A 48,023-nucleotide genomic window follows, 5' to 3' on the forward strand; every position below is an offset into this window, starting at 1 on the left:
AATTAGTAATATTGTTGCTACAAACGTACAAACTGCTAACGGGGTAATTCACGTTATTGATAAAGTGGTATTACCAAATTTAAATTAATATTTTTTTAATATTTAATTACATAAAAAGCAGTCTAAGAGGTTTCAAAAACTAATTAGACTGCTTTTTTATACTGTTTAGAATAAAAATTATTTATTTACATGACTTCCTTTAATAGGTTTTGATTTGTTTGGTAGAACTAAATTTAAAATAACACCAACTACAGACGCTAAACCAATACCAGCTAAAGAGAAATTTCCATAGCCTAATTGAGCTCCTCCTACACCAACAGTTAAAATAATTGAAACTATCACTTGATTTCTTGTTATTGAAAAATCTGTTTTAGCATCAATTAATGTTTTTATTCCAATACTTGCAATCATACCAAAAAGTAAAAGCATAATTCCTCCTAAAACAGAAGCAGGAATTGTTTTTAAAATTGCACTCACTTTTCCTATAAGAGAAAATACGATTGCTGTTACTGCCGCAATTCTTAGTACTCTTGGATCTGTAATTTTTGTTAAAGCTACCGCTCCCGTAACTTCCGAGTAGGTTGTATTTGGTGGACCACCAAAAAAACCTGCAAATGCAGTTGCAACTCCATCTCCTAATAATGTTCTATGTAACCCTGGATCTTTTACAAACTTTTTATTTGCAACACCTCCAATAGCATACATATCTCCAATATGCTCAATAATTGGAGCAATTGCAACAGGAATCATATATAAAATTGCTCCCCAATTAAATTCAGGTGCTGTAAATTTAGGCAGCGCAAACCAAGCAGCGTCATTTACAGAAGAAAAATCGATTAAACCAGCAATAATTGAAATACTATAACCAACAATAATTCCAATAAAAATTGGTATTAGTTTTATCAATCCTTTTGTAAAAGTTACAATTAAAATTGCTGTTGCCAAAACAACAAGAGCAATTGGCCAGTTAGTTTTTGCCATATCAACACCTGCAGATGCTAAAGACAAACCTATTATCATAATTACAGGTCCAACTACTACCGCAGGAAATATTTTTTCAATAACTTTTAATCCCCATAATTTAATAATTGCAGAAACCACGGTATAAACAATACCAACTGCAATAATACCTCCTAAAGTACCAGGATAACCATATATTTTAGTAGCTGCGATTATAGGTGCAATAAAAGCAAAACTACTCCCTAAAAAAACAGGCACTTTACCTTTGGTAATTGTATGAAATATAAGGGTTCCAACACCTGCTGTAAATAAAGCAACTGAAGGATCAATGTCGATTAAAAGTGGAACTAATACAGTTGCTCCAAAAGCAACAAATAAAAATTGGATTCCAATAACAACTCTTTTTATTGGATTAGAAGTGTCAGTTAAAGTTTGATTTTGTTTCATTTTTTTATTATTTATTGAATTTACACATTTAGATTTCTAAAATTTCAATGCCTATCCAAATAATTATTTTTATAGCCATTGGTTTATTAAATAATTTTTTTTAACAACTAAATTTTAAATAGTTTAATATCTCACAATGAGATTTAATTAAGTTCTAAAAAAAAATCAAGCTAATTTAGTTATAAAAACAACAGAATATTTATACCCATTTAAAATGTTATAACAGTATATTGTTAATAAAGTTCAATCTAAAATATGCCTTAGTTAGCGTTTTTAGGATTTTTTTAAACACTTTAAAAGACATAAATAATCAATTTTTACTATTTTAAGGTAGAAATTGCACTTTTCTCCAAGTTATTACAACAAAAATAACAACTAAAAAAGACCTGTTTTTTTTTAGTCCCGAAAACGTTTTAAATGGCACTTTTTTACTCCTATTTTATTCGTAAAAAGAAATTTATATAATCCATTTTCACAAAAATATTCCTAAAATAATTTTTATGAATAATACAATATTCTGAGTTATTTTATCTATTTTTTTACATAAAAACCCTATTTTAAATATATTTTTAAAAAATATTCAATAAATACGTTGATTTAAATTTTATATAAAAATTTTTTCTTTCTAAAAAAATGACATTTATAAGCTTTTTTTTTCTTTCTGTTCGTTAACTTTGTTACAAACGAAAATTGAAAAAAAATATAAATTTTATATACCAAAATATGAAAGTTACTGATAAAATTGCCTTCTTAAAATCTCAAAGAGAAAAAGTTGCTTTGATGGGTGGAGAAGCTAGAGTTGAAAAGCAACATGCAAAAGGAAAATTAACCGCAAGAGAAAGAATAGACCTTTTGTTTGATGAAGATAGCTTTTATGAAATTGATTCTTTAGTAAAACATAGATCTACCAATTTCGGAATGGAAAATGTTCAGATTCAATCTGATGGTGTAATTATTGGCCACGGATTAGTGAATGGTCGAACCGTATTTGCATTTTCACAAGATTTCACTTCAAGTGGAGGTGCATTAGGTGAAATGCACGCTACTAAAATCTGTAAAATTATGGATTTAGCTATGAAAGCTGGAGCGCCTGTTGTTGGCTTAAATGATTCTGGTGGAGCGAGAGTTGAAGAAGGTGTTGATGCTTTAAAAGGATATGGAGATGTTTTCTTCAGAAACTCAAGAGCTTCAGGTGTTATTCCTCAAATTTCTGCAATTATGGGCCCTTGTGCTGGTGGTGCAGTTTACTCACCTGCTATGACTGACTTCATATTTATGGTTAAAAAAACAAGTAATATGTTTATTACTAGTCCATATGTAATTAAAACGGTTACTGGTGAAGAAACTACATTTGAAGAATTAGGGGGTGCAATGGTCCACAATTCAAAAAGTGGAAACTCGCACTTTGCTTGTGAAGATGACGCAGATTGTTTAGAACAAATTAGAGAGTTATTAGATTATCTTCCTAATAATAATATGGAGTTAACTCCAATATTAGAAATGGGTGATGATCCAAAAAGAAGTTGTGATATGCTGGACACTATTATTCCAGACGATTCTAAAATGGCTTACGATATGAAAGAAATTATCGAAGAGGTATTAGATGGTAATAACTTTTATGAAGTACATGAGCATTTTGCTGAAAACAGTATTGTAGGTTTTGGTAGACTAAACAATCGTTCTGTTGGTATTATTGCAAATCAACCAAATTTTTTAGCAGGATGTTTAGATATAGATGCTTCAGATAAAATAAGTAGATTCATTCGTACGTGTGATGCTTTTAATATCCCAATTGTAACTTTTGTAGATGTACCAGGTTATTTACCAGGTGTTCAACAAGAATGGAATGGAATTATAAGACACGGTGCTAAATTATTATGGAGTTATTCAGAAGCTACTGTTCCTAAATTTACGGTTGTTGTAAGAAAAGATTATGGAGGAGCTTATGTTGCAATGAGTTCAAAACATTTAGGTGCAGATATGGTTTTTGCTTGGCCAACTGCTGAAATTGCTGTAATGGGAGCAAAAGGAGCTGTTGAAGTAATTTCAAACTATAAAAAAGAAATTGCCGCAGCAGAAGATAAAGCTGCTAAAACTCAAGAAAAAATTGATGAGTATGAGAAAGCTTTTAACGTTCCTTATTTAGCAGCAGAAAGAGGCTATATAGATGAGGTAATATTACCAAGCGAGACAAGAGAAAGATTAATTATGGCTTTAGAAGCTTTAAGCTCTAAGGTAGAATTAGTACCAGCAAAAAAACACGGAAACATCCCTCAATAAATTATAAGATTATGACATTACATGAAAAAAAGAAAAGAGCAGCGGTAATAGCAGCAACAATTTATGTTAAAATGCAAGAAAATAATGAACCAATAGTAGCGCGTTATGGTTGGGGAAAAATGGGATTGGTAAGAAGAATGAACGACAGAGAATTACTATTTAGCAAAGGAAGAACGATAGGAGCTAGAATCAATTAATTTAAAACTACGAAACAATGATATACGATAAACACGGGTCATTAATAATGACAAAAATGGATTATAATGCCGATAGACCAAAGGCTGAAAACCCAATAAAAATACAAGATTTAAGTTTTCGTGACGGTCACCAATCGTTATTTGCAACAAGAGGAAGAACTGAAGATATGATACCTTTTGCTGAACAAATGGATGAAGTTGGTTTTCACGCAATGGAAACTTGGGGAGGAGCTACTTTTGACACCATGCACAGATACCTTGGTGAAGATCCTTGGGAGCGCTTAAGAACACTTAAAAAATATATGCCTAAAACACCATTTTTTATGTTGTTAAGAGGTCAAAATGTTGTTGGTTATAGAAATTATGCTGATGACGTTGTTGAAAATTTTGTACAACGCGCCTGCGATAATGGAATGGATATTTTCAGATGTTTTGATGCATTAAATGATTATAGAAATTTTGAAACTGCAGCAAAAGTTGTAAAACGTAATGGAAAACATTTTCAAGGAACAATTTGTTATACATTAACTGAACCAAGATTAGGCGGAGAAATTTATAATATTGACTATTACTTAAATAAAGCAAAAGAATTAGTTGAATTTGGAGTAGATTCTATCTGTATTAAAGATATGGCTGGCTTAATTGCGCCGTATGATATTTATAACTTAATAGTAGAACTTAAAAAAATTACAGACATTCCATTAAACTTGCATACACACTTTACTTCTGGTATGGGTGATTTAGCAATTTTTAAAGCTATTGAAGCTGGAGTTGATATTGTTGATACTTGTATGTCTCCTTATGCTTATAGAACGTCACATGCTGCAATTGAACCTTTAGTAATTTCATTATTAGGTACAAACAGAGATACTGGTTTAGATATTAAAAAATTATCAGCAATTAGTGCTCAAATGGAGGCTGTAATTCCAAAATACAAACACTTAGCAAACAACCCTAAGTATTCAATTATTGATACAGATGTAATTTTACATCAAACACCAGGAGGAATGCTTTCTAATTTAGTGAATCAATTAAAAGCAATGGATTCTTTAGATAAATTAGATGAGGTGTTTAGAATGTTGCCTAAAGTAAGGAAAGATTTAGGACAAATTCCGTTAGTTACTCCTACTAGCCAGATTGTTGGTGTACAAACGGTAAACAATGTATTATTTGATTCTTATGAAGGTGAATACTCACGTATTACTCAAGAAGTTAAAGATTTATGTTATGGACTGTATGGTAAAACTACTATGCCAATTAACCCAGAATTAAGAAAGAAAGCGTTGAAAGATTACCCTAGAGGTGAACAACATATTGAAGTAAGACCAGGAAGTGTTTTAGAACCTGAGATGGAAGGTGTTAAAAAAACTTTTGCAGATTTAGCAAAAGATATTGATGATGAAGTATTATTAGCATTATACCCTGTAACTGGTAAAAAATTCTTAAAAATCAAATATGGTTTAGAAGAAATGCCAGCAGATATGAAGGCTAAAACCATGGAAGAAGTTAAAAAGGAAGAAGAGTTAATTACCAAGGCGTTAGCTGGAGAGTTAAAAGCTGGTAAAGCTTCTAATGGTGAAATGCAAGATATGGAAGTATTTGTAGATGGAGAATCGTTTACGGTATCAATTCCAAATACAAAAGCTACTACCAGATCAGTTTGGAAAAAGAAAGAAGCTAAAGCAGCTGTTGTTACTGAAGGTGCAATTACTGCTCCAATACCTGGTATGATTGTAGAATTTAAGAAAAAGAATGGAGATAAAGTAAAAGCTGGTGAAATTGTAGTTGTTTTAGAAGCAATGAAAATGATGAACAATTTTGAAGCAAACAAAGACGGTGTTATTTCAGGGATAAAATTCGATTCTGGAGATAATGTAACTAAAGGAGATATTTTATTTTCTATAGATTAACTTCTTAATAAAGAAATGCAAAAAAATAGCCTAAGAAATTCTTAGGCTATTTTTTTTTATAAAATTGATAAATTACTAAAATTTAAACTTTACACTTGTAATAAAATTTCGCCCAATATTATGTATTCCATCTGATTTTAAACGTGATAAATGGGAAATATAAGATGTGTTAAAAACATTATTCATGTTTAAGTTAACATCTAAATCAACAGTTTTTAATTTAACAGTACCTCCTACTCCAATATTTACCAAATTATAACCGTTACTTTTAGTTTCAAATTCACTTAAATTAGTTTGCTCAAAGGTATTTTCAAGTGAAATAGCAGCAAAACCGTTTTGCACCATTTTAGTAGTATTAAATTCTACTCTTATGGTATTTGTTAGTTTATTAGCAGGAATTAGTGGTAAATAATCTCCATTATTTTGTTTCCCAATAACCATTTCAAAATTACTATTTAAATGTAACCAGTCTAAAGGATGCGGATGCAAGTGTAGCCCAAATTCACCTCCATATAATTTTGCATTGTCCTGAGTATAACTATAAACATCAAAACCATCTTCTAGTTCACCAGTTGGAGTAATAAAAATATAATCGTTTATGTGATTGTAGAACCCATTTACAACAAATTCAAAATGATCTGTTTTGTATTCAAAAGAAATATCTGATTGAAAATTTTGCTCTTGTTTTAAAGCGCTATTTCCAACTTCAAATCTATTTGAACCATGGTGCACACCATTTGAAGTTAATTCTGCTAAATTAGGAGCTTTAAATCCTGATGCAAAATTAAACCTACTAATAACTTTATCAAACAACATTGTTTTATAACCCAATGAAGCCGAAATATTATCAAATGATTTATCTATAGCTTCAAAAACATGAATTTCATTTTCGTGCTGAATTTCGTGAAGTTCTGTTGAAATACTTCTAGTATCAAATCGAATTCCTCCTTGAATACTATTTAAATCTATTTGATACATTGCTGTTACAAAAACACCCAAATCATTAATAGTTGCATTTGGTATTAAAATTTCTTCACCAAAATTCTTGTTTTTTTGATGTATTCCCTGCGTACCAATAACAGTTTCAATATTTTTTAATTTTGGTAAATGCCATTTAACATCGTAACTATATGTATCTAATTTTAACTGCAAAGCAGCCTCCATTTGCTCATATTCGTGCAGTTCTTCTTCTGAATGATTCCCTTCTTCCTCTCCTGAATGCTCATCATGATGTTCCTCAAATTCATTTCGTTTATTTTCAGTATAACCAAAAACTGTTGCAATTTTAGAATTATTTAAAAAAAACGTATTGTTTAAACTCAACATTTTAGTTGTTAAATCTTGATGTGGAAGCATTTTTGTTTTTGAAGTAGATTGTTCCCCAATTTCTTCAGGAATACCTATAATACTTTTAGTAAATAAAAAACGAACGATACTTGAAATTTGTTCACTATTGTACCCAATTGCTGTACTAAAACTGGTTTCGTTAAATCGTGTATTTGTTACACGTTCATTAATTGGAGTTTTATAATCGCTATGTGTATTATGCGATCCGTTTGCTAAAAATTTCCATTTATTATAAGATTGTTTTGCACTAAACGACGTATTACTTCCCTCAGTATTAGAATAAAAAGTTTGTGAACCCGAAAAATTAAAACTGTTTAGTGGGGCAAATTTCACTGGATTAAAATATAAAACGCCACCTAATGCATCTGATCCATACAACAAAGATGCCGGACCTTTTATAACTTCCAAGCTTTCGATACTAGAAGCATCAACTCCCAACCCATGCTCATCTCCAAATTGCTGATTTTCTAGTCGTAAACCCTGACTGTAAACCAACACTCTATTACCTCGTAAACCTCTAATTACAGGTTTTCCAATACCTGTTCCTGTAGATATTGTTGAAACCCCTGGCAAGGTGCTAATTGCTTCACTTAAAGTTACTACTCCCTTATTTTTCAATTGTGTAATGGTTGCTTTTTCAACTTTCATTACATTTTCACTTTGTAATTTATTAAATGGAGTTGAAATAATTACCTCATCCATTTTAAACACACTTTCCTCTAAAACAATAGTTAAACTTGTCTTTTCTTGTTCAAGTTCAATTGTTTTTATTTGAGTTTTATATCCCATAAAAACAATTGTTAATTTTATGGAATTATTAGGTAAATTATTCAATTCAAAGTAACCACTTTCATCTGTTGATGTTCCCTTTTGAAGCTCTTCTACAAAAACCTCAACACCAAAAAGAGGTTCTTTCTCACTATTGGTTATAGTACCAGAAATTGTTTGCTGCGCCTGTGCAACAAAAGATAACCCTATACAAAGGATTGTTAAAAATTTTTTCATTTTAAATATTTTTATTGATATGTAATTATATACCAGTTAATTAAAACTAAATAACTGACTAAGCCAACTGTTAAACCAATAAAAAAGGTGGTGCTCTGGAAGATTTAAAATACAGCTCAACCGCCTTGAGCTTTTGTATTTCTGAATAATTATTTTCAAAATCAAAATCATTTTCTTTTAAAATGATCTTAGATTCAAAAGTAATTGTGTTTGTATTTATTTTAAAATGAAAAACCGAACAATCAATTTCATGCGAATCAAAATGAATTTCATTTTGGGCGTTACAAACTGAATGTTCGTGCTTTTCAAATGCATGAGCAAACTGCACTGCAAATGGAAGCAGTACAACTAATACTAATATATTAGAAATTATATGTTTTAAAGTTCTTTTAATTGCTTCTTATTTTCGGCAAAAATAGTAAAGAAATTAATCTTTAACGCCTAATTTACCTAAAATAATTTCCAGTAAACACCATTTTGTAAAACCGCGTTGAAATAAGTTTGCACCCACAAATGCAGTAAACCACAGCCAATTTATATTTACTTTTATCGCTAACAATAGGCTAATTAGTATAAAAGCGCCTGGAATAATATTCATTAATCTTGATTTCATTTTATTTTATTTTTAGTTAATATATTTTTCAATATCCAATACAATTGCTTTTATTGGATTAGATTTCGATTTTTCTGCATTAAACTCCTCGACACCCTTAAATATAGCATCAATTTTATCTTCAGTAGTAAAAGAGAAATACAATTTAGAATCGTGGGAATCTCTTTGAGCAGAAAACCAATTATCTTGAATTGTTTTTGAAACATAGAATTTTTGCCCCTGAATATCTGAGGTGCTATATACTAGTATTTCCGCTTTTTTAAAAAGTTTACAAACCTCTTTTTCAAATTCAGATACGCTTGTTATTAATAGTAGTTTCATTCTGTTTGATGTTTTTGGTGAATAATACAATGTCTTTCATTTTGCCCTTCCTTATATAACTGCCAGTAAAGGCAAACTTTTATCTAGAAAGACTGTTTTTACATTTTAACTTTCTACTTTTTATCTTCGTGTTTATGCTTTTCAGTCATATAATACACTAATGGAACTACCAATAATGTAAGTACAGTTGCTGTAATTGTACCTCCCATTAAGGAGATTGCCAATCCTTGAAAAATTGGATCAAATAATATTACAAATGCTCCAATTACTACCGTTCCTGCGGTTAACAAAATTGGTGTTGTTCTAACTGCTCCAGCTTCAATTACAGCTTGTTTTAATGGTACCCCATCTTCTAAACGTAATTCAATAAAATCGATTAGTAATACCGAGTTTCGCACCATAATTCCAGCTAAAGCAATCATACCTATCATAGAAGTTGCTGTAAAAAACGCATCCATAAACCAATGTCCAAGTATAATACCAACCATAGAAAGCGGAATTGACACTAACATTACCAATGGTGCTTTAAAGTTTTGGAACCAACCAACAATTAGTAAATAAATTACAAATATTGCTATTGCAAAAGCGGCACCTAAATCTCTAAATACTTCAAAAGTAATTTGCCATTCACCATCCCATTTTACTGTGTAATTGTCTTCTTGTGCAGGTTGTTGGTTAAATTCTTCATTTAAAGTATAACCTTTAGGAACTTCAATTTCACCCAATCTATCGCTCATATTTAAGATTCCATAAACTGGACTTTCTAATTCTCCAGCCATATCCGCTAAAACATACACAACACGTTTTTGATTTTTACGATAAATTGCTTTATCTCTTATTTTTTCTTCAACTTTAATTAAATCTCCTATAGGGATTGCAATTCCCATTTGAGAAATAACTTTTACTTGTTTAATATCGTTTATTGAAGATTTTTCTTTTTCGTCTAAAGCCAACACCAAACCAACCTGCTCATTTGCAGATTCTTTATACAATGCTGAAATTGGTTGTTCTGAAAGTGCCATTTTTAAAGTTGCTACAATTTGTTGAGGAGCAACACCATTTAACATTGCCTTTTCTTTATCAATAACAAAATTATATTCAACTTGATCTGCTTCAATCATATCGTCAACATCAACAATATCACTTGTTGTTGTAACAATTTCTTTTAATTTTTTTGCTATTTTAATTTGCTCATTATAATCTGGCCCATAAACTTCTGCTACAATAGTTGATAAAACTGGTGGGCCTGGTGGAACTTCTACCAATTTTACATTGGCATTAAAACGTTTTCCAATTACCTGAATGTCAGCTCTTAGTTTTTTAGCAATATCGTGACTTTGCTCAGAGCGTTCAGATTTATCAATTAAATTTACCTGAATATCTGCCATATTTGAACCTCCACGTAAATCGTAATGACGCACCAAACCGTTAAAAGTTATTGGTGCAGAAGTCCCTACAAAACTTTGATAATTATCAACTTCAGGTCTTTGAGATAAATAGTTTGCAATTTCTCTTGTAACGGCCGAGGTATTTTCTAAAGTTGTACCTTCTGGCATATCTACAACTATTTGAAATTCATTTTTATTATCAAAAGGCAACATTTTTACCGCAACACCTTTGGTATAAAATAATACCATTGACCCTAATAACAATAATGTTGTAAATCCTAAAAACCCCCAACGTTTTCTTTTGTTTTCAAGTAACGGTTTTTCCAACTTATTATATAATCTAAATATAAATGTAGTTTCTAAACCTTTTTCTTCGTTATCTTCTTGTTTTTCCTTTTCTTTTAAAATATAGTATCCTAAATATGGTGTAATTGTTAAAGCTACAAACAATGAAATTATCATTGCAATTGAAGCTCCAATTGGCATCGGACTCATGTAAGGTCCCATTAAGCCAGATACAAATGCCATTGGTAACACCGAAGCAATTACTGTAAATGTTGCTAATATTGTTGGATTCCCAACTTCGTTAATTGCATATAAAGCAGCTTGTTTAAAAGGTAAGCGTTTCATTTTAAAATGCCTATGCATATTTTCAGCAATAATAATGGAGTCATCCACCACAATACCTGTAACAAAAACCAAAGCAAATAATGTTATTCTGTTTAACGTATAATCTAGCATATAATAGCTAAACAAGGTCATAGCAAACGTAATAGGAACAGAAAGAAAAACTACCAATCCACCACGCCATCCCATTGCCAACATAACAACAATTGTTACCGCTAAAATAGAACCAATTAAGTGCATTAATAACTCAGAAACTTTATGAGATGCAGTTTCTCCATAGTTTCGTGTAACTGTCATATGCACATCATCTGGTAATAAATTTTGTTTTAGATGCTCAACTTTTCCTAAGATTTTTTCTGAAATTTTCATAGCATCAGCTCCTTTTCTTTTTCCAATAGAAATGGTAACAGCAGGATATTCTGAGGTGTAGGTTTCTGATAATTCATTTGCTTTCCCATACCCAAAAGAAACATACTCTTTTGGAATTTCTGGTCCATCTGTAATAGTTGCAATTTGTTTTAAATAAACAGGCATATTTTGCTGAATACCAACAACTAAATTTTCAACATCTTCAACAGTTGATAAAAAATTCCCTGTATTTACAAGGTATTCTGTATTATTTCTATCAAAACTACCAGATGTTAATTGTTGATTATTCGCTTGAATTTTCTGTGTAATACTCAACATATCCAAGCCACTTTCTGCCATTTTATCTTTGTCTAAAACAACACGAACTTGTCGATTTCTTCCTCCAATTTTTTTAGTGATAGCAACATCATTAATCTTTTCAATCTCGCTAGTTAACTCATTGGCAACCTGTTTTAGTTGATAATCATCATAATTTTCACTCCATAATGTTAAAGCTAACATTGGAACATCATCAATAGCTCTTGTTTTAACTAATGGAATAGAAACACCTTGTGGCATTTGATCCATATGCTTCATAATTTCATTATAAAGCTTTACAAACGAACGCTCTATATCTTCACCTACATAAAATTGTACAATTAACATTGCTTGTTCGTTCATAGAGGTTGAGTACACATACTCAATTCCTTTAATGTTCGAAACAATTTTTTCTAAAGGTTTAATTACTCTAGATTCTACCTCTTTAGGACTTGCCCCAGGGTAACTTACAAATATATCTGCAATTGGTACATCAATTTGAGGTTCTTCTTCTCTCGGAATCAAAAATGAACTATAAACCCCAATAACCATAAACATGATCATTAGCAGAATGGTCAATTTTGAATTCATAAATACTTTGGCAATACTACCAGCTAATCCGTCTTTCATAATTATTGAACGTTAAGTTTAGAACCATTAACTATCTTACTTTCAGACGACAACACAAATTTATCATCAACAGATAAACCCGATAAAACTTCGGTTTTATTTCCAAATTCTTTTCCTAAACGCAACCAACGTAATAATGCAGTATTAGACTGGCTAACAACATAAACCCCTCTTAGCTCCCCACGTTCTATAATAGCAGAAGTTGGTATTAATATTGGTAAATTTTCTTCTGAAGTTTCTTCAGTTGGAAATTGTACAGAAACAAACATTCCAGATAATAAATTAGCATCGGTTTCTTCTAAAACTACTTTTACCAAATATTGTCCACCTGTATTTTTTGTTGAAGTACTTACTTCAGTAACATTTCCTTTTAAAATTTTATTTGTAGATTTTATTAAAACATTAACAGAAGTTTCATTTTTTATTGAAGTAATTTCAGACTCTGGAACCATAGAAATTACTTGAAATTTATCAGGGTTTTCAATACTAATTAAAGGCATTCCTGGGTTTGCCATATCTCCAGCATTTATATATTTACCTGTAATAACACCACTAAAAGGTGCCATAATATTTGAGTACAACAATTGTGCATTTACTTTATTTTTCATTTGGTTTGCAGCTTCTAAACGCGCCTTCGCCATTTCGTAATGTGCAGTCATATCATCCATTTCTTTTTGTGAAGCACTATTGCTTTCAAACAATGCTTTAAAACGATTGTAATCTTTCTCTGCATTTTTAAAAGCTGCAGTTGCTTCAGCAATTGAAGCTTCAACTTGTGCTTTTTGCGCAGAAATATCTGCACTGTTAACACTTAATAAAAGTTGTCCTTTAGAAACTATATCTCCAACATTTACATGTACTTTATTTACATACCCCATATTACGCGTACTTAAATTTGCGTTTTGAGCTGCCTCAACTTTTCCACTAGCTGTAATAAAAGCTTCAAATTTAGTAGAAGGTGTACCCACTTTAACAGTTACTGCGGTTCTATTGTCTGTTACTTTTGCTTTATCTTTTCCACAGCTTGTCACTATTGTTAAGACAACTAATGCTATTATTTTAAATATATTTTTCATCATAGTTTTATTTTATATATGGTATTTATTTTTTTAGTTAGGTTTAGTTAGTTAGAAAATTTACATATGCTTTTGTAAAATTATAATTGAAAACTGTTTGTAAATATTCCAGTTGTTTTTGTAAATATTTTGTTTCAGAAATTAACAAATCTGACGTTTTTTCTAAACCTTGTTTGTACCTATTAGTTCTAATTCTTAGAGCTTCTTTAGATTGCTCTAGAGCTAAAGTTGTAAGATTCATACTGTTTTCAGCATCTTTTAATTGACGTTTTGCTTTATTAAATTCTAACTGGCTTTTATTTTTATATTGGTCTAAAGTAATTTCAGCTTTATCTAGTTCTGCTTTACTCTTTTGCGTTTTACCAATACGTTTATAACCTTCAAAAACATTCCAAGACAATTGTGCTCCTACTAAATATCCATTTGCATTTCCATTAAAAATTTTATTATCGTACAATTCATAACTTCCAAAAGCATTTAAACTTGGTAAATACGACATTTTATTGGCTTTATACATGTTTGTATATGCTTCTGTACTTTTCTCCATAGCTTCAATATCAGCTCTGTTTTCTGAAAGTTGCTGATTGTAAATAGCCAAGTTTAATTCAGCAATTAAATCTGTTGTTGGTTTTAGCGTTGCTTCATTTTCTTCTCCTACTAAAAATAACAGATAATCTGATGCATTTTTAATATTGCTTTTTGCAGTTAACAACTGATTCTCAACCTCTGTAACATGCACATCAACTGAAAGAATATCAGCTTTTTGCAAATAGCCTTGTTTAAAACTATTTTGTGCTATTTTCTTATTTTCTAACGCAGCCTCTTTTGCTTTTTCTATCACTTCAACAGCTTTGTATGCAATTTGTAATTGCATATACCCTTTTGTAACTTCTAACTTTATAGCATCAATAGTTCTAGTTGTTTGCAATTCAAAAGCATTCATTTTAGCTTTTGCTGCTTTACGCATAAAAATACCATCTGCGTTAAAAATTGGTTGTTGTACTTCAATTTTAGTTGTGAAGTTTTGAATATCATCCGGATTATTTAAAAGCGTAGGATTAAAATCTGCTTGCGTTAAAATTTCCTGATTTAATTTTGAACCAAATGCCATTAAAGGATTATTGGTTGAAATGCCTGAATGTGAAATTGAAATATTAGGTAATAAAATTGAATTTGTTTGGTTATAATCTGCTTTAGCCACTTTATAATCTTGTTCAGATATTTTAATTGTGTGGTTATTGCTCTCAACTTTTTCTAACATTTCATTCAAAGAAATTGAAATTTCTTGTTGTGCATTACTTATTAAAATGTTAAAAAGTAATAATGAAATGAATAAAATAAATGTACCTCGCATATTATTTGCTTTTTTAGTTTGATGCAAAGGTAATTGAGGTCAGTTCGGTAAGTGGTGATAAACATTACAGACTTTTGTAACATTTATCACTTATTTTTTAAAATAGTAACAAGACCTCCTTGAAACTTATTTCACTATTATAATTACTTAAAAAAATTGAACTATGTTTTTTTTAAACGAGGAAGTTTTATTGTTACTTCATTACCAGATATTAATGTAGCTAATAATTTTGTTTGAGGAAATTGTTGAAAAATAATTTTTAGAAAAACGGTTATTGGTATAGACATAATTAATCCTGGAACTCCCCAAATATACCCCCAAAGCATGAGCATTACTAAAATAGTAATAATATTTATAGAAAAGGAACGGCCCATAAAAATTGGTTCTAAAATTCCTCCAAAAATCACCTGAATTAAAGTAATAGTAAGAATAAAAAACAATAAAACACTGGTTGGATCTAATTCTACAAAGGCAAAAAGAGATAATAATATCACTGAAACAACCGAGCCTATCATTTGAATAAAATTTATAAGGAACGCAAATAATCCCCAAAAAATTGGAAAACTTACATCAAAAAAGTAACAAGCTAATCCAAAACCTAAACCTGTTAAAGCACTTACTAAAAACTTAACTTTTACAAACTTTATTAAGTCTTTCTCTATTTTCATAAAAGTTTTTACGGATGCAAATTTTTGCTTTAAAATAGTATTATTTAAAAATTTTTGAAAATTAATAGATTCTGCCAACCATAATATTACAAAAAAGGCAGTCATTAAGGTCATAGAAACTGTATTTCCAATAAAATCGAATGTAGAACCAAAGTTTTCTGAAATGGTATCACTATTGACAAAATGACTTAAAACATTACCTTCTTCAAAAAAGTTAATTCCTAAAAAATCCTCAAAAGAAGCTGCTAAAAGATTAATTTTTGCTATTGCTTTTTCAAAAAACAAACTATCTGTGGCTAAAATTTCTCTACTTGTAATTTTTATTAGCTCTCCTCCTATTTTAAAGATTCCAACAAATATTAATAAAACTATAAAAATACTTATAAAATTGTGGATTTTTCGTTTTGCAAGCCAACGCATTAAAGGTAAAAACAACAATGCAATAAACATTGAAAAAATTAATGGTATAAAAATGAAAGACATTGTTTTTAAAATGTAAAATACTACTGGAACTACCAATATAAGCAGTAATATGTTTGTTGTTTTTAGATCTTTCATGATAAATACAAAAGTAGTTACAAAAACCGCTACATTAAACGTGGGTTTTGTTAAAAATTATTTAAAGATTATATTATTTTTTTCGAACCTTCATATTAAGTGACTCAACTCCTAATGAAAACGCTATGGCAAAATACAAATATCCTTTTGGTATAGCTCCAACCGGTTTATTAAACACTTCTAAATGTGATAAATGCGCACCCTCAGTTATTAACATAAACCCAATTAAAATTAAAAATGAAAGTGCCAACATCTGAATAGTGGGATGTTTATTTACAAAATCTCCAACAGGTGTTGCAAAAATCATCATTATAATAATTGATATAGTAACCGCAACAATCATAATTATCAATGCCCCTGGAACACCGTTTGTCATACCAACCGCGGTTAAAACTGAATCAAAAGAGAACACAATATCAATCATTACAATTTGAAAAATTACACTTCCAAAAGAACTTTTGACCACATTCTTTATTGATTTTTTCTCTAACTCTTCATCTGTTCCTTCTACTTTATGATGAATTTCTTTGGTACTTTTATACAGTAAAAAGATACCTCCTAAAATTAAAATTACACTTTGACCTGTAATTCCTCCTTTAAGCCACGATAAATCAAAAGTAAAGAAAGCTGATTTCATAGAAATTAAATATGAAACACCAAATAACAATAAAATTCTAAATACAAGTGCTAATAAAAGCCCTAATCTAGTTGCTTTTTTAATTTTATCTTTGGGTAATTTACCCGCGGTTATAGAAATAAATATAATATTATCTATACCTAAAATAATTTCTAAAAAAGTTAATGTTAACAATGCAATCCATGCATCTGGGTGCAAAAATATTTCCATGATTTAATCTGCTATTTTAAAAATCTCACCTTTTTGAACAAAATTTGAGTACCCTATTACAGCTTCAAATTCATATGAGTTTTTCTCAATATTTGTTATTTTAACATGAATAGGATCTTCATCTATTGCCGTTTTAGGATGTAACATCTTCAGCGTATAATCAAAATTATTCTTCCACGAAATAGATAGCGTATCAATTCTATTTTCATATTTTTCAATTTGAATTGAATCTTTCCTAATAATAACTGTTTTTTCGTACCCTTTCCCTGCTGGAATTTCAAAAGTTCCAGTTTTAAAACGATCTGCTTTTAAAGATTCAGTATTACAACTAATTATAACTATTAAAAAAAATAAAAATGCAATTTTTTTCATACTCTTGTTTTAAATGCCTGTGTAATTACTAGGTGTTATTGCTTTTAATTCAGTTTTAATTTCTTTAGAAACATCTAAACCATCAATAAAATTAGCCATAGATTTTTGCGTAATCTTCTCGTTTGTTCTAGTTAAACCCTTTAAAGCTTCATATGGATTTGGATATGCTTCTCTACGCAAAATTGTTTGAATAGCTTCTGCAACAACCGCCCAATGATTTTCTAAATCTTCCGCAAACTTTTCTTTATTAATTAATAATTTGTTCAATCCTTTTAACGTTGAAGTAAACCCAATAATTGTGTGGGCAAGTGGAACTCCTACATTTCTTAGAACAGTAGAGTCTGTTAAGTCACGTTGTAAACGAGAAATTGGTAATTTAGCCGATAAATGTTCAAAAATAGCATTTGCAATTCCTAAATTTCCTTCAGAATTTTCAAAATCAATAGGATTAACTTTGTGTGGCATTGCTGAAGAACCAACTTCACCTTTTTTAATTTTTTGTTTAAAATAATCCATAGAAATATAAGTCCAAATATCTCTATTAAAATCAATCAATATAGTGTTTATGCGTTTTTGCGCATCAAAAATACCTGCTAAATGATCGTAATGTTCAATTTGAGTTGTTGGAAAAGAATGGTGTAATCCCAACACTTTTTCAACAAAATGAGTTCCAAAAGCTTTCCAATCTATATTTGGGTAAGCAACTTTATGTGCATTAAAGTTACCCGTTGCACCACCAAATTTAGCAGCGTAAGGTATTTTTTGCAATTGATATACTTGCTGTTCTATACGTTCTACAAATACTAATATTTCTTTTCCTAAACGTGTTGGAGATGCTGGCTGTCCGTGTGTACGAGCCAACATTGGAACATCTTCCCAAGCAACAGCTAACTGTCTTAGCCTTTCCAAAAGGGTTGCCAATTCTGGGTAATAAACAATATCAAAAGCATCATTAATTGATAACGGAGTTGCTGTGTTATTTATGTCTTGTGAAGTTAATCCGAAATGAATAAACTCCTTAAATTGTTGAAGGTTAAGTACGTCGAATTTTTCTTTAATAAAGTATTCAACCGCTTTTACATCATGGTTTGTAATACTTTCAATGTCTTTAATTTTTTGAGCATCTTCTGAAGTAAAATCAATGTAAATACTTCGTAATTCATCAAAAAGTTCGATGTTAAAATCTGCTAATTGAGGCAACGGAATTTCACACAATGCAATAAAATACTCAATTTCTACTTTAACTCTATATTTTATTAGTGCTTCTTCCGAAAAAAAAGGTGCTAAATTTGCTACTTTACTTCTGTACCTACCATCAATTGGAGATATTGCGTTTAAACTTGTTAATGTCATTTGTTAGTTTTGAGTTTAAAAGTGCAAAATTAATGAAATAAAGCCAAAACTTATAGTTTTATTGCTTGTTTATCAAGTCTAAAGTTATCTTTCCTCTTGCTTTATATGCTGCACTTTCCTTGACGATGTTTTGTTGTAGTATTAATTTTAATTCTTGATGCACCCAATCGTAATTTTTACCCAATAAAAATAAGGCGTTCATGCTATAGGCTTTTGTAGCCACTTTATGGTCGCTTAGCATCCAATCAAAACATGTTTCAATAAATTTATCCACATGATTTTTAGTTAAAAAATTTTTAAATAAAATGTCTGTTTTGGAGGTAAAAGCAATCGCTATAAAATTACAAATTTTTGAAGCAGGACGCACTGCGCTATCATGAGTTAAAAATCCAATATTATCAGCAAAATAATCTAATTGTGGTGCAATTAAGTTCAATTTCTTTTCACAAACTATTTCCAAAACCCATGCTGCTTTAATGGAAACTTTGGGGTCTTCAGTAAACATAATTTCGATTAAATGTGGTACTAGTTCTGTATTTTCAAGCACCAAATATGCAACACGCTCTCTATTTATTCGTTTTGCATTTTCAATATTAATAAGTTGCTTTATTAAAAAATGTTTTGTCACAAATTATTTTTTTATTTATGAATTATGATTAGCTTTAAAATAAAACCACAAATTAGTTTTAACTTTACAACTTTCTAATTTTCAGCATCTTTATCTTTATTTTTTGGCAATAATTTATACAATAAATACACAAATACAACGATTACATGTAAAATAACAACAATAATTATTGTATAAAACCAAAAATTTGAAATTGCCATAATTTAATTTTGTTGTTAAATTTATAAAAAGAAAATAATATCTTTATTTTTTAAACCATATAAAATGAAAAAAATATTCTTAGGGATCTTAATTGTTATAATTCTAATTCAATTTATAAGACCCGAAAAAAATGTTTCACCTGAGGTAGTAAATGATATTTCCACAGTCATGAATGTTCCTAAAAATGTTCAAGAAATAATTAAAACATCTTGTGCGGATTGTCATTCTAACAACACCAAATATCCTTGGTATAGTGAAATTGCACCAGTCTCTTGGTATTTAGCATCACATGTAAATGATGGTAAAAAGCACTTAAATTTTTCTGAATGGGCAGCTTACAATAAAAATCAGAAAGAACATATTATTAAAGATTTGAAAAAAGAATTAAAATCTAAAGAGATGCCTTTAAATAGTTACTTATGGATTCATAAAGAAGCTATAGTTTCTCCAGAACAGTATAAAATTCTTTTAGATTGGATAGATACTTTTAAAGTTGATTAGCAAGTTATGAGGTTTGAAATTTATAAAACCATAATTATTAGTTTTTTAATACTCTTTTGTACGCAAACTAAAGCCCAAGAGCACATAAATAAATTCGATTTAAACGGGAATAGACATGGTGTCTGGAAAAAATATTATTCAAACAATAATATCAGATATAAAGGAGAGTTTAAATCTGGAAAAGAAATAGGTGTTTTTAAATATTACGATATTTCAGATTCAACACATCCTACAATTATTAAAACATTTAAACCCAATAGTACTATTGCAGCCGTTAAATTTTATACCCCTAAAGGTATTTTAGAAAGTACTGGCGAAATGATTGGGAAAAACAGAATTGGAACATGGTTGTATTATTACACAGATGCAAAAACTTTGATGATTGAAGAAAATTATAAAAATGGTGTTTTAGATGGTGAATATAAAAGTTATTACAAAACAGGAAAAATCACAGAAATTCTAAATTATAAAGAAGGTAAATTACATGGGTCTGCAAAACGATTTGCAGATAATGGCGTTTTATTAGACGATTTAAATTATTTGAATGGAAAACTAGAAGGCCCCGCAAAATATTATAATTTATATGGAAAATTAATATATGCTGGAAATTATAAAAATGATCAAAAAATTGGAGAATGGGAATATTATGAAAATAGTAAAAAAGAAAATAAACCATAATTAAAACAATAATTATATATTGCAAATAATTAAAAAAGAATTATTAACTAAAACTATCAAAATTGGATATATCTAAAATTTTTGAAAATAACAGAGTATGGATAGCCGAAAAACTAAACAAAGATGAGGACTACTTTACAAACTTAGGTAAAGGGCAGAGTCCACAAATTTTATATATTGGTTGTTCAGATAGCAGAGTCTCTGCTGAAGATTTAATGGGTGTTCAACCAGGAGAGGTTTTTGTTCATAGAAATATCGCAAATATGGTTCCTAATACAGACTTAAATGTAATGTCGGTAATAAATTATGCCGTTAGCCATTTAAATGTAAAACACGTTGTAGTTTGTGGGCATTATTCTTGTGGAGGTGTAAAAGCAGCAATGCAATCTGAAGATTTAGGTATTTTAAACCCGTGGTTAAGAAATATTCGTGATGTATATAGATTGCATCATACCGAATTAGATTTAATTAAAGACGAGCAAAAAAAATATGATAGACTGGTTGAATTAAATGTTCAAGAACAATGTGTTAATGTTTTAAAAACTTCTGATGTACAAAAAGCTATTTTAGATAAACATATTACAGTGCATGGCTGGGTATGGGATATTCATTCCGGTAAATTAGTAGATTTAAAAATAGATTTTGATCAAATATTAAAGGATATTAGAGAGATTTACCGCTTATCACTTGATAATTAGACTGTAATCTAGAATTTATTTATAATAAGTATAAAAAAACCTTCTTAAAATTTTAAGAAGGTTTTTTTAATTATACTACAATTCTAATTCTCTAAACAAAAAACTTGATAATAAATAATATAGCAATAATTATCATTATTGGTTTTATTTCTTTAAATCTTCCCGTAAGTAATTTTAATAACACATAAGATAACATTCCAAAAACAATACCTTCTGCAATACTATACGTTAGAGGCATCATTATAATTGTAAAAAATGCAGGAATTGCTTCTGTATAATCTGTTAAATCAATTTTCATTATTGGAGAAATCATAAATAATCCAACAATTATTAATGCTGGAGCTGTTGCTGCAGCAGGAATAATCATAAATAATGGTGCAAAAAACAAAGATAGCGCAAACATAATTGCAACTGTTAGGGCTGTCATACCCGTTTTACCGCCTTCTGCAACGCCCGCTGCACTTTCAACATATGTTGTTACTGTTGAAGTTCCTAAAATTGCTCCTACAAAAGTACCAATAGAATCTGCGAATAATGCCTGTTTTACTCTTGGCACTTTACCGTCCTTATCTAACATTCCAGATTTTGAAGAAACTCCAACCAACGTTCCAACTGTATCAAACATATCTACAAATAAGAATGTAAATAATACAATTAACATATCTATTGTAAATATTTGGGAGAAATCAAATTTAAAGAAAATTGGTTCTATTGATGGAGGTAAACTCACCAACGTAAAATCTTCTGGAACAATAGTTACTCCAACAAACAAACCAAGAATAGTTGAAGCTAAGATTCCAATTAAGATAGCTCCTTTTATTTTTTTTGTTAATAAAACACCAATAATTAAAACACCTGCTAATCCAACTAAAACAGCAGGTTCTTTCATACTTCCTAAGCTAACTAACGTTGCAGGATTATCAACTATTAAACCAGTTCCTTTTAATCCAATAAAAGCTATAAATAATCCTATACCTACGGAAACTGCATGTTTTAAATTCAATGGAATAGAATTCACAATAAGCTCTCGAATATTAAAAGCTGTTAATAAAATAAAGATGATTCCTTCTAAAAAAACTGCTGTAAGGGCAAATTCCCAAGAATAGCCCATTCCGAGTACAACTGTAAATGCAAAAAAGGCATTTAATCCCATCCCTGGCGCTAACGCGAAAGGTAATTTAGCAACTAAAGCCATTACTAAAGTCGCTATAACAGCAGATAAGGCGGTTGCAGTAAAAACTGCATCTTTGTCCATTCCAGCTGCACTTAAAATCCCTGGATTTACAGCTAAAATATACACCATGGTCATAAAGGTGGTGATTCCGGCTACGATCTCTGTTTTTAAGGTTGATTTATTTTCTGTTATTTTAAAAAATTTATCTAACATAATTTTAGTTTAAATATTCCACTTAATTGCTAAAGTTGGTCTTCCTTTAATAGCATCACTTCCACCACCAAAATTTGAAGAAATTTCTAACTCTCCTCCTACTGAAAAACTCTTATTTAAATGATACCACAATTGAGGCTCTGCTAAAAACACGTTTAAGTCTGTATAACCAAAAGCAAACTCTCCTTTTTCGGTCCAATAATCTGCAAAACCAGAAAAGGTTAATTTCTCAGGTACTAAATTCCAATACCAAGTTCCTGTTATTTGAAAATTCCCTTCCCCAGCGCCTGTAAATGCTTTGTAACCAGCATAGGTTGAGAATCCCCAAGTTGCATTTCCTTTAGAGTAATTAGCTCCAAAAATCCAAGCTTCAGGAATGGTAAAACCATTAGTATGTCCCGCATTGTATTCAACGTGTAAACCAACTGGCATTTTTTCAGTTTTTAAAACACGTGCAATTTCAAAATATCCTAAACCCGTTCCAGTAGCAGAATTGTAATCAAAATCGATAAATGTAAACGTATTACCGTATTTATCCATTTTAAATAATTCGAAAGTAGTTGTGAGGTGTCCTCTTTCAAAATCATTATGCAATTGAAAGTTTTGAGCCGCAACAGTAGCAGTTACCAAAATCGTAAAAAGTGTGATTAGTTTTTTCATTATAAAGTGTTGTTGATGGTTAATAAAATTAAGCTTCAAAATTACTTCATAAAACACTACCTAAACAGCTAATTAAAATTCAATTATTAACACTTAATTAACTATTTATAATGAAAATAAATAGTAGACCATAAAAATGCACTATACTATTATAATTTTCTTTGAAAAATAATTAATAAAAATCAATATTCAGAATAAAAAAATAAATCCTTTTAATTTAAAACTCTAATTCTACAATATAATTCCTACAAATTAAATAATTCAACAAAAGCACTTCTTTAACTTGATTTTCAATAACTTGTGTTGTAACTTTAAATAAATATTCTAAAACATATTAACTTATGAAACGGTCAAGGTTATTAACCCGCCTTTGGGAGTTTCAAAATAAGTTTGGTTTTATTTCAGATAACGCCATTTTGGAAATTGCCCAAAAATTAAGGGTTTCAAAAATTGAAATTGAAGGAGTTATTTCATTTTACCACTTCTTCCACCGAAAACCAACTGGAAAATACATTATTTACTTAAATAACAGTATTATTTCAGAATTTAAAAACTTTGAAACAGTAAAAGTTGCTTTCGAAAAAGAAACAGGATGTACTTTTGGAATCTATAGTGACAATCCATTATTTTCTTTGTTTGAAACGTCTTGTATTGGTTTAAGCGATCAAGAATCAGCCGCGCTTATTAATTTTTATCCTTTTACAAACTTAACTCCTAAAAGAGTAAAAAAGATTGTTAATCATTTAAAAATTGGAAAAGATTTAAGCGAAATTGCAGACAACCCTACTAGTAAAATTCACTACACCCCTAACGAAGAAAAAACAATTTTCTTTAGAGACTATATACTCGGAAATGCTTTGCAAAATTTAAACAAAAATACTCCTGAAGGGGTTTTAGAGACATTATTTAAAACAAAATTAAAAGGTCATGGTGGCGCATTTTTTTCAACGGGTTTAAAATGGAAATATTGCAAAGAAAGTACTTCTGAAAAAAAATATATTATTTGTAATGCTGATGAAGGCGAGCCAGGAACTTTTAAAGATAAGTCTTTAATCAATAATTTACCTGGTTTAATTATTGAAGGAATGGTTATTGCTGCATTTATAACAGGAGCAAAAAAAGGCATTATTTATCTACGAACAGAGTACAATTATTTACTGGAGAAATTACAAAACACCATTGCAGAGTTTAAAGAAAAAGGTTTTTTAGGAAAACAAATTTGTGGAATTAAAAATTTTAATTTTAACATCAAAATTCAATTAGGTGCTGGAGCTTATGTTTGTGGTGCTGAAACTGGTTTAATTGAGTCATTAGAAGGTAATCGTGGAGAACCAAGAATCCGAAAATATTTTCCAACAGAATTTGGATATTTAGGGTATTCAACTGTTGTAAACAATGTTGAAACCTTTGCAAAAGCTGCTAGGATTATTGAATTAGGCGCAGATCATTTTTCAAAAATTGGTACCGAAAATAGCAAAGGAACAAAAATAATAAGTGTTTCGGGTGATGTTGCAAAACCTGGTATTTATGAAGTTGAATGGGGAATTACTTTAAAAGAATTACTTCTTTTATCTCATGCTACAGCACCATACTTTGTACAAATTAGTGGTCCTTCGGGCGAATGTATTAATCAAGCTGAATTTAATAGAAAAATATGTGAAGAAGATTTGCTTTGTGGCGGTTCTGTTATGGTTTTTAATCGTTACCGAAGTATTATTCAAATTATAGAAAACTTTATTAATTTTTTTAATAAAGAATCTTGCGGGGCCTGCACACCCTGCAGAGCGGGAAACCAAATTCTACTTGAAAAAATTAAAAAAATTAAACGAGGTATTTGTACTACAAAAGATTTAAATGACATTAAAGAATGGGGAAAAATAATTGCTCTGGGCAGCAGATGTGGTCTAGGACAAACCTCTTCCAATACTTTAATAATGGCATTGGATAAATTTAAAGATTATTTTGACCTAAAAGTAATGAGCTGTGATATCAATTGCAATATTGAATTTGATATGGAAGCAGCTGTTTTTGATTACGACAATTTGATAAAAGAAACCCAATATTAGGTTTAATATTGTAATACACATAAAGTTATATTTTTTATTGTTTTTATATTTATCAGGTGTGATTTTTATAATAAATCTATTTTTAATGACATATATCATATAATTTTTATATTTATTATAAATAAATAATATAATAAATAATGGCTAAATATAAATTGTGCAAAAAAAACTGTTCGTTTTATTAAAAAAAAAGTAATTGCCACTATAAATCAATTCATTATAAATAAATCCAACGAAAACGTTTTAGAAGCTTTTATAGAAAGTCTATAAGTCATAACTTTAGTTACAGCAAATATCAATAATTTCTTATGGATAGAACACATCTATTAAACAAACTTTGGGAATATCAGTACCAATTTGGATTTGTATCGGATGAGGCAGTCTCTATTATTTCAAAAAAATTAAATGTCTCAAATATTGAAATTGAAAGTGTTATCTCTTTTTATCACTTTTTTCATAAAGAACCAACCGGTAAACATACAATCTACTTAAACAACAGTATTATTTCCGAACTAAAAGGTTTTGAAGCTATAAAAGCAGCTTTTGAAAAAGAAACAGGCTGTACTTTTGATGAACAAGGAAATGATGAATTTTCTTTATTTGAAACCTCCTGTATTGGCTTAAACGACCAAGAACCTGCTGCACTTATTAATTTTATGCCATTTACAGGTTTAACTCCTAAAAAAGTTAAACTCATCATTCAAAAAATTAGAAACGGTGAAAATGTAAAAGATTTTGCAAGCAACGTTAAAAGCAATATACAATATATTCCTAAAGATGATAAAGCCATAATATTTAGACCATACGAAATGGGTGCAAGTATTAAAGAAGGTTTAAAACATTCACCTCAAGAGATCATTGATAAAATATACAAATCTAAATTAAAAGGTTGTGGAGGAGCTTTTTTTGATGTAGGTTATAAATGGCAGTCTTGCAAAAATAATGAAGCTGATGAAAAATTTATTATTTGTAATGCTGACGAAGGTGAGCCCGGAACATTTAAAGACAGAGCCATTTTTCAGCACTTGCCTGGATTGATAATTGAAGGAATGGTTTTAGCAGGATATGCTGTTGGAGCCAAGGAAGGCGTCATTTATTTACGTGCTGAATATCAATTTTTCAAAGAAGAATTAGAGGTACTAATTCAAGAATTTAAGAATCAAAACTTCCTAGGGAAAAATATTCAGGGAGTTAATGAATTTGATTTTAACATAAGGATCCAATTAGGAGCAGGCTCCTATGTTTGCGGTGCTGCTTCAGGTTTAATTGAATCTATGGAAGGTAGAAGAGGCGAGCCACCTGTACGTGCATGGTCGGCAACAAAACACGGTTTTAAACACAAGCCAACTGTTGTTAACAATGTTGAGTCTTTAGCCTATGCTTCTCGTATTATTGAGTTAGGTGAAGATTTCTTTTTAAGTATGGGAACTCCTAAAACTCCAGGCACTAAATTAATTAGTATTTCTGGTGATGTTGCAAAACCTGGAATTTATGAAATTGAATACGGAACTTCTATTAGAGAATTATTAGGAATTGAAATGAGTCAAGCTACAGCTCCTTATTTTGTGCAAGTTAGTGGACCTTCGGGAGAACCTGTTTCCCCAAGTGAATTTGACCGAAGAATTTGCATGGAAGATATTTTATGTGGTGGTTCGTTTATGGTATTTAATCGAACTCGGGATATTCTTCATATCCTTAGAAATTTTATGGAATTCTTCAAAGAAGAGTCTTGCGGAGTTTGTACTCCTTGCCGTGCTGGTAATTTTATATTAAATGAAAAAATAAAAAAAATGCAACGAGGATTGGCATCTACAATAGAAATTGAAGAAATAAAAAAATGGGGAAATATCATTAAAATCTCGAGCCGATGTGGTTTAGGAAAGTCTTCACCAAACTCTCTTATTTATTCATTAGATAAGTTTAAAGAATATTTCAATTTAAAAATTGCTCCTGACAACGAACTTCAATATGTTGAATTCGATATGGAAGCAGCAGTTTCTGAGTTTGATAGTATAATTAAAGACACACAATTATAGATTGAAACCGAATAAACATGGAAAATGTAACATTTAAAATAGACGGAAGAGATTGTATAGCTGAAAAAGGACAAAACCTAATAGAGGCTGCGAAACAAAATGGTATTTTTATACCAACACTTTGTCTCTTCAAACATTTAAACCCTATTGGAAGTTGTAGAGTTTGTACTGTAAAAAGTAATGGACGATCAATGGCTGGTTGTACATTAACAGTTGATGAAAATATGGATTTTGAAGTAAACACTCCTGAATTACTAGATACACGTAAAGCAATTCTAGAAATGATGTTTGTTGAAGGTAATCATTTCTGTCCTTCTTGCGAAAAAAGTGGTGACTGTCAAATGCAAAATTTAGGTTATGAAACAGGCATAAGCCACACACGCTTCCCACACTTATTTGTAGATCGTAGAGTTGATGCTCGCCCTGAAAGAATCGTTATTAATCAAAATCGTTGTATCAAATGTAAACGCTGTATTGAAGATATTAAAACAGTAGATGGCTACAAAGTATTTAACTTAACTAACCGAGGTAACGATACTGTAGTTTCTGTAGACTATGAGCAAGAGGCAAAACTTTCTGAATCGGAAGCAGCATATGCTATGCATATTTGTCCAACTGGTTCAATTTTAGTTAAAGGAAAATCATTTAGTAAGCCATTTGGAGATCGTCAATTCGACTTTATTAACGCAGGTAAAAATGTTTCATTAACTGATTTTAAAAAGAACAAAATAACTAATTTTAATAGGAAAATACGCTTAGCAACAACTTCATTAGCTGGTTGTTTCGGGTGCCATATGTCACTTTTAGATATAGATTTAGGAATATTAGATTTATTAGAAGTTATTGAGATTAATAAATCTCCATTAACCGATATTAAACAATTTTCTAAAAGATGTGATATTGGTTTAATTGAAGGAGGATGTTGTAACACTGATAATATTGAAGTACTAAGAGAATTTCGTAAAAATTGCGATATTTTAGTATCTGTTGGTGAATGTGCTATTTGGGGTGGTCTTCCTGCAATTAGAAATACAATTCCTTTAGAAGAATGTTTAAGAGAATCTTATTTAGATTCTATGACAAGTGAAGAAGGTGAAACAATAATCCCAAATCATGAAGACATCCCAAAAATTTTGAACAAAGTATATTCTAACCATGAAGTGGTGAAAATTGATTATCACATTCCAGGATGCCCACCAAACGCAAATCACATTTGGAACGTTGTAAAAAATTTATTATTTGAAGGAGAACATGCAATTGAATTTCCTGAATTTAAGTATGACTAATTTTAAAAATCAAAAAAGATGAATAAGAAAAAAATAGTTATAGAACCAGTAACACGCGTTGAAGGCCACGGAAAAGTGACCATAAAAATGGATGAAAATGGAAAAGTTGAAAATGCGTTTTTACATATTGTAGAATTTAGAGGATTTGAAAAATTTATACAAGGACATCCTTATTGGGAAGCTCCTGTTTTAGTGCAACGTTTGTGTGGAATTTGTCCAGTAAGTCATCACATTGCAGCAGCTAAAGCTATTGACCAATTAGTAGGTATAAATCCAGAGAATTTAACTCCAACAGCAACTAAACTGCGTAAATTACTACATTACGGACAAGTTTTTCAGTCGCACTCTTTACACTTTTTCTATTTAGCTTCACCAGATATTTTATTTGGAGTGAATGCTCCTGCAGAACAAAGAAATATTGTTGCGGTTGCACAGGCTGATAAAGAACTTGCCAAAAAAGGTATCTTAATGCGAAAATTTGGTCAAGAAATTATCAAAGCTTTGGCTGGAAAAAAAATACACGGAATTTTAGCCGTTCCAGGCGGTGTTCATAAAACATTTACGAAAGAAGAACGTGAGTATTTTTTAGATGGAAAACAAATTCCAAATATTGATACTATGATTGAATGGTCGAAAGAAATTATCGACTTTATGAAAAACTATCATTTTGAAAATGCACAATGGATAGATAATTTTGCTGCATACCCATCTAATCACCTTAGTTTAGTTCATAAAGAAACTGGCGCAATGGAATTATATGATGGAGACTTGCGTTCTATTGATTTTGAAGGAAATGAATTGTTAAATATTCCAGATACTGAATATCGTAATCATTTTAAAGAAGCTGTTGAACCATGGTCTTACCTAAAATTCCCTTATATGACAAAATTCGGAAGAGAAAAAGGTTGGAACCGTGTTGGGCCATTAGCACGTATGAATACGTGCACACATATTCCCACACCGTTTGCAGAAATTGAACGTCAAGTATTTAAAGGATACACACAAAATAAGCCCAATAATATGACAATGCATACACATTGGGCACGTTTAATTGAAATGTTACATTGCGCCGAATTAATAAAAGATTTATTGTTGGATGATGATTTAATGGGCACGGATTTAGTAACCCAAGGAACTCCAAGAAACAAAGGTATCGGTATTATTGAAGCACCAAGAGGAACACTTATTCACGAATATCATACAGATGATAAAGGTTTAATTACTAAATGTAATTTAATAGTATCAACAACTCATAATAACGAAGCTATGAATCGTGGAGTTAGAGCTGTTGCTAACGAGGTTTTAAGTGAAAAACCTGAAATAACGGAACCTATGCTTAATCAGGTTGAAATGGCTATTAGAGCTTATGACCCTTGTTTAAGTTGCGCAACTCATGCCTTAGGACAAATGCCGTTAATAGTTCAATTAGAAGATAATCTAGGAAATATAATTGATGAAAAGATTAGATAACATTCTCATTATTGGAATAGGAAATAACACTCGTCAAGACGATGGTCTTGGCTGGTGTTTTTTAGATAATTTATTAAAAGAAGGCTACAACGAAGAAAATTTAGTATACAAATATCAATTAATGGTGGAAGATGCCGAATTGATAGCAGAATATGATACAGTTATTTTTGTTGATGCTTGTATATCTGAATTAAAAAATGGTTTTGAAATTGATCGTATTTACCCAGCCGAGAAAGTAGCGTTTTCTACTCATGAAGTTCCTCCTAATCAAATATTAAATTTATGTGAAAATATTTACAATAAAAACCCAAAAGCATTTATGATAAAAATTCAAGGGTATTTTTGGGATATTGAGATTGGACTTAGTGAAAAAGCCACAGAAAATTTAAAAAAATCTATTGAAGATTTTAAACTTTCAAGACTTTAAACTTACTTGGTTTAAAGTCTTATAACAAAAATACTAAAAAGAAGTAACCATTTATAAAGCGCCAAAAGCAGTAAGTACCAGTTTTCTGCCTCCGCCATAATCTCTGTGTTCACACAAATAAACACCTTGCCAGATACCTAAATTTAGTTTGCCGTTTGTAATGGGAATCTGAATTGAACTTCCTAATAATGAACTTTTAATATGAGCTGGCATATCGTCTGCCCCTTCATAAGTATGAATATAATACGGCATATTTTCAGGAACAATGTTATTAAAATGACTTTCAAAATCGGTTCTAACAGTAGCATCTGCATTTTCATTAATGGTTAAACTTGCAGAAGTATGCTTTATAAAAACTTGTAATTGTCCAATTTTAATATTCTTTATTTGGGGCAACGCATTTATAATTTCAGAAGTAATTAAATGAAATCCTCTTTTAACTGGTTTTAAACTTATTTCATTTTGATAAAATTCCATAAACTAAATTATACTTTTTCAATAATTTCATCTGCAATTGCCAAACAAGCTGTTGCTGCTGGAGATGGCGCATTTATTACATGAATATTATTTTGTTGTTTTTCAATTTTAAAATCATCAACCATATTACCGTAATAATCTATAGCCTGCGCCCTAACTCCAGATCTTGCAGGTTGCACATCATTTTCGGTTAGTGAAGGCATCATTTTTTGAAGCTCTTTCACAAATAACCGCTTAGAAAAAGCACGTTTGTATTCATCAATTCCTTTGCGCCAATGTTTTCCAAATAGCTTCCAGGTACCAAAAAAGGTTAAAGCTTCAAAAGTATCTTTTAAGCTAAAACTTATTCTATTATAACCTTCTCTTTTAAACGTAAAAACAGCATTTGGACCACATTCTATACTTCCGTCAACCATTCTTGTAAAATGAACTCCTAAAAAAGGAAATTTTGGATCTGGAACGGGATACACTAAATTTTTAATTTTATAAGAAGCTTTTGGAGTTAATTCAAAATAATCACCTCTAAAACCAACTATTTTTAGAGCTAATTTTATATTGTCTTTTTTAGCATTTCTATCGGATTGTAAACCTGTACAAAAAATTACTTGCGATGCTTCAAAAAAACCAGTATTTGTTTTAAGAATTGTTTTATTTTTTGAAGAATCTATAATTTTTACTTCACAAGAAGCATAAAATTTACTGTTGGTATTCAGTCTTTCTATTTGACTTACAAACTCTTTACAAACTCCTACATAATCGATAATTCCCGCAGATGGAACCCATATAGCTTTTATACCTTTAATAAAGGGCTCTTTTTGAAGTATTTCTTCTGCAGTTAAAAAAGAAATTCCTTTTGTACCATTTTCAATTCCCCTTATATAAATATCATCTAAAATTGAAAGTTCTTCTTTTTTTGTTGCAACAATTATTTTTCCACAAACATCGTGTTTAACATTGTTTTCTTTCGCAAAATTAACTAATTGCGTATGACCGTCATTACAATTCTTAGCTTTATGACTTCCTGGTTTGTAGTAAATACCAGAATGCATTACACCTGAATTTCTTCCAGTTTGATGTTTACCAACTTCAGATTCTTTTTCTAAAATAGCAATAGATTTATTGGGAAATTTTAATTGTAATTTATAGGCTGAAGCCAAGCCAACTATACCGCCTCCAACAATTATAAAATCGTATTTATTGGACATATTTTGTTTTTCCAACAAAGTTCAGCAAAACAAAAGAAATTAAAAAGAAAACTGCTAAAAACAATACACTATATTGCATAGAACCTGTTAAAGAAACTAAAAACCCGAATACAAGCATGCCAAAAACTATTGCAATTTTTTCAGTTACATCGTAAAAACTAAAATAAGTTGCGTGGTCTTTAGTTTCTGGCAATAATTTAGAATAGGTAGAACGGGAAAGTGACTGTATTGCTCCCATTACCAAACCAATAAGAGCTCCTAATCCGTAAAAATAAAGATGTATATTTTCTTGAGATTTATCTAATAAAAAGGCAACAAAACAAACAATTGCCCAAATTAAAATGGTAATTTTTAAAGTTGAAATATTTCCTATTTTGTCCGATAACCGTGAGAATGCAAAAGCACCAATAATACCAACAATTTGAACCACTAAAATAACTGCTATTAAATCTAATGTAGGTAATCCCAATTCTTTACTTCCAAAGATACCCGCCATTAAAATAATTGTCTGAACTCCAACACTATACATAAAAAAAGAGCTTAAAAAGTATTTTAATTCTGGATGTTTTTTTAATTCTTTAGCTACTTTTTTTAGTTCGTGTAAACCTTTCCATATAAAATCCTTAGCAGGTTTTCTATTATATACATTATTTGGGAGCTTGGCATACGTTACTTGAGCAAATCCAAACCACCAAACACCAACAATTAAAAATGTTAATCTGGATGCAAAACCTGCATTGGGTAATCCAAATAATTCAGGTTTATTTATCATTACCAAACTTAATAACAATAATAAAATAGAACCAGAATACCCAAAAATAAAACCTTTAGCGCTTACATCATCTTGTTGCTCTGGATGCGCAACTTCTGGTAAATATGCATTATAGAACACAATACTTCCCCAAAAACCAATACTTGCCAAAATTGTAAATACAATACCTACCCATAAAGTTGCTTCTCCTTTAAAAAAGAACAAACTCATTACAGATAAAGAACCTAACAAACAAAATGCTTTTAAAAATTTTAATTTATTACCTGTGTAATCTGCAATACCAGATAGAATTGGAGAAATAAAGGCAACTATTAAAAACGAAAAAGCCAAGGTATAATCGTATAATGTAGTTGGGTTCCATTGCGTGCCTAAAAAAGTAATTTTACCTTCAATATTTGCAAATGATTCCGTTAAACTACTGTAATAAATTGGAAAAACTGCTGTACTAATTACTAATGAATACACCGAATTTGCCCAATCGTAAAATGCCCATGCATTAATAAGTTTTTTATCGCCTTTTCTTAACATAAATTTATAACTAAAAAAACCGTTTCATTTTAGAAACGGTTTACAATATACTATAATTATTTTTTAATTATTTTAAACACATTAACTATTGGACATTGTATTTTTTAGCCAGCTCAATTGCTGTTGGTAAATATGTTTTTAAATTTCTAATTCTTGTTTCATTTGATGGGTGCGTACTCAAAAATTCTGGTGGAGCTTGTCCCGAATTTGCTCTTTGGCTCATTCTAATCCATACATTAATTGCTTCTTGTGGTTTATATCCAGCCATAATCATAAAAACCATTCCTAATTTATCAGCTTCAGTTTCATGCGTTCTGCTATAAGCTAACATTCCAACCTGAGATCCAATACCGTAAATGGCATTCCATAATTGCTGTGTTTTTGGATCCTTATTATTTGTTCCAATTGCCACTGCTACACCTCCTAATTGTTGTCCATAAGCACTTGTCATACGTTCTTGACCATGTTTTGCAAAAGCGTGTGCCACCTCATGTCCCATTACTGCTGCAATACCATCTGTATTTGCGCAAATTGGTAAAATACCATGGTAAAAAACTACTTTCCCTCCAGGCATACACCAAGCATTTACAGTAGGATCATCTATTAAATTAAATTCCCAACGGTAATTATCTGCTTCACTCACCATATTATTTGCTCTCATAAATTTATCTACAGCTTTAGAAATTCGCAATCCAACTGATTGGACTTCATTTGTCATTTTTAAATCCGATGATATTTTATTCTCTTTTAAAAACCCTTCATATTGAGCAAAACTTGCAGGCAAAATTTGAGCATCACTCATAATATTAACACGCTTTCTTCCTGTAATAGGTACAGTACTACAACTAATTAGAAATAGTAACACTAACGCTAAGGAAATTATTTTTTTCATTTCTCACTTTTTTAATTGTTATTTTTTGTTTAATGTAACAAATTCTATCTTTATCCACAAATTTAATCCTAACAATGCAACAAAATAAATCTAATACTTTAACTAAAACAAAACATATTTCAAAAATTCCAAAATCAATAATTATACCTGGAAAAATACTACAATGTATCGCTCCACCACTTGCTACTAAATATGCTATAAAACTTTTTAAAACTCCAATAAAATTTAAAACACCAGTACGTGAAAAGATGATGGCTAAAAGCTCACAAAAAGAAATGCTTTTTATTCCTGAATTAAATAAAAAAGTAATGGTCTACACCTATGGTTATTCTAAAAGAAAAGTATTGTTAGTTCATGGTTGGTCTGGAAGAGGAACACAATTATTTAAAATTGCTGATAAATTATTAGAAAACGGATTTATGACCATTAGTTTTGATGCACCCGCTCATGGAAAATCTGAAGGTAAAGAAACTTTAATGAATGAATTTATTACTGTTTCTATGTTTTTAGAAAAAAAGTATGGCACTTTTGAATATGCAGTTGGGCATTCTTTAGGAGGAATGGCAATTTTAAATAGTGTAAAAAAAGGTCTAAGAATTAAAAAAGCAATTATTATTGGCTCCGGTGATATTATTACAGATATTATTGGTGTTTTCGTAAAAAAAATTGAATTAAACCAAAAAATGGTTGTAAAAATGATGCACACTTTTTTTAAGAAATTTGGAGAAGATATTGATAATTATTCAGCAAGTATTGCGGCTAAAAGTGTTAAAATTCCAACATTAATAATTCATGATACTAAAGATAGTGAAGTTCCTGTAAGTTGTGCACATAATATTCGTCAAAACACTGAACAAGGGGAACTGTTAATAACAAATGGTTTGGGACATACCCGAATATTAAAAGATAATTTTGTAGTAAAAAGTATTGTTGAATTTATAAAAAGAAACCCTTAGCATGAAAAAATTACTGTTTTTTTTAGTTGCAGTTACTTGTATTATTTCAACCAGTAATTCTCAAGAAAAAAAAGAAAAAATTATGATTAAAAAAATCGATAAAACAGAAGAACAATGGAAACAGGAATTAACTCCTGAACAATATTACATATTACGTCAAAAAGGAACAGATCGTCCAAGTGAAGGTGGTTTTACTTCTCATTTTGAAAAAGGAACTTATCATTGTGCAGCTTGTAATTTACAACTTTTTGAATCGAATAGTAAATTTGAATCGCATTGTGGTTGGCCTTCTTTTGATGATGCCATTAAAGGAACCGTTAATTATGTTAAAGATAACAGCTTAGGTATGATTAGAACTGAAATTATATGTGCTGCTTGTGATGGACATTTAGGTCATATTTTTGATGATGGCCCAAGAGAAACAACTGGCAAACGCTATTGTGTAAATACAACTTCAATAAAATTTGTGAAGGCCAAAAAGTAACACCTTAACAAGTTATTTTTAAAGGCACTTTAAATTTAAAAGATAAAATTAAACAAACAATTTTAGTTTAAAAAAGGCTTAGAGTTTAAAACTCTAAGCCTTTTTAGTACTATTTTTTAAACTAAAGAAACTTATTTATTTACTCCAATTCTCCAAACTTGAGAATTAATTGAGTCAATAGAATTATCCCAATCTTTAAGTGCATTTGTCCAACTTCCTTCACCATAAATTTCTTCATAATACTTTTTAATTCCGCCATTATCGTCATCCATTTCAGCCCAATTATTATAACCCCAAACTATTGCAACATCCCTTCCTTCATCATCTCTAAATTGATTGTTATATACATTTAAACTGCCTTCACCCCTCTTTTCATGAGCCTTTTTAACTTTTTCAATAAATTCTCTAAACTTATAACCTTGTCCTTTTTTTAAATCAATAAACCAAATATTTTCAAGTTTTGGCGAATCAGGAGAATTTCCACTATAAGAAAGTTTAGAATTATAACGCCAAAATTCATTTCTTCCATATTCTAAAACATTTGGAGATACATTTTTATCCCAATCATTTCCGTGTGCAGAATCATTAGGTCTTTTATCTAAATCTGAAAAAGTACAAGGACCCATAATCCAAGCATACCAACCTGTTTCTTTACCAGTAATAATCAAATCTAAAGAAGCTTTAAAAACACCTTCTTTATGGTATTTTTCATTATGTGATTTTACAGCAGCTTCAAAAGCTTTTTCCATACCTATTTTGGCTTTCATGTAGGTTACTTCAACCATTGCATAGGATTCTTTTTCTTCCTGTGCATTTACAGTAAATGTAGTTACCATTAATGCAAATACCAGCGTTGCAATTAAATTTGTTTTTGTTCTCATAGTTAAAAATATTAATTAGTTAGTAGTTAAAAAATATATCAAATTATTTGATATCAAATTGTGAAATTGGGGTAGGTAATTTTTTATTAATTGTAAATTATTTACTCATTCTTAATGTAACGTTTGTTACTTTAATGCTGTAATATACTTAAAATTAATTATTTATAAAAATAAAATTATAAATAATTAATATATTTTAAAGCCCTAAGAGTTTATAGAATAAAAAAACACCTCTATTTTTAAAAATAGAGGTGTTTAAAAAATGTTTTTACCTATTTAACTAAAACAAATTTAGGAACTTCATTTTTTTCATTATACATTTTCCATAATTTATATCCTCCTGCTACATTAACTATATTTTTAATATTATTATGTTTTAAAATGAGTTCAGCTAAATAACCTCTTAAGCCCTTCTGACAAAAAATAATAATTGGCTTATTTAATGTTTTAATAGTTTCGATATTACTTCTTAAAGAATCTAACGGATAATTAATTGCGCTTGGAATCGTGCCCTTTTCATATTCTTCAACTGTTCTTACATCAATTAAAGTATACTCTTCTAAAGTCTTTTCATTTAAAAAATAGTTTAATTCCTCAACAGAAACTTGAACACTTTTATTATTTAAAATATTTTCTGTAACAAAACTAGAAACTACAACAGGATCTTTTGCTGGAGAAAATGGTGGTGCATACGCCAAATCTAATTGCGCTAAATCTGTAATCTTTAGCTTCGCATAAATAGCAGTGCTTAAAACATCTATGCGTTTATCCACACCAACTTCACCAAATAACTCTGCTCCTAATATTTCTTCGGTTTCACTATCATAATAAATTTCCGTTATTAAATCCTTTTGATCCGGGTAATACCCAGGAGTTGCTCCTGCAATTGTAAGTACTGTTTTATAAGGAATTTTTAAATCTTGTAAAGAATTTGGATTCAAGCCAGTTCGCGCCAAAGTATAATCAAAAACTTTTATTATCGCAGTTTTATAGGCTCCTTTAAATTGAATATCTTTTCCAACTGCATTTGCTCCTGCTGCTCTACCAGCTTTGTTTGAATGCGTTCCTAATGGAAAATAATCATACTCACCAGTTTGTAAGTTTTTAATGGCAACATTATCTCCTGCTGCAAAAATATCTTTAATAGATGTTTCCATGCGTTCGTTTACTTTTAAAGCTCCATTACCAATATGGGCTGCTCCATTTTCAAGTAATAAATCTGTATTTGGTTTTATGCCAATACTTAAAATAACAAAATCGGTTTTTATAGTAAAACCTTCTTTTGTTTTTAAACCTTTAATTTTCCAATTTTCATCTAATTCAAATTCTGAAACTAAACTAGAAGTTAATACTTCAATTCCTTTTTCTTTAAGAACAGTTTCCGCAAAATTCCCAAATTTTTGTTGCCACATATTTAAAATCTGGCTGTCTCCTTCAATAAGTGTAACCTCTTTTCCAGCTTCTTTTAAATTTTCAGCTACTTCTGTACCAATTAATCCTGCTCCAATAACTGTAACGTGCTTTGAATTTGAAGCCAAACCTTCTTTGGTAATTTTATCAAAATCAATCATACTTCTGCAAGTAGAACAATTTGTAGCTTTTTCAATATTTTTTATTGGAGGAACAATCGAATTTGCACCAGTTGCAAAAACTAATGTGTCATAACTATAATCTCCTTTCTTGGAATACACAATTTTATTATCTGTATCAATTTTAAGAATCTCTTCATTTAAACGAACATCTATATTAAAACGGGTTTTTAATAATTCTGGTTTAACTACAATTAAATTGCTTCTGTCTTCAATAATACCAGAAAAAGCATACGGCATTCCACAAGTAGCATAACTTATATTTGCTCCTTTTTCAAACAGAACTATTTCAGCATTTTCATCTTCTCTTCTTGCTTTTGCTGCTGCAGATGGTCCTGCGGACAAACCTCCAATTACAATTATTCTTTTCATTGTATATTTTTAAATTTAAGTGCAAATTTTTAACTTTTTTTTCTAATAGAACGTAATTATTATTACTATTTCGTTTACGTAATTGTTGTTACTTTTTAAGAATCTATGAATGTTTAAAACTCCCTTTTATATTTTATTAGTTCAACATTTAAGTAATTCAATTTTAATACAGAATCTCTCTAAAATAGCTATGAATACCAAAATTTTTATTTAAAACATTGAAAACATAAAATGAGCAACAGAAAAATTGATTTTTATTGATTTTTGTTATCTTTGCAATTCTAAAAAATTGATGCAAGAATATGTTTAATAATTTAAGTGATAAATTAGATAAAGCCCTTCATGTACTTAAAGGTCATGGAAAAATTACAGAAGTAAATGTTGCTGAAACTTTAAAAGAAGTAAGAAGAGCGCTGTTAGATGCCGATGTTAACTTTAAAATAGCTAAAAACTTTACAAATACGGTTAAAGAAAAAGCACTAGGACAAGATGTTTTAACATCTTTAAATCCTGGGCAATTAATGGTTAAAATTGTAAAAGATGAACTAACTGAATTAATGGGTGGAGAAACTGTAGGAATTAACCTTTCAGGCACACCAACAGTTATTTTAATGTCTGGTTTACAAGGTTCTGGTAAAACTACTTTTTCTGGAAAACTTGCAAATTACTTAAAAAATAAAAAAAATAAAAATGTTTTATTAGTTGGTTGTGATGTTTACAGACCTGCAGCAATCAATCAGTTACAAGTTGTTGGAGAACAAATTGGAGTTGAAGTTTACGCCGAAATTGGGAATCAAAATCCAGTTGAAATTTCCCAGAATGCACTGAAGCATGCAAAAGAAACTGGTAAAAATGTTGTTATTATTGATACAGCAGGGCGATTAGCTGTTGATGAAGCTATGATGACCGAAATTTCGAATATTCATAAAGCTGTAAATCCGCACGAAACCTTATTTGTGGTAGATTCTATGACTGGACAAGATGCTGTAAATACTGCTAAAGCTTTTAATGATATTTTAAATTTTGAAGGTGTTGTACTTACAAAATTAGATGGTGATACCCGTGGTGGTGCAGCTTTATCTATAAAATCTGTTGTTAATAAACCAATTAAATTTATTGGTACTGGAGAAAAAATGGAAGCAATTGATGTTTTCTATCCAGACCGAATGGCAGACAGAATTTTGGGAATGGGTGATGTTGTTTCTTTAGTAGAACGTGCTCAAGAACAATACGATGAAGAAGAGGCTAGAAAAATTCAAAAAAAAATTGCGAAAGATCAATTTGGTTTTGATGACTTTTTAAAACAAATTCAGCAAATCAAGAAAATGGGTAACATGAAAGATTTGATGGGGATGATACCTGGTGCTGGAAAAATGATGAAAGATGTGGATATAGATGATGATGCTTTTAAAGGAATTGAAGCAATGATACACTCTATGACTCCAGGTGAAAGAAGTGAACCAAAAACTATTAATGCAACACGAAAAAAACGTATTGCAAAAGGGTCTGGAACAAGTATCCAAGAAGTTAATCAGTTATTAAAACAGTTTACTCAAATGAGTAAAATGATGAAAATGATGCAAGGAGGTGGCAGCAGACAAATGATGCAAATGATGAAAGGAATGGGAAAATAAAATTAGAAAAACGTAATTGTTTGCCTTTTTTAAAAAATATTTTAAAACCAATACAATGATTTTACTTGACGGAAAAAAAACTTCAGCAGATTTAAAAGTAGAAATTGCTGAATCTGTAAAAAAACTTAAAACTGAAGGTAAAAAAACACCTCATTTAGCAGCTATTTTAGTGGGTACTGATGGTGCAAGTATGACTTATGTAAATGCCAAAGTAAAAGCTTGTGAACTGGTTGGTTTTAATTCTACATTAATTGATTTACCCGAAGAAACTTCAGAAGAAACTTTACTAAAAGAAATTCAAAACCTTAATAATAACAATGATATTGATGGTTTTATAATACAATTACCATTACCCAAACATATTAACGAGCAAAATGTATTAATGGCTGTAAACCCAGATAAAGATGTAGATGGATTTCATCCAACTAATGTTGGTAAAATGACGCTAGATTTACCTTCTTTTTTACCAGCAACACCGTTTGGAATTTTAGAATTATTAGAACGTTATAATGTTGAAACTTCTGGTAAACACGTGGTTGTGATTGGTAGAAGTCATATAGTTGGACGCCCAATGAGCATTTTAATGAGCCAAAAAAGACCTGCTGGAAATGCAACAGTTACAGTTGCTCATAGCCGAACAAAAAACTTAAAAGAATTTACTTTACAAGCTGATATTATTATTGCTGCATTAGGTATTCCAGAGTTTTTAACTGGCGATATGATTAAAGATGGTGTTACTATTATTGATGTAGGAATCACAAGAGTTGAAGATGCTACAAAAAAACGAGGTTATAGACTAGCTGGTGATGTGGATTTTAAAAGTGTTAGCCCGAAATCAGCTTTTATAACTCCTGTTCCGGGTGGTGTTGGACCTATGACAATTGCAATGCTTTTGAAAAATACATTGTTAGCGTGTGAAAGAAAAAGTTAATTTTTTTCTTTAAAAGATTCCAACAATAATTGCTCATCTTTTTATGCTTCTCTATTTACCAGATCCATTGAAAAGGCTGGTAAACAAATTGCTATATATTCACATTCTTTATTAAACGGATTGGAATACTGAACTCTTGTTCCTTTTAAAATTTTAATAGACTCACCTGCTTCCAAAACAACCAATTTTCCATCAATATTAAACTGTTTTTTTCCTTTAATAATGTAGGTATATTCATCAAAATCTGGAGTTTGGAAAGGTTCACTCCACTTTGGTGGCGCAATCATACGTGCAATACTTAATTCTGAAATAACACTTGCTAAACCAAAATGTTCTTCAATTAATTTACCGTCTGTAGTTGGTACAATAAATGGTGATTTTTGAATATAATATTTTTTCATTTAAATAACTTTTTATCAACTTATCTATTTCACTTATTTATAAAGATTGTTCTTCTTCCTATTTTTATCATTTAAAAATACTAAAAAATGATTTAAAAATCGTAAATTAGTAAGTGAATCTCACCTCAATTTATAGTATTAATTATAAAAATCTAAAAAAATGAAACTTACATTTTTAGGAGGAGCAGGTACTGTTACAGGGTCAAAAATTTTATTGGAAATCAATTATAAAAAAATTTTAATTGATTGTGGTTTATTTCAAGGTCTAAAAGAATTAAGACTTAAAAATTGGGATAAACTCCCTGTAGATTTAAACGAATTGGATTTGGTAATACTTACGCATGCGCATTTAGATCATTCTGGATATCTGCCTGTACTCATTAAAAATGGCTACAAAGGCGAAATCTATTGTACAGAAGCTACCAAAGATTTAACTGAAATTATTTTATTAGATAGCGGTAAAATACAAGAAGAAGATGCCAAACGAGGAAATAAATATGAATATACAAAACACAAACCTGCGAAACCTTTATACGATGTTGAAGATGCTAAAAAAGTTATTTTACACCTTAAAACTTTTGAATTAAATAAGTGGAATACTATTGATGAAGAAATTCAATTTAAATTTTTAAATAGTGGGCATATTTTAGGAAGTGCATTTGTTTTAATAAAAGTAAATGAAAAAATCATCGCCTTTTCAGGAGATATTGGTAGAAAAAAACCTATTCTATTACCTCAATTTGAATATATTGAGAAAGCCAATTATTTAGTTATTGAGTCTACTTACGGCAATAGAATTCATAAAGATATTTCAATTACTGATGAATTGAATAAGTATATAAAGCATACATATTCTAAAAAAGGTATTTTAATTATTCCAACCTTTTCAGTAGAAAGAGCTCAAGAAATTATATACCTATTAAGTATTTTAAAACGTGAAAAAAAACTTCCAAATATTCCTATTTATTTAGATAGTCCGATGGGAGTCAATGCTACAGAAGTTTATTTTAAGCATGAAAATATTCATAATTTAAGCAAAAAAGATGTAAAAAGTATGTTAAATACTGTACATTTAATTAGCAATATTAGCGCTTCGAAAGCAGTAGTAAATGATGATGCTCCAAAAATTGTATTGGCTGGAAGTGGCATGCTTACAGGAGGAAGAGTTTTACACTATCTAGATAAATATATTGAAGATAAAAAAAATAGTATTTTAATTGTTGGGTTTCAAGCAGAAGGAACAAGAGGTAGAGCTTTATTAGCTGGTGATTCTGAAATAAAGTTTTTTGGTAAATTTCATAAAATAAATGCTGAAATATTTAAGATAAATGCTTTCTCTGGTCACGCCGATCAATCTGAATTACTAGATTGGTTAAAACATTTTAAAAGGGCTCCAGTTTTAACATTCATAAATCATGGCGAACCACACCAGAGTCAAGCTTTAAAAGTTAAAATAAAAACTGATTTAAATTGGAACTGTACTGTTGCTAAAATGAATAACATGTATTATTTGAACTAATTAAACCAAATAGTAAAGTATTTAATTTTTGCAATATCCGGAATTTGATCAATAGAAACTTCTTCTCTACTAAAAGAATTTAACCCTAATTCCTTTTTATCTATAGAAATAGTAGCATTTAACTCATCAATAAAAAGTGTTGCAGATGTTAATGTCGTTTCAACCTTGTTTACCATATAATTCTCATTAATTTCTTTAAATGTTGATTTTAAAGAAATTCCTTTATCCGTAATATAATTAGAATCAAAAATTTGAATACTTCTTATTTTTGATAAAGAATCTTTTTGATCGGTTGGAACAATTTCCAATAATTTTTTTCCGTTTTTTGAAAAAATAACATATTCCTTTTTATCAAGAGAAAAAATTTTATCTTTTTCATCTTCATTAGGGAAATTTGAAGCTATTGAATCCATTTTAAATATTGTTTTTAATTCTAAAATAGAAGTTTGCTTATTTAATAACCCTACATTTCCTTTTTCAATTAGAAACTGGTTTTCTTTTCCACATTGTATAAATACTAATGAAATTAATACAATAAAACATCTTTTTAACAATGACATAATTTAATTACAATTTTTATATAATTTAATAGTAACGTTTAATATTATAATTTATTTGAAATTATATAACACGTTTTAATATTCCTAAAACGCCTCTAATAAAAGTGGCACTTGTAACTACTTTTAAAATAGGGTTCATTCTTGTGCTTTTACTTGCTGATCTTCTAGTTGATTTTGAGGCTTGTTGTTTTTTTTCTTCAATTGCTTCTTTTTTGTTTATTGCCTCAATTTTTTCATTTAATATTTCATAAGCACTTTCTCTATCAATAACTTCACTATACTTATAATACAATCTCGAAGTATCAATTAATTCCTTTAATTCTCTGTCGGATAAAATATCCATTCTACTCATTGGAGCTCGCATCATTGTTGCAGCTAATGGCGTTGGAATTCCCTTTTCGTTTAAAACAGAAACAAATGCTTCTCCAATTCCTAATTGAGTCAAAGATTCATCAACATCGTAATATTCAGAATCTGGGTAATTCTCAGCAGCTAATTTTATAGCCTTTCTATCTTTGGCTGTAAATGCTCTTAACGCATGTTGCACTTTTAAACCTAACTGCGCCAACACATCTTCTGGAACATCTTTTGGGTTTTGAGTTACAAAAAATAACCCAATTCCTTTAGAACGTATTAGTTTTACAATACTCTCAATTTGAGATAATAATGCTTTTGAAGCTTCTTCAAATATTAAATGAGCTTCATCTATAAATATGACTAATTCAGGTTTTTCACTATCACCTTGTTCAGGAAATGTTGAATATATTTCAGCCAATAGCTGCAGCATAAATGTTGAAAACAATTTAGGTTTATCTTGTATATCTGTTAAACGCAATACTGAAATTATCCCTTTTCTGTCTGAATCTGTTCGCACCAAATCTTTTACATCAAAAGAACGTTCACCAAAAAATAAATCACCTCCTTGTTGATCAATTTCAACAATCTTTCTTAAAATAGCCCCAGTACTTGCCGTTGAAATTCTTCCATATTCAGCTTGAATTTCTTCTTTTCCTTCTGCAGTTGCATATTGTAATATTTTTTTAAAATCTTTTAAATCTAATAATGGAAGTTTATTGTCATCACAATATTTAAAAATTATGGATACTATTCCACTTTGAGTTTCTGTTAAATCTAAAATTCTTGATAATAAAACTGGACCAAATTCTGAAATTGTTGCTCTTAATCTAACTCCTTCTTGTTCAGAAATTGACAAGACTTCAATAGGAAATTTTTTAGCTTCAAAAGGTAATCCAATAGCTTCATGTCTTTCGTCAATTTTTCTATGCCCAGGGCTTGGCATAGCTAATCCACTTAAATCTCCTTTAATATCCATTAAAAGTACAGGAATGCCTTTTTCAGATAAGTTTTCAGCCATTACTTGCAATGACTTTGTTTTACCAGTTCCTGTAGCTCCAGCAATTAATCCATGCCTATTCAATGTTTTTAATGGCACTTTTACAAAAGCATCTTTTATGGTTTCTCCGTCTAACATAGCTGAACCAAATGTTATAAAATCTCCTTTGGTTGAGTATCCTTCGGTAATATGATTAAAAAAAGCTTTTTTTCTGTCCATCTCAAAAATTTTGTTAAAAATAAGATATAAAACTCAAATTAAAAATTTCAATAGAAATTATATTCTATATATTTAATGTTAGCCTTAATGTTTATATTTGCAGCATGATAAATGAAGCAATACAACAACAAATTAATAAAGGTGAAATGTTACCTTTGATGGAAGAGTTCTATACAATCCAAGGGGAAGGTTTTCATACAGGAAAAGCTGCTTATTTTATTAGAATTGGAGGTTGTGATGTTGGCTGTCATTGGTGTGATGTTAAAGAAAGTTGGAACGCAAAATTACATCCTCCAACTAACACTGATACTATTGTTGAAAATGCAAAAAAATACGCAAATACTGTTGTGGTTACAGGAGGAGAACCTTTAATGTGGAGTTTAGATTATATTACAACAAAATTACAATCACTAAATCTAAAAACACATATTGAAACTTCTGGCGCTTATCCATTATCTGGTAAATGGAACTGGATTTGTCTATCTCCAAAAAAAACAAAACTTCCTTTAAATGAAATTTATAATGAAGCGCATGAGTTAAAAGTTATAATTTCAAATAATCACGATTTTAAATTTGCTGAAGAACAAGCTGCAAAAGTAAATACCAACTGTGAACTATATTTACAACCAGAGTGGAGTAAAAGAGAAAAAATGACACCTTTAATAGTTGAATTTGTTATGAAAAATCCACATTGGAAAATTTCACTACAAACTCATAAATACTTAAATATACCTTAAACTGTCTTTAACTTTTCTTGAACTATTGTATAGATCTTATCGAATTGTTCTTCTAAAGTTAAATCAGAATTATCAATTTCAATTGCGTCATCAGCTTTCATTAGTGGAGAATCCTCTCGTGTAGAATCAATATGATCTCTATATTCAACATTTTTTAATATTTCTTCAAAAGTAACCTGATCTCCACGTTTAATAAGTTCATCAAAACGTCTTTTTGCTCTTTTACTTGCTGATGCATTCATAAAAAGTTTTAATTCTGCATTCGGAAAAACAACAGTACCTATATCTCTTCCATCCATTACAACTCCTTTGTTTTCACCAAATTTCTTTTGTTGCTCAACTAACTTTTTTCTAACTTCTGAAACTTCCGCAACTTTACTAACAAGTTTTGAAACTCCCAAAGTTCTTATTTCTTTTTCAATATTTACATTGTTCAAGTAAATCTCAGCAAAACCAAGAGATGTGTTATATTTAAAAGTTAAAATAATATCATCTAATCTTTTTATTAATTCATCTTTATAAAAAAAAGTGTGTGAAATAATATTATTTTCCATTGCAAAATAAGTAACAGCTCTATACATTGCACCGGAATCAACATAAACATATTTTAATTTTTTTGCCAATTGTTTCGCTATTGTACTTTTACCTGTAGAAGAAAAACCATCAATGGCTATAGTAATTTTATTCAATTTTATAGTTAATTTAAATTAATTAGTAAACTAAATGTACTTGCATTTGAAGCTGGGTGATATTTAGTAAATGCATAACTAAATTTTAGTTTTTTCATTCTCAAACCAAAACCCGCTGTAAAACCTGCAAAAGTTCTTTTATCAACTAACATTAACTCTTTAGACCTTCTAAAATTATATCCTAAACGAATGTTAAAAGCATTTTCAGAAAAGAGTTCTGCACCAATTGAAAAATGACGAATAGCGTTTTCAAAAAAACTTATTTCTTCTTTTGTAACAACACCATCTATATCAGTAGTTAAATTTGAAGGGTTGCTCACAGAAATATCCCATTTTTGAATATTATCAATTGTTAAAAACCAAGTTATTGGCACATTCTGCAACTTATACGATGCTCCAAAGTCAATTTGTGTAGGTAAATGTTCTCTCTCCTCTTCATAAACTGAAACCTGATATCCAACATTTCTAACTACTAAAGTAAAATTATAAGGGGTATCTATTGAATTAAATAGAATACCAAAATCCGTACCTATACCAAAAGAAGAATAGTTTTCAATTACTGAATTGATAAGTTTAATATTTGCACCCACAAAAAAGTCCGAATTCGGTATATTATAGGCATACCCAACTGAAAATGCTAAATCATAAGCACTAAAATTCCCTGTTTCTAAACCATCTTCATCAGCACCAACAAATTTTCCATAATTCAAATACCTAATTGAAGAATGAAAACTACCTAATTTATCATTTATTTTAAAAGCGTAAGAAACGGTGGCAAGATTTAAATCAGCAATATAATTTAAATAACTAACTGATAACTGATTCTCAAGATTACTATTTATCGTTGCCGGATTCCAGTTAGGTTGATTTACATCATCTCGTAAATTTAAAATATTACCTCCTAAAGAAGCCTGTCTAGCAGAACCTGGTATATTCAGAAATTTATATATACTTTCTCCACCTACTTGAGCAAATAGATGAGCTGATCCTAAAAATAAAAGTAAAAATATTTTTTTCATTTCTTGAGTACAAAATAAAACTAATTTACCTTTAAAAGATAATTTAGAATGACAAATTTCACAATAAATCAAAAAAAAACCTTCAATAATTAAATTGAAGGTTTTTCAAAAGAAAGGCGGTGACATACTCTCCCACCTAGTGGCAGT

45 protein-coding genes are annotated in these 48,023 nt (G+C 29.8%); 18 read left to right on the forward strand and 27 right to left on the reverse strand.

Going from position 1 to position 48,023, the window contains the following annotated elements:
• Positions 1-10 precede the first annotated feature (10 nt).
• Positions 11-88 carry a fasciclin domain-containing protein gene (locus tag IEW75_RS16020; RefSeq protein ID WP_240035467.1) on the forward strand — a complete coding sequence of 26 codons (78 nt, stop codon included), beginning with the start codon at positions 11-13 and terminating at the stop codon, positions 86-88.
• An 89-nt stretch (positions 89-177) separates the two neighbouring features.
• Here IEW75_RS16020 and IEW75_RS14845 read toward each other — a convergent pair whose 3' ends face one another.
• Positions 178-1,407: a uracil-xanthine permease family protein gene (locus IEW75_RS14845; RefSeq protein WP_134246329.1), complete on the reverse strand. Its 1,230-nt coding sequence runs from the start codon at positions 1,405-1,407 to the stop codon at positions 178-180.
• A gap of 723 nt (positions 1,408-2,130) precedes the next feature.
• Here IEW75_RS14845 and IEW75_RS14850 point away from each other — a divergent pair.
• The 3 genes from IEW75_RS14850 to IEW75_RS14860 are packed head-to-tail and all read left to right on the forward strand — an operon-like array spanning position 2,131 to position 5,794.
• Positions 2,131-3,687, forward strand: coding sequence for an acyl-CoA carboxylase subunit beta (locus IEW75_RS14850; RefSeq protein ID WP_134246328.1), 1,557 nt, complete (start codon positions 2,131-2,133; stop codon positions 3,685-3,687).
• A gap of 11 nt (positions 3,688-3,698) precedes the next feature.
• Entirely contained in the window at positions 3,699-3,884 is a 186-nt protein-coding gene (locus IEW75_RS14855; protein WP_134246327.1) for a hypothetical protein, read from the forward strand.
• Between the two features lie 17 nt (positions 3,885-3,901).
• Positions 3,902-5,794 carry a pyruvate carboxylase subunit B gene (locus tag IEW75_RS14860; RefSeq protein WP_134246326.1) on the forward strand — a complete coding sequence of 631 codons (1,893 nt, stop codon included), beginning with the start codon at positions 3,902-3,904 and terminating at the stop codon, positions 5,792-5,794.
• A gap of 75 nt (positions 5,795-5,869) precedes the next feature.
• Here the strand turns inward: IEW75_RS14860 and IEW75_RS14865 are convergent, their stop codons facing one another.
• The 13 genes from IEW75_RS14865 to IEW75_RS15930 form a co-directional block, all read right to left on the reverse strand.
• Positions 5,870-8,146, reverse strand: a complete 2,277-nt coding sequence (locus IEW75_RS14865) for a TonB-dependent receptor (protein WP_134246325.1) — start codon at positions 8,144-8,146, stop codon at positions 5,870-5,872.
• A 70-nt stretch (positions 8,147-8,216) separates the two neighbouring features.
• Positions 8,217-8,474, reverse strand: a complete 258-nt coding sequence (locus IEW75_RS14870) for a hypothetical protein (protein ID WP_188704096.1) — start codon at positions 8,472-8,474, stop codon at positions 8,217-8,219.
• A 99-nt stretch (positions 8,475-8,573) separates the two neighbouring features.
• Positions 8,574-8,759, reverse strand: a complete 186-nt coding sequence (locus tag IEW75_RS14875; RefSeq protein WP_134246324.1) for a YgaP family membrane protein — start codon at positions 8,757-8,759, stop codon at positions 8,574-8,576.
• A gap of 12 nt (positions 8,760-8,771) precedes the next feature.
• Positions 8,772-9,080 (reverse strand): hypothetical protein, encoded by a 309-nt coding sequence (locus IEW75_RS14880; RefSeq protein ID WP_134246323.1) that lies wholly within the window; start codon positions 9,078-9,080, stop codon positions 8,772-8,774.
• Between the two features lie 113 nt (positions 9,081-9,193).
• Positions 9,194-12,391 carry an efflux RND transporter permease subunit gene (locus IEW75_RS14885; protein ID WP_134246322.1) on the reverse strand — a complete coding sequence of 1,066 codons (3,198 nt, stop codon included), beginning with the start codon at positions 12,389-12,391 and terminating at the stop codon, positions 9,194-9,196.
• Positions 12,392-12,393: 2 nt separating this feature from the next.
• Positions 12,394-13,470, reverse strand: a complete 1,077-nt coding sequence (locus IEW75_RS14890; protein WP_308423353.1) for an efflux RND transporter periplasmic adaptor subunit — start codon at positions 13,468-13,470, stop codon at positions 12,394-12,396.
• A 40-nt stretch (positions 13,471-13,510) separates the two neighbouring features.
• A complete protein-coding gene (locus tag IEW75_RS14895) occupies positions 13,511-14,821 on the reverse strand; it encodes a TolC family protein (RefSeq protein WP_134246321.1) in 1,311 nt (436 codons plus the stop codon).
• 161 nt (positions 14,822-14,982) lie between these two features.
• On the reverse strand, positions 14,983-15,972 hold the full coding sequence (locus tag IEW75_RS14900; protein ID WP_229714473.1) for an AI-2E family transporter: 990 nt from the start codon (positions 15,970-15,972) through the stop codon (positions 14,983-14,985).
• A gap of 148 nt (positions 15,973-16,120) precedes the next feature.
• A complete protein-coding gene (locus IEW75_RS14905) occupies positions 16,121-16,894 on the reverse strand; it encodes a TerC family protein (protein WP_134246319.1) in 774 nt (257 codons plus the stop codon).
• A 3-nt stretch (positions 16,895-16,897) separates the two neighbouring features.
• On the reverse strand, positions 16,898-17,266 hold the full coding sequence (locus IEW75_RS14910; protein WP_134246318.1) for a hypothetical protein: 369 nt from the start codon (positions 17,264-17,266) through the stop codon (positions 16,898-16,900).
• A 9-nt stretch (positions 17,267-17,275) separates the two neighbouring features.
• A complete protein-coding gene (gene purB, locus IEW75_RS14915) occupies positions 17,276-18,619 on the reverse strand; it encodes an adenylosuccinate lyase (RefSeq protein WP_134246317.1) in 1,344 nt (447 codons plus the stop codon).
• 58 nt (positions 18,620-18,677) lie between these two features.
• Entirely contained in the window at positions 18,678-19,247 is a 570-nt protein-coding gene (locus tag IEW75_RS14920) for a HEAT-like fold family protein (protein ID WP_134246316.1), read from the reverse strand.
• Between the two features lie 74 nt (positions 19,248-19,321).
• Entirely contained in the window at positions 19,322-19,447 is a 126-nt protein-coding gene (locus IEW75_RS15930; RefSeq protein WP_262711402.1) for a hypothetical protein, read from the reverse strand.
• A 64-nt stretch (positions 19,448-19,511) separates the two neighbouring features.
• Here IEW75_RS15930 and IEW75_RS14925 point away from each other — a divergent pair, with 64 nt between their 5' ends.
• The 3 genes from IEW75_RS14925 (at position 19,512) to IEW75_RS14935 (ending at position 21,325) form a co-directional block, all read left to right on the forward strand.
• Positions 19,512-19,949, forward strand: coding sequence for a heme-binding domain-containing protein (locus tag IEW75_RS14925; RefSeq protein WP_134246315.1), 438 nt, complete (start codon positions 19,512-19,514; stop codon positions 19,947-19,949).
• Between the two features lie 6 nt (positions 19,950-19,955).
• Positions 19,956-20,627, forward strand: a complete 672-nt coding sequence (locus IEW75_RS14930; RefSeq protein WP_134246314.1) for a toxin-antitoxin system YwqK family antitoxin — start codon at positions 19,956-19,958, stop codon at positions 20,625-20,627.
• Between the two features lie 62 nt (positions 20,628-20,689).
• Positions 20,690-21,325, forward strand: coding sequence for a carbonic anhydrase (locus IEW75_RS14935; protein WP_134246313.1), 636 nt, complete (start codon positions 20,690-20,692; stop codon positions 21,323-21,325).
• 91 nt (positions 21,326-21,416) lie between these two features.
• Here the strand turns inward: IEW75_RS14935 and IEW75_RS14940 are convergent, their stop codons facing one another.
• Both IEW75_RS14940 and IEW75_RS14945 read right to left on the reverse strand, forming a co-directional pair.
• On the reverse strand, positions 21,417-22,712 hold the full coding sequence (locus IEW75_RS14940; RefSeq protein WP_134246312.1) for an NCS2 family permease: 1,296 nt from the start codon (positions 22,710-22,712) through the stop codon (positions 21,417-21,419).
• Between the two features lie 9 nt (positions 22,713-22,721).
• Positions 22,722-23,372 carry a DUF5020 family protein gene (locus IEW75_RS14945; RefSeq protein ID WP_134246311.1) on the reverse strand — a complete coding sequence of 217 codons (651 nt, stop codon included), beginning with the start codon at positions 23,370-23,372 and terminating at the stop codon, positions 22,722-22,724.
• Positions 23,373-23,713: 341 nt separating this feature from the next.
• Here IEW75_RS14945 and IEW75_RS14950 point away from each other — a divergent pair, with 341 nt between their 5' ends.
• From IEW75_RS14950 to IEW75_RS14970, 5 genes are all read left to right on the forward strand, one after another.
• Complete coding sequence (locus IEW75_RS14950) at positions 23,714-25,438, forward strand: NAD(P)H-dependent oxidoreductase subunit E (RefSeq protein WP_134246310.1); 1,725 nt, start codon at positions 23,714-23,716, stop codon at positions 25,436-25,438.
• A gap of 308 nt (positions 25,439-25,746) precedes the next feature.
• Positions 25,747-27,474 (forward strand): NAD(P)H-dependent oxidoreductase subunit E, encoded by a 1,728-nt coding sequence (locus IEW75_RS14955; RefSeq protein WP_134246309.1) that lies wholly within the window; start codon positions 25,747-25,749, stop codon positions 27,472-27,474.
• Between the two features lie 17 nt (positions 27,475-27,491).
• A complete protein-coding gene (locus IEW75_RS14960; RefSeq protein ID WP_134246308.1) occupies positions 27,492-28,760 on the forward strand; it encodes an NADH-quinone oxidoreductase subunit B family protein in 1,269 nt (422 codons plus the stop codon).
• Between the two features lie 18 nt (positions 28,761-28,778).
• The gene (locus IEW75_RS14965; protein ID WP_134246307.1) at positions 28,779-30,230 is read left to right on the forward strand and encodes a Ni/Fe hydrogenase subunit alpha; all 1,452 of its coding nucleotides are present in this window, start codon (positions 28,779-28,781) and stop codon (positions 30,228-30,230) included.
• Entirely contained in the window at positions 30,214-30,657 is a 444-nt protein-coding gene (locus IEW75_RS14970; RefSeq protein ID WP_134246306.1) for a hydrogenase maturation protease, read from the forward strand. Before IEW75_RS14965 ends, IEW75_RS14970 begins: the two co-directional genes overlap by 17 nt.
• A 51-nt stretch (positions 30,658-30,708) precedes the next feature.
• On the opposite strand, the gene IEW75_RS14975 is transcribed toward IEW75_RS14970, so the two are convergent.
• From IEW75_RS14975 to IEW75_RS14990, 4 genes are all read right to left on the reverse strand, one after another.
• Entirely contained in the window at positions 30,709-31,134 is a 426-nt protein-coding gene (locus IEW75_RS14975; RefSeq protein ID WP_134246305.1) for a secondary thiamine-phosphate synthase enzyme YjbQ, read from the reverse strand.
• An 8-nt stretch (positions 31,135-31,142) separates the two neighbouring features.
• On the reverse strand, positions 31,143-32,339 hold the full coding sequence (gene lhgD / locus IEW75_RS14980) for an L-2-hydroxyglutarate dehydrogenase (protein ID WP_134246304.1): 1,197 nt from the start codon (positions 32,337-32,339) through the stop codon (positions 31,143-31,145).
• The gene (locus tag IEW75_RS14985) at positions 32,329-33,639 is read right to left on the reverse strand and encodes an MFS transporter (RefSeq protein ID WP_134246303.1); all 1,311 of its coding nucleotides are present in this window, start codon (positions 33,637-33,639) and stop codon (positions 32,329-32,331) included. Before IEW75_RS14985 ends, lhgD begins: the two co-directional genes overlap by 11 nt.
• Before the next feature lie 85 nt (positions 33,640-33,724).
• A complete protein-coding gene (locus tag IEW75_RS14990; protein WP_134246302.1) occupies positions 33,725-34,531 on the reverse strand; it encodes a M48 family metallopeptidase in 807 nt (268 codons plus the stop codon).
• 74 nt (positions 34,532-34,605) lie between these two features.
• Between IEW75_RS14990 and IEW75_RS14995 the strand changes: the two genes are divergently transcribed.
• Positions 34,606-35,487 carry an alpha/beta hydrolase gene (locus IEW75_RS14995; protein ID WP_134246301.1) on the forward strand — a complete coding sequence of 294 codons (882 nt, stop codon included), beginning with the start codon at positions 34,606-34,608 and terminating at the stop codon, positions 35,485-35,487.
• 1 nt (position 35,488) lies between these two features.
• On the forward strand, positions 35,489-35,971 hold the full coding sequence (gene msrB / locus IEW75_RS15000) for a peptide-methionine (R)-S-oxide reductase MsrB (protein ID WP_134246300.1): 483 nt from the start codon (positions 35,489-35,491) through the stop codon (positions 35,969-35,971).
• Between the two features lie 131 nt (positions 35,972-36,102).
• Here msrB and IEW75_RS15005 read toward each other — a convergent pair whose 3' ends face one another.
• On the reverse strand, positions 36,103-36,852 hold the full coding sequence (locus IEW75_RS15005) for a hypothetical protein (RefSeq protein WP_134246299.1): 750 nt from the start codon (positions 36,850-36,852) through the stop codon (positions 36,103-36,105).
• Between the two features lie 272 nt (positions 36,853-37,124).
• The gene (locus IEW75_RS15010; RefSeq protein ID WP_134246298.1) at positions 37,125-38,813 is read right to left on the reverse strand and encodes an FAD-dependent oxidoreductase; all 1,689 of its coding nucleotides are present in this window, start codon (positions 38,811-38,813) and stop codon (positions 37,125-37,127) included.
• Between the two features lie 302 nt (positions 38,814-39,115).
• Here IEW75_RS15010 and ffh point away from each other — a divergent pair, with 302 nt between their 5' ends.
• Positions 39,116-40,447, forward strand: coding sequence for a signal recognition particle protein (ffh, locus tag IEW75_RS15015; RefSeq protein ID WP_134246297.1), 1,332 nt, complete (start codon positions 39,116-39,118; stop codon positions 40,445-40,447).
• 55 nt (positions 40,448-40,502) lie between these two features.
• Positions 40,503-41,378, forward strand: a complete 876-nt coding sequence (locus tag IEW75_RS15020; protein WP_134246296.1) for a bifunctional 5,10-methylenetetrahydrofolate dehydrogenase/5,10-methenyltetrahydrofolate cyclohydrolase — start codon at positions 40,503-40,505, stop codon at positions 41,376-41,378.
• Positions 41,379-41,419: 41 nt separating this feature from the next.
• On the opposite strand, the gene IEW75_RS15025 is transcribed toward IEW75_RS15020, so the two are convergent.
• Positions 41,420-41,779 carry a cupin domain-containing protein gene (locus tag IEW75_RS15025; protein WP_134246295.1) on the reverse strand — a complete coding sequence of 120 codons (360 nt, stop codon included), beginning with the start codon at positions 41,777-41,779 and terminating at the stop codon, positions 41,420-41,422.
• A gap of 160 nt (positions 41,780-41,939) precedes the next feature.
• On the opposite strand from IEW75_RS15025, the gene IEW75_RS15030 reads away from it, so the two are divergent.
• A complete protein-coding gene (locus IEW75_RS15030) occupies positions 41,940-43,298 on the forward strand; it encodes an MBL fold metallo-hydrolase RNA specificity domain-containing protein (RefSeq protein ID WP_134246294.1) in 1,359 nt (452 codons plus the stop codon).
• Here the strand turns inward: IEW75_RS15030 and IEW75_RS15035 are convergent.
• Together IEW75_RS15035 and IEW75_RS15040 are read right to left on the reverse strand one after the other, a co-directional pair.
• Positions 43,295-43,858 carry a hypothetical protein gene (locus IEW75_RS15035; RefSeq protein WP_229714474.1) on the reverse strand — a complete coding sequence of 188 codons (564 nt, stop codon included), beginning with the start codon at positions 43,856-43,858 and terminating at the stop codon, positions 43,295-43,297. The genes IEW75_RS15030 and IEW75_RS15035 overlap by 4 nt on opposite strands.
• Before the next feature lie 61 nt (positions 43,859-43,919).
• Positions 43,920-45,431: a helicase HerA-like domain-containing protein gene (locus IEW75_RS15040; RefSeq protein WP_134246293.1), complete on the reverse strand. Its 1,512-nt coding sequence runs from the start codon at positions 45,429-45,431 to the stop codon at positions 43,920-43,922.
• A gap of 104 nt (positions 45,432-45,535) precedes the next feature.
• On the opposite strand from IEW75_RS15040, the gene IEW75_RS15045 reads away from it, so the two are divergent.
• Entirely contained in the window at positions 45,536-46,168 is a 633-nt protein-coding gene (locus tag IEW75_RS15045; protein WP_134246292.1) for a 7-carboxy-7-deazaguanine synthase QueE, read from the forward strand.
• Here the strand turns inward: IEW75_RS15045 and cmk are convergent.
• Both cmk and porQ read right to left on the reverse strand, forming a co-directional pair.
• A complete protein-coding gene (gene cmk / locus IEW75_RS15050) occupies positions 46,165-46,857 on the reverse strand; it encodes a (d)CMP kinase (protein ID WP_134246291.1) in 693 nt (230 codons plus the stop codon). The genes IEW75_RS15045 and cmk overlap by 4 nt on opposite strands.
• An 8-nt stretch (positions 46,858-46,865) precedes the next feature.
• A complete protein-coding gene (gene porQ, locus IEW75_RS15055; protein ID WP_134246290.1) occupies positions 46,866-47,876 on the reverse strand; it encodes a type IX secretion system protein PorQ in 1,011 nt (336 codons plus the stop codon).
• Positions 47,877-48,023 lie beyond the last annotated feature (147 nt).

The sequence above is a fragment of the Lutibacter litoralis genome, assembly GCF_014646675.1.
Classification (GTDB): Bacteria; Bacteroidota; Bacteroidia; order Flavobacteriales; family Flavobacteriaceae; genus Lutibacter; species Lutibacter litoralis.

Bases quoted from the DNA above. Each gene is read 5' to 3' on its own strand.
- IEW75_RS14930 (WP_134246314.1), top strand. From the start codon at position 19,956: ATGAGGTTTGAAATTTATAAAACCATAATTATTAGTTTTTTAATACTC.
- IEW75_RS14940 (WP_134246312.1), bottom strand. From the start codon at position 22,712: ATGTTAGATAAATTTTTTAAAATAACAGAAAATAAATCAACCTTAAAA.
- ffh (WP_134246297.1), top strand. From the start codon at position 39,116: ATGTTTAATAATTTAAGTGATAAATTAGATAAAGCCCTTCATGTACTT.
- IEW75_RS14965 (WP_134246307.1), top strand. From the start codon at position 28,779: ATGAATAAGAAAAAAATAGTTATAGAACCAGTAACACGCGTTGAAGGC.
- IEW75_RS14960 (WP_134246308.1), top strand. From the start codon at position 27,492: ATGGAAAATGTAACATTTAAAATAGACGGAAGAGATTGTATAGCTGAA.
- lhgD (WP_134246304.1), bottom strand. From the start codon at position 32,339: ATGTCCAATAAATACGATTTTATAATTGTTGGAGGCGGTATAGTTGGC.
- IEW75_RS15045 (WP_134246292.1), top strand. From the start codon at position 45,536: ATGATAAATGAAGCAATACAACAACAAATTAATAAAGGTGAAATGTTA.
- IEW75_RS14880 (WP_134246323.1), bottom strand. From the start codon at position 9,080: ATGAAACTACTATTAATAACAAGCGTATCTGAATTTGAAAAAGAGGTT.
- IEW75_RS15025 (WP_134246295.1), bottom strand. From the start codon at position 41,779: ATGAAAAAATATTATATTCAAAAATCACCATTTATTGTACCAACTACA.
- IEW75_RS14950 (WP_134246310.1), top strand. From the start codon at position 23,714: ATGAAACGGTCAAGGTTATTAACCCGCCTTTGGGAGTTTCAAAATAAG.
- IEW75_RS15040 (WP_134246293.1), bottom strand. From the start codon at position 45,431: ATGGACAGAAAAAAAGCTTTTTTTAATCATATTACCGAAGGATACTCA.
- IEW75_RS14845 (WP_134246329.1), bottom strand. From the start codon at position 1,407: ATGAAACAAAATCAAACTTTAACTGACACTTCTAATCCAATAAAAAGA.
- IEW75_RS15005 (WP_134246299.1), bottom strand. From the start codon at position 36,852: ATGAGAACAAAAACAAATTTAATTGCAACGCTGGTATTTGCATTAATG.
- msrB (WP_134246300.1), top strand. From the start codon at position 35,489: ATGAAAAAATTACTGTTTTTTTTAGTTGCAGTTACTTGTATTATTTCA.
- IEW75_RS14925 (WP_134246315.1), top strand. From the start codon at position 19,512: ATGAAAAAAATATTCTTAGGGATCTTAATTGTTATAATTCTAATTCAA.
- IEW75_RS14895 (WP_134246321.1), bottom strand. From the start codon at position 14,821: ATGCGAGGTACATTTATTTTATTCATTTCATTATTACTTTTTAACATT.
- IEW75_RS14990 (WP_134246302.1), bottom strand. From the start codon at position 34,531: ATGAAAAAAATAATTTCCTTAGCGTTAGTGTTACTATTTCTAATTAGT.
- IEW75_RS15030 (WP_134246294.1), top strand. From the start codon at position 41,940: ATGAAACTTACATTTTTAGGAGGAGCAGGTACTGTTACAGGGTCAAAA.
- IEW75_RS14955 (WP_134246309.1), top strand. From the start codon at position 25,747: ATGGATAGAACACATCTATTAAACAAACTTTGGGAATATCAGTACCAA.
- IEW75_RS14860 (WP_134246326.1), top strand. From the start codon at position 3,902: ATGATATACGATAAACACGGGTCATTAATAATGACAAAAATGGATTAT.
- IEW75_RS14945 (WP_134246311.1), bottom strand. From the start codon at position 23,372: ATGAAAAAACTAATCACACTTTTTACGATTTTGGTAACTGCTACTGTT.
- IEW75_RS14850 (WP_134246328.1), top strand. From the start codon at position 2,131: ATGAAAGTTACTGATAAAATTGCCTTCTTAAAATCTCAAAGAGAAAAA.
- IEW75_RS15010 (WP_134246298.1), bottom strand. From the start codon at position 38,813: ATGAAAAGAATAATTGTAATTGGAGGTTTGTCCGCAGGACCATCTGCA.
- IEW75_RS14910 (WP_134246318.1), bottom strand. From the start codon at position 17,266: ATGAAAAAAATTGCATTTTTATTTTTTTTAATAGTTATAATTAGTTGT.
- IEW75_RS14875 (WP_134246324.1), bottom strand. From the start codon at position 8,759: ATGAAATCAAGATTAATGAATATTATTCCAGGCGCTTTTATACTAATT.
- IEW75_RS15035 (WP_229714474.1), bottom strand. From the start codon at position 43,858: ATGTCATTGTTAAAAAGATGTTTTATTGTATTAATTTCATTAGTATTT.
- IEW75_RS14905 (WP_134246319.1), bottom strand. From the start codon at position 16,894: ATGGAAATATTTTTGCACCCAGATGCATGGATTGCATTGTTAACATTA.
- IEW75_RS14885 (WP_134246322.1), bottom strand. From the start codon at position 12,391: ATGAAAGACGGATTAGCTGGTAGTATTGCCAAAGTATTTATGAATTCA.
- IEW75_RS14865 (WP_134246325.1), bottom strand. From the start codon at position 8,146: ATGAAAAAATTTTTAACAATCCTTTGTATAGGGTTATCTTTTGTTGCA.
- IEW75_RS14985 (WP_134246303.1), bottom strand. From the start codon at position 33,639: ATGTTAAGAAAAGGCGATAAAAAACTTATTAATGCATGGGCATTTTAC.
- IEW75_RS15020 (WP_134246296.1), top strand. From the start codon at position 40,503: ATGATTTTACTTGACGGAAAAAAAACTTCAGCAGATTTAAAAGTAGAA.
- IEW75_RS15930 (WP_262711402.1), bottom strand. From the start codon at position 19,447: ATGGCAATTTCAAATTTTTGGTTTTATACAATAATTATTGTTGTTATT.
- IEW75_RS14975 (WP_134246305.1), bottom strand. From the start codon at position 31,134: ATGGAATTTTATCAAAATGAAATAAGTTTAAAACCAGTTAAAAGAGGA.
- IEW75_RS14995 (WP_134246301.1), top strand. From the start codon at position 34,606: ATGCAACAAAATAAATCTAATACTTTAACTAAAACAAAACATATTTCA.
- IEW75_RS14970 (WP_134246306.1), top strand. From the start codon at position 30,214: ATGAAAAGATTAGATAACATTCTCATTATTGGAATAGGAAATAACACT.
- porQ (WP_134246290.1), bottom strand. From the start codon at position 47,876: ATGAAAAAAATATTTTTACTTTTATTTTTAGGATCAGCTCATCTATTT.
- purB (WP_134246317.1), bottom strand. From the start codon at position 18,619: ATGACATTAACAAGTTTAAACGCAATATCTCCAATTGATGGTAGGTAC.
- IEW75_RS14900 (WP_229714473.1), bottom strand. From the start codon at position 15,972: ATGTCTTTCATTTTTATACCATTAATTTTTTCAATGTTTATTGCATTG.
- IEW75_RS14855 (WP_134246327.1), top strand. From the start codon at position 3,699: ATGACATTACATGAAAAAAAGAAAAGAGCAGCGGTAATAGCAGCAACA.
- IEW75_RS14890 (WP_308423353.1), bottom strand. From the start codon at position 13,470: ATGATGAAAAATATATTTAAAATAATAGCATTAGTTGTCTTAACAATA.